The organism is Amycolatopsis albidoflavus (assembly GCF_039525725.1).
GTDB lineage: Bacteria > Actinomycetota > Actinomycetes > Mycobacteriales > Pseudonocardiaceae > Amycolatopsis > Amycolatopsis albidoflava.
In genome coordinates, this window is record NZ_BAAAHV010000004.1 from 1 (window position 1) to 42,492 (window position 42,492).

Annotated in this window: 47 protein-coding genes; 26 read left to right on the forward strand and 21 right to left on the reverse strand. The window is 69.0% G+C overall.

All coding sequences use genetic code 11. The features are described from left to right. Positions 1–680 precede the first annotated feature (680 nt). Positions 681–1,055, reverse strand: a complete 375-nt coding sequence (locus tag ABD156_RS04275; RefSeq protein ID WP_344266748.1) for a DUF5997 family protein — start codon at positions 1,053–1,055, stop codon at positions 681–683. Positions 1,056–1,099: 44 nt separating this feature from the next. On the opposite strand from ABD156_RS04275, the gene ABD156_RS04280 reads away from it, so the two are divergent. Together ABD156_RS04280 and ABD156_RS04285 are read left to right on the forward strand one after the other, a co-directional pair. Beyond that, the gene (locus ABD156_RS04280) at positions 1,100–1,840 is read left to right on the forward strand and encodes a LysR family substrate-binding domain-containing protein (protein WP_344266751.1); all 741 of its coding nucleotides are present in this window, start codon (positions 1,100–1,102) and stop codon (positions 1,838–1,840) included. Positions 1,841–1,859: 19 nt separating this feature from the next. Continuing rightward, positions 1,860–2,654, forward strand: a complete 795-nt coding sequence (locus tag ABD156_RS04285) for an SDR family NAD(P)-dependent oxidoreductase (protein ID WP_344266754.1) — start codon at positions 1,860–1,862, stop codon at positions 2,652–2,654. On the opposite strand, the gene ABD156_RS04290 is transcribed toward ABD156_RS04285, so the two are convergent. Further along, positions 2,648–3,520: a CPBP family intramembrane glutamic endopeptidase gene (locus tag ABD156_RS04290; protein ID WP_344266757.1), complete on the reverse strand. Its 873-nt coding sequence runs from the start codon at positions 3,518–3,520 to the stop codon at positions 2,648–2,650. The two genes, ABD156_RS04285 and ABD156_RS04290, sit on opposite strands and share 7 nt — an antisense overlap. A gap of 23 nt (positions 3,521–3,543) precedes the next feature. Next, positions 3,544–3,726, reverse strand: coding sequence for a hypothetical protein (locus ABD156_RS04295; protein ID WP_344266760.1), 183 nt, complete (start codon positions 3,724–3,726; stop codon positions 3,544–3,546). A 136-nt stretch (positions 3,727–3,862) separates the two neighbouring features. Between ABD156_RS04295 and ABD156_RS04300 the strand changes: the two genes are divergently transcribed. Continuing rightward, positions 3,863–5,110, forward strand: coding sequence for a sensor histidine kinase (locus ABD156_RS04300; RefSeq protein ID WP_344266763.1), 1,248 nt, complete (start codon positions 3,863–3,865; stop codon positions 5,108–5,110). Continuing rightward, positions 5,098–5,751: a response regulator gene (locus tag ABD156_RS04305; RefSeq protein ID WP_344266766.1), complete on the forward strand. Its 654-nt coding sequence runs from the start codon at positions 5,098–5,100 to the stop codon at positions 5,749–5,751. Before ABD156_RS04300 ends, ABD156_RS04305 begins: the two co-directional genes overlap by 13 nt. A gap of 240 nt (positions 5,752–5,991) precedes the next feature. On the opposite strand, the gene ABD156_RS04310 is transcribed toward ABD156_RS04305, so the two are convergent. Beyond that, on the reverse strand, positions 5,992–6,132 hold the full coding sequence (locus tag ABD156_RS04310) for a hypothetical protein (protein ID WP_344266769.1): 141 nt from the start codon (positions 6,130–6,132) through the stop codon (positions 5,992–5,994). Then, entirely contained in the window at positions 6,129–6,365 is a 237-nt protein-coding gene (locus ABD156_RS04315; RefSeq protein WP_344266772.1) for a hypothetical protein, read from the reverse strand. The genes ABD156_RS04310 and ABD156_RS04315 overlap by 4 nt, the downstream gene beginning before the upstream one ends. A 236-nt stretch (positions 6,366–6,601) precedes the next feature. Between ABD156_RS04315 and ABD156_RS04320 the strand changes: the two genes are divergently transcribed. Then, positions 6,602–7,291, forward strand: a complete 690-nt coding sequence (locus tag ABD156_RS04320) for a TetR/AcrR family transcriptional regulator (RefSeq protein WP_344266775.1) — start codon at positions 6,602–6,604, stop codon at positions 7,289–7,291. Positions 7,292–7,354: 63 nt separating this feature from the next. On the opposite strand, the gene ABD156_RS04325 is transcribed toward ABD156_RS04320, so the two are convergent. Beyond that, the gene (locus ABD156_RS04325) at positions 7,355–8,185 is read right to left on the reverse strand and encodes an SAM-dependent methyltransferase (RefSeq protein WP_344266778.1); all 831 of its coding nucleotides are present in this window, start codon (positions 8,183–8,185) and stop codon (positions 7,355–7,357) included. A 147-nt stretch (positions 8,186–8,332) separates the two neighbouring features. On the opposite strand from ABD156_RS04325, the gene ABD156_RS04330 reads away from it, so the two are divergent. Further along, on the forward strand, positions 8,333–8,764 hold the full coding sequence (locus tag ABD156_RS04330; protein WP_344266781.1) for a Fur family transcriptional regulator: 432 nt from the start codon (positions 8,333–8,335) through the stop codon (positions 8,762–8,764). Between the two features lie 31 nt (positions 8,765–8,795). Then, the gene (gene katG, locus ABD156_RS04335; protein ID WP_344266784.1) at positions 8,796–11,024 is read left to right on the forward strand and encodes a catalase/peroxidase HPI; all 2,229 of its coding nucleotides are present in this window, start codon (positions 8,796–8,798) and stop codon (positions 11,022–11,024) included. Positions 11,025–11,102: 78 nt separating this feature from the next. Here katG and ABD156_RS04340 read toward each other — a convergent pair whose 3' ends face one another. The 4 genes from ABD156_RS04340 to ABD156_RS04355 form a co-directional block, all read right to left on the reverse strand. Beyond that, positions 11,103–11,999: a C1 family peptidase gene (locus ABD156_RS04340; RefSeq protein WP_344266787.1), complete on the reverse strand. Its 897-nt coding sequence runs from the start codon at positions 11,997–11,999 to the stop codon at positions 11,103–11,105. A 237-nt stretch (positions 12,000–12,236) separates the two neighbouring features. After that, positions 12,237–12,914 (reverse strand): TetR/AcrR family transcriptional regulator, encoded by a 678-nt coding sequence (locus tag ABD156_RS04345; protein WP_344266790.1) that lies wholly within the window; start codon positions 12,912–12,914, stop codon positions 12,237–12,239. A 49-nt stretch (positions 12,915–12,963) separates the two neighbouring features. After that, positions 12,964–13,104, reverse strand: a complete 141-nt coding sequence (locus ABD156_RS04350) for a hypothetical protein (protein WP_344266793.1) — start codon at positions 13,102–13,104, stop codon at positions 12,964–12,966. Between the two features lie 29 nt (positions 13,105–13,133). Next, the gene (locus tag ABD156_RS04355) at positions 13,134–13,409 is read right to left on the reverse strand and encodes a hypothetical protein (RefSeq protein WP_344266796.1); all 276 of its coding nucleotides are present in this window, start codon (positions 13,407–13,409) and stop codon (positions 13,134–13,136) included. 22 nt (positions 13,410–13,431) lie between these two features. Here ABD156_RS04355 and ABD156_RS04360 point away from each other — a divergent pair, with 22 nt between their 5' ends. The 3 genes from ABD156_RS04360 to ABD156_RS04370 are packed head-to-tail and all read left to right on the forward strand — an operon-like array spanning position 13,432 to position 16,453. Beyond that, positions 13,432–14,598 (forward strand): sensor histidine kinase, encoded by a 1,167-nt coding sequence (locus tag ABD156_RS04360; RefSeq protein ID WP_344266799.1) that lies wholly within the window; start codon positions 13,432–13,434, stop codon positions 14,596–14,598. Beyond that, a complete protein-coding gene (locus tag ABD156_RS04365; protein ID WP_344266802.1) occupies positions 14,595–16,049 on the forward strand; it encodes a BTAD domain-containing putative transcriptional regulator in 1,455 nt (484 codons plus the stop codon). Before ABD156_RS04360 ends, ABD156_RS04365 begins: the two co-directional genes overlap by 4 nt. After that, complete coding sequence (locus tag ABD156_RS04370) at positions 16,046–16,453, forward strand: VOC family protein (protein ID WP_344266805.1); 408 nt, start codon at positions 16,046–16,048, stop codon at positions 16,451–16,453. Before ABD156_RS04365 ends, ABD156_RS04370 begins: the two co-directional genes overlap by 4 nt. Here the strand turns inward: ABD156_RS04370 and ABD156_RS04375 are convergent. From ABD156_RS04375 to ABD156_RS04405, 7 genes are all read right to left on the reverse strand, one after another. Further along, positions 16,431–17,297, reverse strand: a complete 867-nt coding sequence (locus tag ABD156_RS04375; RefSeq protein ID WP_344266808.1) for a hypothetical protein — start codon at positions 17,295–17,297, stop codon at positions 16,431–16,433. The genes ABD156_RS04370 and ABD156_RS04375 overlap by 23 nt on opposite strands. Next, positions 17,294–17,602 (reverse strand): type VII secretion target, encoded by a 309-nt coding sequence (locus ABD156_RS04380; protein ID WP_344266811.1) that lies wholly within the window; start codon positions 17,600–17,602, stop codon positions 17,294–17,296. Before ABD156_RS04380 ends, ABD156_RS04375 begins: the two co-directional genes overlap by 4 nt. After that, positions 17,599–18,006: a YbaB/EbfC family nucleoid-associated protein gene (locus tag ABD156_RS04385; RefSeq protein WP_312872147.1), complete on the reverse strand. Its 408-nt coding sequence runs from the start codon at positions 18,004–18,006 to the stop codon at positions 17,599–17,601. The genes ABD156_RS04380 and ABD156_RS04385 overlap by 4 nt, the downstream gene beginning before the upstream one ends. 29 nt (positions 18,007–18,035) lie before the next feature. Then, entirely contained in the window at positions 18,036–18,833 is a 798-nt protein-coding gene (locus ABD156_RS04390) for an ESX secretion-associated protein EspG (protein ID WP_344266818.1), read from the reverse strand. Further along, positions 18,830–19,156: a hypothetical protein gene (locus ABD156_RS04395; protein WP_116203433.1), complete on the reverse strand. Its 327-nt coding sequence runs from the start codon at positions 19,154–19,156 to the stop codon at positions 18,830–18,832. Before ABD156_RS04395 ends, ABD156_RS04390 begins: the two co-directional genes overlap by 4 nt. Positions 19,157–19,181: 25 nt before the next feature. Continuing rightward, on the reverse strand, positions 19,182–20,333 hold the full coding sequence (locus ABD156_RS04400; RefSeq protein ID WP_344266824.1) for a WXG100 family type VII secretion target: 1,152 nt from the start codon (positions 20,331–20,333) through the stop codon (positions 19,182–19,184). An 88-nt stretch (positions 20,334–20,421) separates the two neighbouring features. Next, a complete protein-coding gene (locus tag ABD156_RS04405) occupies positions 20,422–20,961 on the reverse strand; it encodes a PadR family transcriptional regulator (protein ID WP_344266827.1) in 540 nt (179 codons plus the stop codon). A gap of 71 nt (positions 20,962–21,032) precedes the next feature. Here ABD156_RS04405 and ABD156_RS04410 point away from each other — a divergent pair, with 71 nt between their 5' ends. The 3 genes from ABD156_RS04410 (at position 21,033) to mptB (ending at position 24,344) form a co-directional block, all read left to right on the forward strand. Next, positions 21,033–21,971: a hypothetical protein gene (locus ABD156_RS04410; RefSeq protein WP_344266830.1), complete on the forward strand. Its 939-nt coding sequence runs from the start codon at positions 21,033–21,035 to the stop codon at positions 21,969–21,971. Between the two features lie 133 nt (positions 21,972–22,104). After that, positions 22,105–22,755, forward strand: a complete 651-nt coding sequence (locus ABD156_RS04415; protein ID WP_344266833.1) for a superoxide dismutase family protein — start codon at positions 22,105–22,107, stop codon at positions 22,753–22,755. 140 nt (positions 22,756–22,895) lie between these two features. Next, on the forward strand, positions 22,896–24,344 hold the full coding sequence (gene mptB / locus ABD156_RS04420; protein WP_344266836.1) for a polyprenol phosphomannose-dependent alpha 1,6 mannosyltransferase MptB: 1,449 nt from the start codon (positions 22,896–22,898) through the stop codon (positions 24,342–24,344). Here the strand turns inward: mptB and ABD156_RS04425 are convergent. Continuing rightward, the gene (locus tag ABD156_RS04425) at positions 24,341–24,820 is read right to left on the reverse strand and encodes a VOC family protein (protein ID WP_344266839.1); all 480 of its coding nucleotides are present in this window, start codon (positions 24,818–24,820) and stop codon (positions 24,341–24,343) included. The genes mptB and ABD156_RS04425 overlap by 4 nt on opposite strands. Before the next feature lie 51 nt (positions 24,821–24,871). Between ABD156_RS04425 and ABD156_RS04430 the strand changes: the two genes are divergently transcribed. The 5 genes from ABD156_RS04430 to ABD156_RS04450 all read left to right on the forward strand — a co-directional run bounded on the left by ABD156_RS04430 (position 24,872) and on the right by ABD156_RS04450 (position 29,064). Further along, a complete protein-coding gene (locus ABD156_RS04430; protein WP_344266842.1) occupies positions 24,872–25,519 on the forward strand; it encodes a TetR/AcrR family transcriptional regulator in 648 nt (215 codons plus the stop codon). Between the two features lie 9 nt (positions 25,520–25,528). Further along, entirely contained in the window at positions 25,529–26,206 is a 678-nt protein-coding gene (locus ABD156_RS04435) for a haloacid dehalogenase type II (RefSeq protein ID WP_344266845.1), read from the forward strand. A 26-nt stretch (positions 26,207–26,232) separates the two neighbouring features. Continuing rightward, entirely contained in the window at positions 26,233–27,783 is a 1,551-nt protein-coding gene (locus ABD156_RS04440) for a hypothetical protein (protein ID WP_344266848.1), read from the forward strand. 79 nt (positions 27,784–27,862) lie between these two features. Further along, positions 27,863–28,477 carry a ClpP family protease gene (locus ABD156_RS04445; RefSeq protein WP_344266851.1) on the forward strand — a complete coding sequence of 205 codons (615 nt, stop codon included), beginning with the start codon at positions 27,863–27,865 and terminating at the stop codon, positions 28,475–28,477. Then, positions 28,474–29,064 (forward strand): ClpP family protease, encoded by a 591-nt coding sequence (locus ABD156_RS04450; RefSeq protein ID WP_344266854.1) that lies wholly within the window; start codon positions 28,474–28,476, stop codon positions 29,062–29,064. Before ABD156_RS04445 ends, ABD156_RS04450 begins: the two co-directional genes overlap by 4 nt. Before the next feature lie 50 nt (positions 29,065–29,114). Here ABD156_RS04450 and ABD156_RS04455 read toward each other — a convergent pair whose 3' ends face one another. Continuing rightward, complete coding sequence (locus ABD156_RS04455; RefSeq protein WP_344266855.1) at positions 29,115–29,462, reverse strand: helix-turn-helix domain-containing protein; 348 nt, start codon at positions 29,460–29,462, stop codon at positions 29,115–29,117. 66 nt (positions 29,463–29,528) lie between these two features. Beyond that, positions 29,529–30,389, reverse strand: a complete 861-nt coding sequence (locus ABD156_RS04460) for a hypothetical protein (RefSeq protein ID WP_344266858.1) — start codon at positions 30,387–30,389, stop codon at positions 29,529–29,531. Positions 30,390–30,518: 129 nt separating this feature from the next. On the opposite strand from ABD156_RS04460, the gene ABD156_RS04465 reads away from it, so the two are divergent. The 4 genes from ABD156_RS04465 (at position 30,519) to ABD156_RS04480 (ending at position 36,827) form a co-directional block, all read left to right on the forward strand. Further along, entirely contained in the window at positions 30,519–31,853 is a 1,335-nt protein-coding gene (locus ABD156_RS04465) for a pyridoxal phosphate-dependent decarboxylase family protein (RefSeq protein WP_344266861.1), read from the forward strand. A 60-nt stretch (positions 31,854–31,913) separates the two neighbouring features. After that, on the forward strand, positions 31,914–33,374 hold the full coding sequence (locus ABD156_RS04470; RefSeq protein WP_344266864.1) for an MFS transporter: 1,461 nt from the start codon (positions 31,914–31,916) through the stop codon (positions 33,372–33,374). Positions 33,375–34,812: 1,438 nt separating this feature from the next. Beyond that, complete coding sequence (locus ABD156_RS04475; protein ID WP_344266867.1) at positions 34,813–35,991, forward strand: MFS transporter; 1,179 nt, start codon at positions 34,813–34,815, stop codon at positions 35,989–35,991. 14 nt (positions 35,992–36,005) lie between these two features. Next, positions 36,006–36,827 (forward strand): aldo/keto reductase, encoded by an 822-nt coding sequence (locus ABD156_RS04480; RefSeq protein WP_344266871.1) that lies wholly within the window; start codon positions 36,006–36,008, stop codon positions 36,825–36,827. Between the two features lie 561 nt (positions 36,828–37,388). Here ABD156_RS04480 and ABD156_RS04485 read toward each other — a convergent pair. Further along, the gene (locus ABD156_RS04485; protein WP_344266874.1) at positions 37,389–37,973 is read right to left on the reverse strand and encodes a dihydrofolate reductase family protein; all 585 of its coding nucleotides are present in this window, start codon (positions 37,971–37,973) and stop codon (positions 37,389–37,391) included. Positions 37,974–38,044: 71 nt separating this feature from the next. On the opposite strand from ABD156_RS04485, the gene ABD156_RS04490 reads away from it, so the two are divergent. The 4 genes from ABD156_RS04490 to ABD156_RS04505 all read left to right on the forward strand — a co-directional run bounded on the left by ABD156_RS04490 (position 38,045) and on the right by ABD156_RS04505 (position 42,420). After that, positions 38,045–38,614, forward strand: a complete 570-nt coding sequence (locus tag ABD156_RS04490; RefSeq protein ID WP_344266877.1) for a TetR/AcrR family transcriptional regulator — start codon at positions 38,045–38,047, stop codon at positions 38,612–38,614. Positions 38,615–38,690: 76 nt separating this feature from the next. Beyond that, on the forward strand, positions 38,691–40,721 hold the full coding sequence (efeU, locus tag ABD156_RS04495; RefSeq protein ID WP_344266880.1) for an iron uptake transporter permease EfeU: 2,031 nt from the start codon (positions 38,691–38,693) through the stop codon (positions 40,719–40,721). Positions 40,722–40,740: 19 nt separating this feature from the next. After that, positions 40,741–41,973 carry a Dyp-type peroxidase gene (locus ABD156_RS04500; RefSeq protein WP_344266883.1) on the forward strand — a complete coding sequence of 411 codons (1,233 nt, stop codon included), beginning with the start codon at positions 40,741–40,743 and terminating at the stop codon, positions 41,971–41,973. A gap of 42 nt (positions 41,974–42,015) precedes the next feature. Beyond that, positions 42,016–42,420, forward strand: coding sequence for a MerR family transcriptional regulator (locus tag ABD156_RS04505; RefSeq protein ID WP_344266886.1), 405 nt, complete (start codon positions 42,016–42,018; stop codon positions 42,418–42,420). The last annotated feature ends 72 nt before the right edge of the window (positions 42,421–42,492 follow it).

Below are 42,492 nucleotides of genomic sequence, written 5' to 3' on the forward strand. Positions count from 1 at the left end.
ACCATCACCACCACGCCCACGCGGCATGAAACCCGGTGTCCGGTCCCCGGGGGAAACCTCAGTGCTGACGGTTCGGGGGTGCTTGTCAAGGCGGGAAAGATGCCTTGACAAGCACCCCCGAACCGCAGGGAGGCTTCGTATCGGGGTTGGGGGAGGGGCTGGGTGCCTCGATCGTTGGGTGCGCTGGCTGCGGTTGGGTGGGTGGTGTGCGCGGCTGAGTGGCTGGTTGTGTTGGGTTCGCGGGTGGGGTTTAGCGCCCCAATGTGGCATTGGGTGCATCTGACGCACCGAACGCCACATTGGTGCGTGCGGCGCACCGAATGCCACATTGGGTGCAGGCGACGCGCCGAACGCCGCATTGGGTGCAGGCGACGCAACCAATGCCGCATTGGGTGCATCTGGTGCACCGAATGCCACATTGGGTGCGTGGGATGCACCGAACGCCGCTTTGGGTCCGTGGGATGCACCGAACGCCGCTTTGGGTCCGTGGGATGTGCCGGAGGCCGCGTTGGGTGCATCGGCGGCGGTGGGCGGTCCGTGAAGGGCCCCTTGAGGGAATCCAAGTACGTGAAGGAGCCCCTCACGGCAGATCGCGGTTGTGAGGGGAACCCTGAGGGAATCAGAGTCCGTGAAGGTTCCCCTCACGGACTTCGGCGCGCGAGCGAGGTCCGAAGTGGACGTTATTCGGGCTTTTCCGCGTTCAGGCGGGCGGCTTCGCGGCGGACTTCGGCTTGCGTTTCGCGTTCGTGCTGCAGCCAGGTGGGGTTGTCGGACTTCAGCGCTTCGATCTGGTCCGTCGTCAGGGCCTCGGTGACGCCGCCTCGGGCCAGGCCGCCGATGGAGACTCCCAGTTTCGCGGCTACCACCGGGCGCGGGTGCGGGCCGTTGCGGCGGAGGTCGCGCAGCCATTCTGGCGGGTCGGTCTGCAGGGCGTTCAGTTCGTCGCGCGAGACGGCGCCCGCGCGGAACTCTGCGGGGGTGGCTTCGAGGTAGACGCCCAGCTTCTTCGCTGCCGTCGCCGGCTTCATGGTCTGGGGGGTCTTCTGCGCCGTCATGCCCACCAGCGTAACCGGCGACCCCGCGCCGGTAGCCTTGCCACGTGACAGGAGCCGACCAGGCCTCGGCGTTCCGGCTCGCCTACGTTCCGGGTGCGACCCCCGCGAAGTGGGTCCGGATTTGGGGCGAACGCAATCCCGAAGTGCCGCTTGACCTGGTCGCGGTCACTGCTGCCGAGGCCGCAGACGCGGTCCGCGAAGGTCGTGCGGACGCGGCGTTGCTGCGGTTGTCCGAGGATCGCGAAGGTCTGCACGCGATCCCGCTTTACACCGAGACCACTGTGGTCATCGTTCCCAAGGAGCACCTGGTCGCGGCGGCTGACGAGGTGTCCATTGCGGACCTCGCGGACGAGCTCGTGCTGCATCCGCTCGACGATTCGCTCGGCTGGGACCAGCTGCCCGGCAAGCCCGCGCTTGAGCGGCCGGAGACGACGGCGGACGCGATCGAGCTGGTGGCGGCGGGGGTCGGCGTGCTGCTGGTGCCGCAGTCGCTCGCTCGGCTGCACCATCGTCGCGACCTTACGTACCGGCCGGTCGCGGACGCGGTGCAGTCGCGCGTCGCGTTGTCTTGGCCGGAGGGCGAGACCGGCGAGCTGGTGGAGCAGTTCATCGGCATCGTTCGCGGGCGCACGGTGAACAGCACCCGCGGGCAGCAGGAAACGCAGGCCAAGACGGGCAAGGCGGCACCGGCGAAGAAGAAGCCGCCGCAGCAGCAGCGCGAACCAGCTCGTCGGCGGAATACGCCCAAGCCAGGCGGGCGGGGCAAGCCTCGTCGGCGTCGTTAACGCTTTAAGGGGAGAAGCTGTGGATCTCGGGTTGAGGGGCAAGTGCGCGGTCGTCACGGGCGCTAATCGCGGGATCGGGCTGGCGGTGGCCGAGGTGCTCGCGGCGGAGGGGACGGACCTCGCGCTCGTGGCCCGGGATCCGGAAACGCTCGCGGCGGCGGTGGAAAGCGTCGGCAGGCACGGTACGAAGGTCATCGCGGTGCCCGCCGACACCACTGACGACGCTGCGGTCGCGGCGATGGCGGAACGAGTCTCGACGGAGTTCGGCGCGGCGGACATCCTGGTCAATTGCGCGGCTCCGGCGTCGAGCGGGGTCCGGACGCCGCTCGACGACCTGCGTGACGAAGACCTGCGCACCGAGATCGAGACCAAGGTGCTCGGCTACCTGCGGTGCGCCCGCGCGCTCGCGCCGGGGATGCGGGAGCGCGGCTGGGGCCGGATCGTGAACGTCAGCGGGCTCAACGCGCGGATCGCCGCTTCGACGTTCGGTTCGATTCGCAACGTCGCGGTCGCGGCGATGACCAAGAATCTCGCCGACGAACTGGGGCCGCAGGGTATTACCGCGACGGTCGTGCATCCGGGCTACACGGTGACCGAGCGGACGCCGGAGAAGTTCGCCGAGATCGCCGCGATGCGGGGGATTTCGGTGGCGGAGCTGGAAAAAAGCCTCGCCGCGGGAGTGAGCATCGGGCGGTTGGTGACGGCCGCCGAGGTGGCGGACGTCGTGGCGTTCCTGGCGTCTCCGCGCAGCGTCGCGATCAACGGCGACGCCATCGCGGTCGGCGGCGGTGTCCCCGGGCAGATTTACTACTGAGCCGCTTGGAGTTCCCGCGCCGGGCGGGGGTAGCCGAGACGGCCCCTGGTCGCGGCGAGCAGGATCAGGGCGGCGGCGGCGAACGCGGCGAACAGCAGGTGTTCGGCGATCTTCGGGTCCGCGCCGGGGAACAGTTCTCCCCAGGCGACGGACAGGTAGTTGTTGATCCCGGCGTGCAGCAGCAGCGCGATCGGCAGGCTTTCGCCGCTGCGGTTGAACACCCACGTCATCACGAAGCTGATCGCGATGGCGGTCGCGACGAATTCCAGCACCGACCAGACCGTCACGTCCGGCCAATGGCCCCATTCGGTGAAGAACAACGGCAGATGCCAGACGCCCCACAGCGGACCGAGGATCAGCGTGCCGCGCAACGGGCCGTACTTCGGCTGCAAATGCGGCAAGGCGAAATCGCGCCAGCCGGGTTCTTCGGCGAGGCCGGTGGTGATCACTTGCAGGACGAAACCCAAGGCCCACACCAGGATCAGCGACGCGGCGGGGATTCGGAACGACCCGGCGAAGGGCAAGCTGGACAGCGTCAGCACGACCGGAACGGCGAAAAGGGCGAGTGCGTACCACCGCCAGTTCACCCGCCAGCGCAGCAACCGGCCGGCCCACGCACGCAGTCCGGGACGGCCTTCGGCGAGGGCGGTGACGAGGAACGCCGCGAAGATCGGGCCTAGGTAGGCACCGGGGAGCATGCCAAGGATTTGTGTCGTGCCGAGTACCGGCGGGAATCCGAAGTGGACGGTGCCGAGTCCATTGTCCGAGAGCACGTAAGGGATCCACGCGAGCCAGCTCAGTGTGATGGCGAGAGTGAAGAAGGTCGTGATCGGGTGGCGTGCGACGAGGGCGCGCAGGGTGGTCATGGGTGGTGGTCCTTTGTGGAGGCTCAGCGGCGGGTGCGGTAGTTCGCGATGAGGGCGATGCCCGCGGCGAGGGTGACGACGCCGAAAACGGTGCTGAGTATGAGGTTGACGCCGAGTGCGGAGGTGATGGCGTTGGCTGCGGCGCTGAGTGCCAATACGCCCCACAGGAGAGGCCGGGTGCCTTGGCGGGCGGGTGTTTTCGTCATGCCGGGAACGCTACGAATCGGGGCTCGCCGCGACGATCCCGTGCGCGGGAGGATCTAGGTACAGCAGGCTGTACTTTCGCGCCGCACAGCGGCAGCGGGGCGGATTTCTCGGCTAGGGTTCGGCGCAGGAGGTGCGATGGCAACCGCAGGCGAACCTCGGCCGCGTTCGTGGACTGTGCGGGTCCGGGCTGCTCTCGACGCGTTGGAACACCTCGTCGGCGGGATCGGTACCTCGGTGCTGGCGTTGCTGGTGCTGCTCGGAGTGGCCGCGGTCGCGGTGCTGTGCCTCGTGGGCGTCGGATTGCTGCTGGCACGGCCGATGCTGAGCGTCGTGCACGCGGTCGCCGACCGGGAGCGGATCCGGCTCACCGCGATGAAACCCGACGTCATCAGTCCCGGTCCGGGGCCTGAACGGCTCGGTGCGGCGCTGCGCGACCGGACGGTGCAGCGCGAAGTGCTGTGGGTCGCGGTGCACGGCCTGGCGGGGTTTTTGCTTGGCTTCATCGCGCTGACGATCGTGCTCAATACCGCGCGCGACGGGCTTTTCCCGCTCTACTGGTACCTGCTGCCGCCGGACGACGCGACGGCCTCGCTCGGCTGGCAGGTGCACAGCTTGGCGGAAGCGCTTCCGGTGTCGCTGCTCGGCGTCGCGTGGGCGTTCCTTTCGGTGGCGCTGCTGCCCGCGATGGCACGACTGCACGCATTGCCCGGCCGACGGCTGCTTCCAGCGGGCTCGGACGCGGACGTCACGCTGCGGATCGCCCACCTCACCGCCACCCGCGCCGCCGCGCTCGACGCGCATTCCGCCGAACTGCGCCGTATCGAGCGGGCGCTGCACGACGGCACGCAGAACCGGATGGTCGCGGTGAACGTCCTGGTCGGCGCGGCTCGTCGGGCAGCCGCCCGGGGTTCGGCGGACGTCGACGAGATCCTCGGCCGCGCGCAGGACGCCACCGAGGCCGCGCTCGCCGAATTGCGTGCGGTGGTCCGCAGTATTCTGCCGCCCGTGCTGGCCGACCGGAGTCTCGCCGACGCGTTGACCGCGCTCGCCGCGGACTGTCCGGTGCCGTGCACGATCGACGCCGATCTGCCTGGCCGGTACGCCGTTTCGGTGGAGGCGTCGGTGTATTTCGTGGTCGCGGAGGCGCTCACGAACGTCGCCAGGCACAGCGGCGCCCGCGGCGTCGAGGTGGTGTTGCGTCGGCAGGACGACGTGCTCCACCTCCGCATCACCGACGACGGACGCGGCGGCGCTGCCGAAACCGGCGGCTCGGGGCTCGGCGGGATGCGCCGCCGGATCGAGGCGCTCGACGGAACTTTCGCGCTGGCGAGCCCCGCCGGCGGACCGACCACGCTGACTGTGAGCCTGCCATGCGGATTGTGATCGCCGAGGACGACCCGTTGCTGCGCGAAGGACTCGCGCTCCTGTTGCGCGCGGAAGGCCTGGACGTCGTCGCGACCACCGACAACCCGGCCGATTTCCTTGCCGCGGTGGACAAACACGAGCCGGACACCGCGGTCGTGGACGTCCGGATGCCGCCGACGCACACCGACGAGGGCATCGTCGCGGCCGTCGAAGCCCGCCGGCGGCGGCCGGGCCTGGCGGTGCTGGTGCTGTCGGCGTATGTCGAGCAGGCCTTCGCGACCGACCTGCTGGGCAGCGGCAGCGCGCGGCTCGGGTATCTGCTCAAAGAACGCGTCGGGCGGGTCACCGAGTTCATGGAAGCGCTGAACCGGGTGGCAGGCGGCGGGACGGCGATCGACCCGGAAGTGGTGGCGCAATTGCTGACCCGCACGCGCGCGGATTCCGGATTGGAACGGCTCAGTCCGCGAGAACGCGATGTGCTGGCGCTGATGGCGGAGGGTTTGGGAAACGGCGCGATCGCGGAACGGTTAGTGGTGACTGACGGCGCGGTGCACAAACACATTCGGAGCATTTTCGCGAAACTGGATTTGGCTCCGGACGACAGCGCGGATCGGCGGGTCACCGCGGTGCTGCGGTATCTGGAGGAAGCGCGCCGTTGATTCTTTGCGTAACGCCGGATGAATCCGTGAGCATCTGGCGATACGCGGCAAGGATCACCCGGCGCAGGGCGAAATACCCCGCGTGCACCGAGGTTCCGCGCCGCGCAGTTCACCCGGACGAGTGCAGTATCGAACGCGCAAACCGGTGACACCGAAGTGGCCTAATCGCGCCCTCCCGCCGGGATGCGGGCGCGCGCGAGTACCGCACCGGAGAGCCGGTGCGGCGATCAGGAACGGCGGTTACTTGCCGGAGCCCGCCTTCTTGGCCTCGTCCGTCCCGCCCTTGCCGCCTGCCGGAACGTCCTCTTCGGACCAGTCCAGCCCGGCCTCGGCGACCACGCCGTCGAAAATCGGGGTGGCCACGGCCTGCTCGCCGCTCATGACGCGCTCACCACGTCGATGATCGCGTCGGCCGCGATCCACTGCGGGTTCGCGTCTCTCGCCTGGCCGTCGACCTGGACCGGGACCCAGGTGACTGCTGTCGCGTCGTCGGTGACCGGGGCTCCGGTGACCACCCCGCGCCTGCACAGCTGCCGCCTGCCGGTGCGCTGGCCGACCAGGTAGGTGACCCGGTGGCCGGTGGACAGTTCGGGCCGGTGCTGTTCGCCGTCCATGTGTTCCTCCCTGCACGCCACCCTTGTGGGCGACGCTCGCTTCATCGACGCGACTCGCTCCCCGCGTGCCGATGACGCACTCCCGGTCCATGATCTGGGTCACACCGAAGCAACTGCCACTCGGAAAGCGACTGCTACATCGAGGCAACGCCGACCACCGACAGTCATCCCTCTATACCCAAAGTAACAGGTACAGCGCCGTATCCAGTATGTGACCCGGCGATACACTCGCGCGGATGACGTCCTCAGGTACTCCGCCCGACGGGCGGGCCACCCGGTGGGCAGGGCAGCGGGAACGCCGGCGCCGGGAATTCGTGGAAGCCGGGATGCGCGCGATCGCCCGATACGGGCCGGAGGTGTCCACCGAGCAGATCGCCGACGAGGCCGGCGTCGCTCGCACGCGCATTTACAAGCATTTCGCCGACACCGCGGATCTGCAGCGCGCTATCGCATTGCGCGCCGCGGAAATGATCGGCGCGCAATTTTCGCCGTTGTGGGGAGTTAATGGCACCCCGCGCGATATGGTGCACGCGACGATCGGCGCGCACATCGAATGGCTTTCCGAACACCGCGAGCTTTACCAATATCTGATGCGCCAGTCGGTGACCGGGCCGCGCGACGTCGTCGCGGACGTCAAAACCGCGATCGCGCGACAGCTGACCGTGCTGTTCGAGTACTACCTCGGCCTGTTCGGCGCGGACCAGCGGGTCGGCGAGACCATCGCCTACGGACTGGTCGGGCTGGTCGAATCCAGCACCGCGCACTGGCTCGAAGCACCGCGCGGCATCGACCGCGACGATCTGCGCCAGCTGCTCGCCCGCTGGGTCTGGTCGATCCTCGACGACACCCTGCGCACGGTCGGGGTGGCGCTCAACCCGGATTCGCCGTTGTCCGAGCTGGATTTCCGCACCGTCGAACGTCCGTGAAGGGCCCCTTGAGGGAATCAGATTCCCTCAAGGGGCCCTTCACGGACAGTCAGGCGAGAAGCGTCAGGCCTTCCGGCCGACCGCGCCCGCGATGCACTCCTGGACCTGGTTCAGCGGCTGGTACCGCGGGCCGTCCGGCCACCAGTCCTCGCACAGCACCAGGCCGGGGTCGACCAGTTCGGTGCCGCCGAACATCCGCCCGATCTGCTCCCACGTGCGGAAGAGGCCGCTGCCCATCGGGCTGTGCGTGAACTTCTCCTCCATCCGCCGGGCGATCTCGCTGTGCTCGGGCGTCTCCGGGTCGAGGAAGTGCGCGACCACGACGAACGACCCGGACGGCAGCGCGTCCACGTAGGTCTGCATCATCTCCGCGTAGTCGTCGCCGAGGTAGTGGTGCAGGGTTCCGTTGTGCAGCAACGCGATCGGCTTCGTCCAGTCGAGGAACTCGCGCGCGGTCTCGTTCCGCAGGATCTGCTCGGGCTTGAAGATGTCCGCGTCGATGAAGCGGGTGTTCTCGTTTTCCTCGAGCAGCGCGCGCCCGTGCGCGAGGACCACCGGGTCGTTGTCCACGTACAGGACGCGGGCCTCCGGGATGATCCGCTGCACGACCTGGTGCGTGTTCTCCGCGGTGGGCAGGCCGGAACCGCAGTCGAGGTACTGGGTGACCCGGCCCTGGGTGGCGAGGAAGCGGCAGGCGCGGATGAGGAAGTTGCGGTTGGCCCAGGCGAGGTCGGCGACCTCCGGGGCCACCGTCGCGACCTGCTCGAGCACCCTGCGGTCGATCTCGTAGTTGTTCGTGCCGTTCAGCGCGGCGTCGTACACCCGGGCGATGCTCGCTCGCGTGATATCGACCCCGACCGGGTGCGAACTGGGCGATTCGACGGCCTCGGTCATTTCTGGCGTCACCTCGGATGTGTCGGGCGTCTCTTTGGCCTACTCACAGTAGCCCGCCGGCGCTGTCAAGCGACCGCCAGGAGGAGGACAACCGGAGTGGGTGACAGATTCTTGATTCATTCCAGAAAATCCGGCAGACTCCGGGGCATGCCGACGACCACGGACTTCGAGCAGCTGCTGCGCGGAGTGCAGTTGCGGATCACGCGCCCTCGGGTGGCCGTGCTCTCCGCGGTGCACGCCAACGCGCACGCGGACACCGAATCCGTCATCGGCATGGTGCGCGCGGATCTCGGCGAGGTTTCCCACCAGGCCGTCTACGACGTGCTGCGCGCGCTGACCGAGGCGGGGCTGCTGCGGCGCATCCAGCCGCCCGGTTCGGTCGCGCGGTACGAGGCCCGGGTGGGGGACAACCACCACCACGTCGTGTGCCGTTCGTGCGGCGCCATCGAGGACGTCGACTGCGCGGTCGGCGAGGCTCCCTGCCTGACCGCTTCGCAGACGCACGGTTTCGTCGTCGAGGAGGCCGAGGTCGTCTACTGGGGCCGCTGCCCCGACTGTTCCGCCGCTGTGAGTTCCTGAGCAAGACCAAGATTCCCCGGAAGGATTTCAGTTGTCCGAATCGCTTGACTCCGTTGCCGACGACCACACGGCGGGATGCCCGGTCACCGGTCGCATGGGGTACCCCTCCGAGGGCGCCGCGAACCGTGACTGGTGGCCGAACCAGCTCAACCTGAAGATCCTCCGGAAGCACGCCCCCGCGGCGGACCCGATGGACGGGGACTTCGACTACGCCAAGGCGTTCAAGAGCCTCGACCTCGACGCGCTGGCCCGCGACGTCGACGCGCTGCTCACCACGTCCCAGGAATTCTGGCCCGCCGACTTCGGCAACTACGGCCCGCTGTTCATCCGGATGGCCTGGCACAGCGCCGGCACCTACCGGATCGACGACGGCCGCGGCGGGGCGGGCGGCGGCCAGCAGCGGTTCGCGCCGCTGAACAGCTGGCCGGACAACGTCGGCCTGGACAAGGCGCGCCGGCTGCTGTGGCCGGTCAAGAAGAAGTACGGCAAGCAGATCTCGTGGGCCGACCTGATGGTCTTCGCGGGCAACCGCGCGCTCGAGACCATGGGCTTCAAGACCTTCGGCTTCGCCGGCGGCCGCGCCGACGTGTGGGAGCCGGACGAGGACATCTACTGGGGCCCGGAGCGCACCTGGCTCGGCGACGAGCGCTACAAGGGCGACCGCGAGCTGGACAACCCGCTCGCCGCGGTCCAGATGGGCCTCATCTACGTGAACCCGGAAGGCCCGAACGGCAACCCGGACCCGATCGCCTCGGCGCGCGACATCCGCGAGACGTTCGCCCGGATGGCGATGAACGACGAGGAGACCGTCGCCCTCATCGCCGGCGGCCACACCTTCGGCAAGACGCACGGCGCGGGCGACGCGGACGCGAACGTCGGCCCGGTTCCGGAGGCCGCCCCGATCGAGCAGATGGGCCTCGGCTGGAAGAACAGCTTCGGCAGCGGCAAGGGCCGCGACCAGATCGGCAGCGGGCTCGAGGTCACCTGGACCCCGACCCCGACGCAGTGGAGCAACTGGTTCTTCCACAACCTGTTCACCTACGAGTGGGAGCTGACCAAGAGCCCCGCGGGTGCGCACCAGTGGAAGCCGAAGAACAACGCCGCGCAGGGCACCGTGCCGGACCCGGAGAGCGGTGAGCTCAACCGCGCGCCGAGCATGCTGACCTCGGACCTGGCGCTGCGCTTCGACCCGATCTACGAGCCCATCTCGCGCCGGTTCTACGAGAACCCGGACCAGTTCGCGGACGCTTTCGCCCGTGCCTGGTACAAGCTCACCCACCGCGACATGGGCCCGATCCAGCGCTACCTCGGCCCGCTGGTGCCGCAGGAAGAGCTGATCTGGCAGGACCCGGTCCCGGCCGTCGACCACGAGCTGGTCAACGACGCGGACGTGGCGGACCTGAAGGCGAAGGTCCTCGAGTCGGGCCTTTCGGTCGCGCAGCTGGTGTCCACCGCGTGGGCGTCGGCCTCGACCTACCGCCACAGCGACAAGCGCGGCGGCGCGAACGGCGCCCGCATCCGCCTCGAGCCGCAGCGCGGCTGGGAGGTCAACGAGCCCGACGAGCTGGCTCAGGTGCTGCGCACGCTCGAGGGCGTCCAGGAGGCGTTCAACAGCGCGCAGACCGGCGGCAAGAAGATCTCGCTCGCCGACCTGATCGTGCTGGCCGGCGCTGCCGGTGTGGAGAAGGCGGCGAAGGACGGCGGCGTCGACCTCACCGTTCCGTTCACGCCGGGCCGCACCGACGCGACGCAGGAGCAGACCGACGCGGACTCGTTCGCGCCGCTCGAGCCGAAGGCCGACGGGTTCCGCAACTACCGCGGCAAGGCCGACCCGCTGCCGTCGGAGTACCTGCTGGTGGACAAGGCGAACCTGCTCAACCTGAGCGCGCCGGAGATGACCGTGCTGGTCGGCGGCCTGCGCGTGCTGGGCGCGAACTACCAGAACTCGGCTGCCGGCGTCCTCACCGACCGGCCGGGCACGCTGACGAACGACTTCTTCGTCAATCTGCTCGACATGGGCGCGGAGTGGAAGCCGGCCGACGGCGAGGGCCCGCACGCGGAGTCCTTCGAGGCCCGCGATCTCGCCACCGGCGAGGTCAAGTGGACCGGCACCCGCAACGACCTGGTGTTCGGCTCGAACTCCGAACTGCGCGCCGTCGCCGAGGTGTACGGCAGCGACGACGCCAAGGAGAAGTTCGTCCGCGACTTCGTCGCCGCGTGGCACAAGGTCATGAACAACGACCGGTACGACCTGGTCTGAGTTTCCTGATCGGCTGACCGAGAAAAGGGCTCCTTGCGGGAAATCCCGCAAGGAGCCCTTTTTCTTGCTGCTGAGGGGTCAGCTCTGGACGAGCTTGCCCATCGCGTTGACCTCGTCGACGTCGCCGGTGCTGAAGAACGACCACGGCACGGTCACGAAACCGCTTGCGCCCCAGCCGGATCCCCAGCTGTTCTCGATCTTCACGCCCTGGTCGTTGTAGGCCACGATGGTCACCTCGTGCCCGCCGACGACCGGGTCGCTGCCCGAGTCGCCGGGCAGGTACGAGTAGTCGCTCGCGGTCGAGGAATCCAGGTTCATGAAGCTCTGGTGCACATTGAACCCGATCGCGACCGGCTCGCCCTGGGAAATGGCGTTCTCGATGTCGGACCGCGCCGCGTCGCCGCTCGACGACAATTGCGTGTAGCCGGACAGCTTGTAGTGCGCCGCATTCGACTTTTCGTTCTGGTCGGGCTGGGTGGTGTAGTCGAAATCGCCCTGCCAGTAGTCGGATTTGGTGTCGATGCCCTGCTGCTGTTCCATCGGCAGCGCGACGCTCGCCCAGGTGCCCTGGTCGTTGCCTTTGGCGATCTGGCTGTAAATGAACATCGGGGCCATCGGGCCGCCGGTGATGCCCTGCTCGTTCATCAGCACGCCGTAGCCGGTGTAGCCGGTGGCCCAGGTGACGCACGAGCCGACCTGGCCCTGGTCGCCGGGGGCGTTCGCGTACTGGGTGAGGTCGCCGCTGGAGGGCAGTTCGGCCGTGGCGCGCGGGTGCACGGGGAGCGCGGAATTCGCGTGGGCGTGCATCCGGGACTGCGCGGCCTTCAGCCCGGCGACGTTCAGCCCGAGGCCGTGCTTGAGGTGCTGCGGGTGGTGCTGGGCGGCGGCCGCGGTGGCAGGGGCCGCGCCCATCGCCGCGGCCAGGCCGGCCGCGGCGAGCAGGGAAACGAGTGCGGACGTTTTTCCGATCTGCATCCTGGTACTCCTTTGGACATGCAGAAAAAGAAAGCGGAAAGGGTGGGGAGGTGGATCCGACCACGACAAAGGTAGATCGGCGGAAATTTTCCGGGAACCTACGAAAGGAGGGACCGCATCAACTGCCGAATTGAGGCGGATCGATCAAGCGGACATTGCGCCCGTTAACGCCGCTATTCCGGCGTACTGGTCCATTATGGACCCTTGGGAAACGCGTTCCCTTGAGGTCTGAACCAATTATTCGGGGAGCGGGGTCGTGCGCGCGCCGTTGAGAAGAGCGTCGATCGCCCACTGGGAACGGGCGTCTCCGTTGCCGGAGAACAGATTCCCGCTCGCCGCGACAATGTTCGGATGCGTCTCGGGAGAGAGGCCGCGGACGGTTTCGGCGAGCGCGTCGTGCTGTTGCCGCGCGCCCGGGCGGTCCTTGCGGGTGCTGTGCTCCACCGCGCTGGCCGTGGCGACGAGCAGCAGCAGGTCGACCGTCCACGCGGCGGGGCCGGACGGCACCCCGGCTTCGGCGAGCAGGCCGAGCACGGTGTCGACGATGGCGAGGTAGTTCGGCCCGTTCAGCGGGGTCACGAGCGCGACGCGGGCGAGCCCGGGGTGGGCGTAGAGGACGTCGCGGTAGGTGGACACGACTGTCCACAAGCGACTCCGCCAGTCTTCTTCGGAGGCGGTCGTGGCGGTGACTTCGCCGAGGAGTTCGTCGAGCACGGCGGCGTGGAGTTCGTCGGTGTCGCGGACGTAGACGTAGAGCGAGGCTGGGCCAGTGTCCAGTTCCTTCGCGAGCCGCCGCATGGTGACGCGCTCGGCCCCTTCGCGGCGCACGACGTCGAGAGCGGCCGCGACGATGCCTTCGCGGCTCAGCGCGGGCTTGGCGGGACGCTCCCGGCGGTTGTAGCCACTCGCGGTCATCCGCCCATGGTAGGCGCACGCCGCCCGAACGGTCTGGACCTTGGCCGGTCTACTCGGCGAGCACGCTGTCGAGGGCGGGCTGGACGTCGGTCCGCAGGACGGCGCCGAGGTAGACCGCCGCGACTCGTTGCTGTTTGTCGACGATGAGCGAGATCGGCACCGCGGCCAGCGGGAGGCCGCGCAGTCCCACGGCGACGCGGCTGGAGTGGGCGGTGGCCTTCAGCGTGTCCGATTCGGCAAGGTGCGGCCCGCGCTAGACGCCCAGAGGTTCAGCAGGACGACCTTCCCGGAGTGATCGGCGAGCGAGATGTCCTTGCCAGGCTCGCGCAGGCGGTGATCCTCGAGCTTCGCTACCTTTTTGCGCTGCGGCACGGGATACTGGACGGTCGTGCGCCTGCCCGACGAGACGAATTCGAAGGTATCCGATTGGCTGACCGCGCCTTTGCCGGTCGCGCACGCGGCATCGTATCGCCGATACACCCGGCGGCTTCGCATGCGGTTTTCTAGGCTGAACCCCGTGTGGGAAACAGCGAGGGACCGGCTCCGGGGCCGGCTGGCGGACGGTTTGGCCCAGTCCGGGCTCACGCTGCCCTGGTGGGTGCCGATGGGGACGACCGCCTTCACGGTGATCGGGCTGGTCGTGGCGGTCGGGCAGCGGGTCGGGCCCGCGCTGCCGGTCGCGATCGCCGGGTTTCTGCTGGCCACGTCGTCGTCGCTGCTGTTCGCGTTCACCGGGCGGCTCGCGCCGTCGTGGCTGAAGGCGCTCGGGATGCTCGCCGGGATCGGGCTGCTGCTGACGTATCCGGTGGTGCCGGACTTCGCGCCGATGCCGTTGGCCGTGCTCACCGGCGAGCTGGGGTCCATCGCGACGGCGCGGGTCGCGTTCGCGGCCACCGGCGGGGCGGTCGCGCTGCTCGGGGCGGCCGCGTTGACGGTCGGGCTCGTCGGGTTCCCGGTGTACACGCTCGCGGTGGTGGTCGGGATGGCCGCCGGGTTCATGCTGCGCTGGTACGTGCGCGCGCTGGACGCCGAGCGCGGCAAACAGGAGGCCGTGCGCGAACAGGCGCGGCTCGGCGAGCGGCAGCGGATCGCGCGCGAGGTGCACGACGTCGTCGCGCATTCGCTGAGCATCACGTTGCTGCACGTCACGGGCGCGCGGCACGGTTTGCGCACGGATCGTGACATCGACGAGGCCGTCGCGGCGCTCACCGAGGCGGAGCGGATCGGACGGGCGGCGATGGCCGATATCCGCCGCACGGTTGGATTGCTCTCGCAGGAGTCGGCCGGGACGCGGCCGTTGCCCGGTGCGGGCGACATCGCGGAGCTGGTGGCCGAAACGTGCGCGGCCGGGCTGGTCGCGGAGTACGAACTGGAGGGCGACGTGACCGCGGTCGACAATACGGTGGGGCTGGGGCTCTACCGGATCGTCCAGGAGTCGCTGGCGAACGTGGTCAAGCACGCCCCGTCGGAGAAGGCGTTGGTACGGCTGGAGATCAGCGCTGAGGATGCCCGGCTGACTGTCCGCAATGGACACACCGGCACCGCGCGCAATTCGGGCGGTTCGGGGTTGGCGGGCATGACGGCGCGCGCGGGTCAGCTCGGCGCGCGGCTGACTGCCGGACCCGAGGGCGGCGAGTGGGTAGTCGACGTGACGGTGCCGCTGGCGCGCGAGGCCGTGTCGTGACCGCTGCGTCGGAGGAAATGCGGGTTTTGCTGGTCGACGACCAGGAATTGGTGCGTTCCGGGCTGCGGTTGATCCTGCGTCGTCGTGACGGGTTCGTGGTGGTGGGGGAGTGCGCGGACGGAGACGAGGTCCCGGCCGCGCTCGAAGCGGCCGGCCGGGTCGACGCAGTGGTGATGGACCTGCGGATGAAGCGAGTCGACGGCATCGAGGCGACGCGACGGCTGCGCGCGTCCGGCCCGCGGCCGCCGGTGCTCGCGCTGACCACGTTCGATGATGACGAGCTGCTCGCCGGAGTGCTGCGCGCGGGCGCGGTCGGGTACGTGCTGAAGGATTCCCCGGCGGAGGATCTGATCCGCGCGGTGCGGGCGGTCGCGATGGGCGAGGCGTGGCTCGATCCGGCGGTCACCGGACGGGTGCTCACGACCTATCGCCAGGCGGCTTCCGATCGCCCGGCGGTGCCGTCCGGATTGTTGACGCCGCGTGAACTGGACGTGCTGACAGCGGTCGCGCGGGGGCTGACGGACGCGGAAATCGCCGGAACGCTGGGGATTTCCGCGAGCACGGTCGAGGCGCATTACGAGCGGGTGTGCGCGAAACTCCGCCTCCGCGACCGGGCGGCGGCCATCGTGTACGCCTTCGACCACGGCCTGGTCACTCCCGGCGCGGCTCCGGCTCCGGCCGGTCCGGACTCGTTGCGGTTCAGCGTCCTCGGCCCGCTGCAGGCGTGGCGGGGGCCGAACCTGCTGGACCTGGGCCCAGTGCGGCAGCAGGCGCTGCTGGCGGCGCTGGTGTTGCGCCCCGGCGAGACGGTCAGCCCTGGCGAGCTGCTCGACGGCGTGTGGGGCCTGGAACCGCCGGGCACCGGTGGCCGGGTGGTGCCGGTGTACGTGCATCGACTGCGGAAATGCCTGCGTGCCGTCGGTGAGCGGACGGAAGACTCGGTCATCGGCAGCGATCGCGGCGGATACCGCTTCGCCCGGGAGCGAGTACGGCTGGACGTCACCGAGCTGACCGACCGGATCTCGGAAGCCGCGACCGCCACTCACGGCGGCGATCCGGCCGCTGCGGTCGATGCTTACGCCGGTGCGCTGGCGTTGTTCCACGGCGAGCCGTTGGCCGGGTTGCCGGGCCCGTTCGTGGAGGGGGAGCGGCTGCGGCTGACCGAGCGTCGGCTGACGTTGGTGCAAGAGAAAGCCTTGCTGCAGCTGAAATTGGGGCGGACCGACGAGGTGGTGCACGAGCTGTCGGCGCTGCTGGCGGTGCATCCGCATCGGGAGCCGCTGGCGGTGTTGCTGATGCGGGCGCTTCATGGCGGCGGCCGCCGGGCGGACGCGCTGGCGGTGCATCGGCGGATGCGGGAACGGCTGCGGACGGATTTGGACGTCGAACCGGGGGCCGAGCTGGACCGGGAGTTGCGGGTGGTGCTCAGCTCGGATCGGGGTCCCTCGTGAGTGCGCACGGGACCCTGCACCATGTCGAGTTGTGGGTGCCGGACCTCGGCCGCGCGGTCGCGTCGCTGGGATGGCTGCTGGAAGAGCTGGGATATCAGCAGTTCCAGGACTGGGCGGCTGGCCGCAGCTGGCGGCTCGGTCCGACGTATCTCGTGGTCGAGCAATCCCCGGCGCTGACCGCGGACCGGCACGACCGCTGCCGTCCGGGGCTGAACCACCTCGCATTTCACGTCAAGGACGCCGCGACGGTCGAGCAATTGGCCGCCGACGCCGCCCGGCACGGGTGGCAGCTGATGTTCCCGGAGAAACATCCCCATGCGGGCGGCGCGGCGCACTATGCCGCGTATCTGCAGAACGACGACGGCTTCGAGGTCGAACTCGTCAGCTCTGCTGGGCAGTGCTGACCGGAGTGCGCGAGCTGTATTCGTCCGAGTCCGAGCCCGAGTCCGGGTACCGCGAAGAAGCCGGATAACGCGACGAAGAATCCGAAGAGCTGGAATCCTCCCCGGAACTGCTCTTCGACGCCTCGCTCAACTTCGTCATCAGCTGCGTAGCCGCCTCCAGGCCCTGAGTCACTGAGGTGATCAGCTGCAGCAAATTATCCGAATCCGACAGCAAAACCCCGAGCTTCTGCGCGATCTGCCCGCCGTACTGCGTAGCGATCGCCACCGCCTGCGGGATTGCCGCGGCGATGCTCGCGCCGAACGTCGCCTGCGCGGCGGCGAACGCCTGCGTCATCAGCTGGATAATCTGCCCGACGGCCTCCGAAATGAGCCCGCCGACCTCCTGCTGCGCCTTCGCGACCACCTTCCCCGCGCCAGTAGCCGCCTTGGCCATCGCGATGCCCGCCTGGCCGACCGCCTCGACGCAGTCCGCGTGCTGCGAGCTGTTGTCGCGGTAGCTGGAAGCCGAAGAGCCGTTCCACCCCGACGTTTCCGGTCCCGCCGACTGCCGGTAATCGTCCGCGACGGACGACACCTGCTGGCCGCCGCCTTCCATGCCCTGAGAGTGCGACGACACCGAATCCGGGTTGCCCTGCAGCTGTTTCAGCGGTTCTTCCAGGAACCGCACCAGTTCGGTGATCATGCCGAACCCGGCCGACGTCAGCGCGGCGAGCGGGTCCTGCGACGCGCCGAGCAGGTCGAGCGCGGTGGTGGCGCCGCCGAGCCCGGCGGAAACCCAGTCGTGGTTTTCGACTGCCTGCGTGGTGGTTTTCAGATCTGTCAGCAGCTGGCTGGAGTCGGTCACGGGAGCTCCTTCCCCGGCAGCGAGGCGGCGTTGCCCTGGTCGCGGCGTTCGTAGCTTTCCGCGGCCTGAGTCAGGTTCGCGCTCACCTTGTCCACAGTGGACGAAGCGTGCGACACCGCGTCGTTGGTCTTGCCGACCGCCGACTGCAGGCCCGCGGTGAGGAACTGCACGAAGACGCCGAGCGCCTGGTCGCCGAGCCCGGACGGGGCGCTGCGGGCGACATTGCCGAGCCGGTCGGCCAGATCGCCGACGGTGGCCGCGTGCCGGCGCAACTGCGCGGGGTCGACCTCGAAGCCGGCGGTCACGAGATGATCCCCGGGTTCGCGAAGTAGTCGTCTTCCTGGCGCGGAGCGGCGGGAGCCGCCTCGACCGGCAGGTTGTCGCGGACGAGCTGGAGGGCGGGGCCGTCGCCGACGTAGTCGGTCATGATGTCCACGACTTGAGCACCCGCCTGGCGGTGCGCGTCGTGCACGGTCGCGAGGATGAGCCGGGCGAGCGCGTCGGCTTCCAGCGCGCGGGCGGCGGGGCTCAGCCGCAGGTCGGTCAGCGCGCCGCTCGGGCCCACCTCGACCTCGACCTCGCCGCGCGGAGACGCCGCGCGGCCGCCGACGCGGCTGAGGCTCGCGCTCGCGGCCTCCGCGTTGGCCTGCATCCGGGACAGATTCTTCTGGTAGTCGGCGAGCCAGGCCGCCGAGTCTTGGATCGGCACGGAAGATCCTCCGGTCGTTTTCGGTGCGGTCATCGCGGCCGCCGCGCGGCGGTGGCCAGCTCGCCGAGGGCGAAGCGCAGGTCGGCCTGGCGCAGCGAGTTGACGCTGAGCCAGCCGTCGCGCGCGGGGTTGATCCGGACGCGGCCGCGCGGACCGTCCATCCAGGACAGTTCGCGGCCCTCCCGGGTGCGCCCGTCGCGAGTCGCGCCGAGCTGGCCGCGGCCGGTCAGCGGGACGACCAGGCCGACGAGGCTGTCCAGCGCCGCCGGGTCGCCGCCGCTGTCGCGAACGAGATCGCGCAAACGGTGGGCACGGGAGGTGTCGTCCTCGTCGTCGGCGAGCGCCATCGCCTCCTTGACCGCGTGCGCGGGCAGCGTGACCGGCATCGTGCGGGCCGCCTCCACCTGCGGGATTTCCGCGAGCACGGCGTCCACCAGCGCGGTCTCGTCCACTCGGCGCACCGACAGCGTGTCGGCCTCGAGCCGCTGACGGCAGATCAGCGCCGAGGACCGGTAAACGAGTGCGGTGACGGCGGTCGCCCCCTCGGCGTCCGCCACCACCAAATCAACGATGCCGCGACGTTCGCGCAGCGCGGTCACGGCTTCCGCGGCGAGGCCGTCCGGTCCGGATTCGTCGGCGAGCCCGCGCGCCCGCAGCGCCTGTCCGGCAGTGGCGAACAGGATCTCGCGCTCGCCCTCGATCCGGCCGTAAGACGGGACCTGCAACGGAAACGGCCAGCTCGCCCCGGCGTGCGCGGCCAGCAGGTCGGCCTCGACGAGTCCGATGTGGACGGTCTCGTCGCCGGTGCGCGGCAGCACGGCGGTCATTCGGCTTGCCGTTCGAGCCGCTGGAATGCTTGCTGCACCCCGGATTCGTGCTCCTGATAGCGCCGGATGCCTGCCTGCAGCGCCTCGTGGAACCCTGTCAGCTCGGTGTCGGCCGCACCCAGTTCGCCGGTCAGCCCAGCGTGTCCGGCGGCTTCGCGCAGCCGCTGCGCCAGGTGCAGCGCGGGCGGTGCGGTGCCGAGCTGCGGCAGCCGGTCGGCGAGCCGTCCCGCCGAACCGACGAGTTCCCCGGTCTGCTCGCCGAGCCTGCCCAGCGCGGCGACCTGGCGGTCCAGCGCGTTCGGGGCGACCTCGTGGCCGGTCATCGGGTGCTCCTGTCGTTCTTGTCGATCACAGCCCGATCACCGGGCTGATGGTCTTGTCTTCGGGATGCAGGAGCGGCTGGTCGAGCACCGGCATCTTGTTCTTGTGCTCCTCTTCCTCCTCCTGCGAGGCACCCGCGCCGCGGCCGGGCATCATGCCGTTGCCGCTGGCCGCGCGAGCGGCGGCCATCTCCGCCATCGCGGCGTTGCGGGCGAGCATCGCGCCCTCCATGCCGAGCGCGGAGCGAAGTCCGGCGGACAGGCCCGATTCGACCGGAGCCGCGGTGGTCAGCGCGCCCCACGGCATGCCGCTGCCCGCGCCGGATCCGGCTCCGCCGAGCGGACCGGCGTAGCTCGACGCACTGGTCGAATCGTCCGCGCCGTAGGAATCCGCGGTCGTCGACCCGGCGGGCGGCGGATTGATCGCGTGCGAACTCTTGTGCAGACTGGCTTCGTAGCGCTGCATCACGTGCACCGCTTCGGCTTTCTGTTCCGCCGCAGCGACATTCGAGGCGAACAGGCTCGCCCCGCCGCCCGCGACCGCGCCGATCGCCGCGCCCATCAACGCTCCCGGGCCGGCGCCGATACCACCCGCTCCGGCCCCGAGGATCCCGCCGATGACCGCGCCCGCACCCGCTCCGGCCGCCGCGGCGGCGACTGCGCCCCCAGTCGGGTCGCCTGGCGGCTTCGGCATGGTGTTGCGCGCTACGGCAAGCGAATCGCCCGCGTTCTGCGCCGCGCCGCCGACGGTCCCGGCGCGGTCGCCGATCCCGGACGCGCGGTCGCCGAGCGAGCCCAGCCGTCCGGACGCGCGTTCGGCGGCCTGCCCGCTCCAGTTCTCGTGCAGCGTCCCCTGCTGCGATTTGAGCGAATCGGCGTGCGTGCGCATTTCCGAACCGTGCCGCTGCCATTCCGCGGCGACCGTGCTGACGTCGCCGACGTCGGCCTTCTCCCACAGCATCTGGTACAGCTGCTGGTGCGTGTAAGCGTTCCAGTTGGTGCTGCCGGGCGGGACCGGGGCTCCGAAGTAGCCCTCCCACACGTTGCGCAGCGCCGACACCACCGGCCGGGCCAAATCGCCGACCGGCCCCGCCTTGTCGAGTCCCGCGAGCGCCGAGTCCGCCAGGTTCTCCACCCCGGCCGACGCGGCGTCGACCACTGATCCGGATTCTCCGGTCATACCCCCGCCTTCGCCTTTGCCCGGCCAGCTGCAGCCGGGCACCCGCGCACGGTAAGGGGCGGCGATGAAATCACGATGAAAGCTGTGATCACCGGGGCGGGACGAGGTCTCCGCTCTCCATCCGGTCCGCGGTGCGGGCGAGCCACGCGGCGTCGTGGCGGAGCCGGGAAACCAGGAAATGCGCCTCGATCATCTGCATTTCCGGCAAATCGGCGTTATCGAGCGTCGCGGAAAGCTCGCGGTGCTGGTCTCGGACCCGTTCGACCCGGTCTCGCAGCAGGGTGACCGCGCGCGCCGGCGGAAGCGCGCCGAGGTAGGCCAGCGCGATCAGGAACCGGGAGTCGAGGTTGGGGTCGGCGTCGCGGAGCTGCCGTTCGATCCGTTCGCGGAAATCGGCGAGACCGTTTTCGGTCAGCCGCACCGGTTGCGGCTCGCCGTCGCCGTCCGGTTCGACGAGCCCGTTCCGGGTCAGCGTGCCGACCAGCGTGTACACGGTCGACGTCTTCGGGTTCAGGAACGGGTAGCGCGTGCGGAGTTCGCGCAGGAGCGCGTACTGGTGGCGCGGGGTTTCCACGAGCAGGCCGAGCATCGGCAGCACTAGCGGGTTGTCGAGAGCGTTCGTCGGCACCGGACCAGGGTAGCGCACGCTAGTCGTATACGAGTACATTGCTCGTATACGACTACTGGAGAGGGATGGTCATGATCACCTTTGGCGTGTGGCCCGGCGTCGTGAGCAGGGACCTGGTGCGGCTGGAAACCTTCATCGACGCGCCGCCGGAGGACGTCGAACGGACCGCGGAAGCGTTGCGGGACCTGGCGAAGGGCACGGAACGGTTCTATGTCCGGTGCTATCGCCACTACCGAGGCCCGCATGAGCCGACGCCGCCGGACGCGGTGCCGTATCTCGGCGACGGGCGAGTGGTGGACTTCGTGCTCGGCTACGGCAGTCCCGAGGTCGACCCGAGCGGGTTCGCCGACGCGGTGCGCGCCGCAGTTCGCGAGGTCGCCGAGTTGGGCGGCGGGAAATTGCAGGTCTGCGAGGAGGTCAACGTGGCCGCGCCGCTGGACGGCGGCAGTCCTGGCTGTTACGAGGCGCTCGGCGCCGGGCTCGCGGCGGCGCTGGACGAGCGGGCGCGGCTGGGCGTCGACGTGGCGATCGGATTCAACGCCGCGGTCGCGCTGCCTGGCGATCCGTTTTGGGAAGCGGTGCGCTCGGCGGTAGACCCAGAAGTGCTGAATCGCATTGATTTTCTCGGCTTGGATTTCTTTCCGGACGTCTTCCGTCCAGTGCCCGCCGACGCATTGGCCGGTGCGGTGACCCATGTCGTGCGGTCTTTTCGCGAGTCCGCGTCGGCGATCGGCATTCCAGCGGCGGTGCCGATGCACGTTACCGAGACCGGTTGGCCGACTGGACCGGAGAATTCGGAGGAACAACAGGCGCGCGTGATGGAATCCGTCGCGCGCACGGTATTCGGGCTGGCCGGCGAGGTGGGTTTGGACACCTACGAGATTTTCGGACTGCGAGACGGGTTGTCGAACGGCCCTCGGGAAAACCGGTTCGGATTGCTGCGGGACGATTATTCCGCGAAACCGGCGTACGAGACGGTGAAACGGCTGATCGCCGAGTATTCGCGCTGACCCGAGAGGCCGCGAAAGATGGACATTCCGCCGCGTGCCGGACCCGGTTAGTTCCATCTGGCCCCTGGCCACGGGGAAGGCGAGGCCCGATTCTGGAGCGGTCATAGATCACCAGTGCCCTCAGGGAGATACCGTGCGCAGAAATAAGTGGGTGGCAGGCGCGTTGGGTGCCTGCGCACTGGTCATTGGCGTCGCGCCAGCGGCCGGCAGCCAGATCGGCCAGCAGTCGCCGGAGACGTCGCGGCAGCCGGCCGGTGCGGCTTACCGCGACGGCGACTCCGCCTCCGCCACGTTGAAGGACGCCAAGGGCAACGACGTCGGCTCCGCGTGGTTCACCGCCGACAGCCGTTCGAAAGCCGTCTGGGTCGAGGTGTACCTCACCGGGCATTTCGCGCCTGGTTTCCATGGCATGCACGTCCACGAAAAGGGAAACTGCACTGTCGGCGACCCGAAAAACCCGTTCACCGCGGCGGGCGGGCACCTGATGCCGATGGACCACCACACCGGACTGCCGATCGGGCAGCTTCCGTCGGTGCTCGTGCGGTCCAACGGCCGCGGGTACACGAAGTTCCTGCTGGACACCTTCACCTTGGACCAGTTGTTCGGTCCGGACGGGACCTCGATCATCGTGCACTCGAAGTCCGACAATTTCGCGAACATTCCCGCCGACCGGTACGCCGTCCGCAACGACCCCAGCGCACCGGTGCCGGACGAGAAAACCAAGGCGACCGGCGACGCCGGCTCCCGCTACGCCTGCGGCGTGATCGGCCGCGACCAAAACTGACCCCTCAGTCCTTTGTGGACTCCGGCTGTGTGTGGTCCGTGAAGGGCTCCTTGAGGGAATCTGATTCCCTCAAGGAGCCCTTCACGGACCGAAAGACCCCGTGGCTACTACGATCGCCGCATGTCGTGCGCAGGTCTTCGATGAGTAGTCAGCCGGTCACGCTCTCGCGGCCCGTGCGGTTCTTCAGTTTCGCGTCCGCGGCAAGCCTGCGCTGGACCGGTTTCGGCGGGGTGCTGCTGCTGGCTGTGGCGGTGTACGCCGGGGCCGCCGGGATGTCCGGGGTGCTGCCCTTCGCGGGCGGGATCGCAGGGGTCGGGCTGGTCGTGCTCGCGTGGGCGCTGCTCGGCGGGTGCGTTCTGGCCTCGGAAACTCCCGGCACAGGATGGCTGAAGCGGACGCTCGCGTTGTGGTGCGGGCCGTTGCTCGTCGTGCCGCCGTTGTTCAGCGGGGATGTCTTCAGCTATCTCGCGCAGGGTGCGGTGGCCGCGCACGGGTTCGACCTCAATGTCGTCGGTCCGCAGCAGGCGCTGGGGCCGGCGTCGGACATCGTCGGCCGCGTCAGCGTTTACTGGCGCGAGACGCCGTCGCCGTACGGGCCGTTGTTCGGTGCGGTCGAGCGGGTCATCGCGCAGGTGTCCGGCGGGAATCCGATCGTCGGCGTCGCGTTGCACCGGCTTGTCGAGGTGGCCGGGCTCGTGCTGATCGCGTGGGCGGTGCCGCGGCTGGCGGCCGCGGCGGGAGCGTCGCCGAGGGTCGCGTTGTGGCTGGGCGTGCTGAACCCGCTGGTTCTGTGGCACGTGGTCGCCGGGATGCACAACGACGCCCTCATGGTCGGCCTGATGGTCGCGGGCGTGGCGATCGCGCTGGAAGCGGTGGGCGACCGGATCCGCTGGTGGCCGCTCGCCGGCGGGGTGCTGCTGATCGCGCTCGGCGCCGAGGTGAAGGTGCCCGCGCTGGTCGCGCTGGCCGCGGTCGGGACGGCGCTCGCCCGCCGCCGCGGCCGGATCGGCGAATTCCTGCTCGCCGGCGCGGCGATGGTCGTCGTCTTCGTGGCGGTGTCCGCGGCGGTGTCGCTGGCGACCGGGATCGGCTTCGGTTGGGTGTCGGCGCTGACGACCTCGGGGGAGGTCAACAGCTGGATGGCGCCCACGAACTGGTTCGGCTTCCTCGTCGGCGGCATCGGCTCGCTGTTCGGCGCGCACATCACGCAGACGATGATCGGCGTCGGCAAGATCATCGGCTACGTGCTCACCGCGGCCGGGATCGTCGTGGTGCTGCAACGTCAGTGGACCGGCCGGATCGACGCGGTCCGCTCGCTCGGGCTGATGCTGAGCGTGGTCGTGATTTTCGGGCCGGTCGTGCAGCCGTGGTACCTGCTGTGGGCGGCGATTCCGCTTGCCGCGTCGGTGCCCGCCGGACGCGTGCGGTCCGTGCTGATCACGCTCGTCGCGGTGTTCTCTCTCGCGCTTCCGCCGGTCGGCGGCAATTTCAGCGGACGCGTCGGGCTGCTGGTTCTCGCGTACGTGATCGGGCTCGCGGTGGTGGTCGCGGCGTTCTTCGGGCTGCGGAAATTGTCCACAGTGGACTAATGCTGGGCCAGCCAGACCTGTTCGGCGGCCCGGGCGGATGCGATCGCGTCGTCGACCACCAGCGGCGTCGCCGGGTCGAGCGTGGTGTGGGATTCGGTGGTGTAGAAGCGGACCTCGTGGCCGTCCGGGTCATGCAGGCCGGGCAGGATCCAGCCGAGGGTGGCGAAGTGGACGCCCGCGTGCTGCTCGCCGCGGCGGGTGAGCTCGTCGGCGAGTTCGGCGATGCCGGCGCGGTCCGGGACGGCGATGGAGAAGTAGTCGAACCCGGCGGCGGCTCGGGCCAGGTCCGGGTTGAGCACGAGGCCGAGGTCCGGTCCGCCGCGCGGATGCGTCATGGTGACGCCGGTCCGGCGGCCGTCCTGGCGGAATTCGAGGGCGACCGCGTAGCCGAGGCGGTCGGCGTACCAGGCTGCCGAGCGGTCCAGGTCGGCCACCGGCAGCTTCAGGTGATGCACTCCGTCGAGGGTGGGAATCATCGTCGACCTCCACTGATGCAGTGAGACTGCAATGCAGTTATGCTGCATCTGATGAAACACCAGGTCAAGCCCGATGCCAGAGCTGAGTTCGGCGCGGCTCGCATCGCGCGGACCGAGGCGCTTGTCGTCGCCGCGGCGCAGGAGCTGTTTCTGGAACACGGCTACGCGGCCACCGCGCTGACGCAGGTCGCGCGCCGGGCCGGGGTCGCGCCGAGGACCGTGTACGTCCGATTCGGCACTAAGGCGGCGTTGTTCCGGCGGGTGATCGACGAAGCGCTCGTCGGCGACGCGGAACCGGTCGACGTCGCGCACCGGCCTCGGGCACAGGACGCGATGACTGCCGGAACCCTCACCGAACGGCTGGACGCGCTTGCCGACCTCACGGTAGGAATCGCGGACCGCGCGGGAGCCTTGCTTGAAGTGGCGGCGCAAGCCGAGGGCGCGGAACCGGAGATCGCCGAGGCAGCACAGTCCGGGCGGCGGGAGACGGCGCGGCTGTGTAAGGAATTCTGGTCCTGCGCGGCGCGTGACGGCCTTCTTGTGTCCACTATGGACATTGAACAACTGGCGAGCACCACGGACGCCTTGCTGTGCGCGGACACGATGGTGCATCTGCGTCGCGTCCATGGCTGGGCCGCGGCGGAATACGGACGCTGGCTGCGAACGGCGTTGGTTGCCCTGTGCGGGACGTCCGGATAGGTTGCGATCATGGACATCGATGTGCTCGTGTTCGACGTGCTCGGCACACTCGTCGACGAACCGGCCGGAATCCGGGCGGGGATCCGGAAATTCGCGCCGTCGCTCGCTGCCGCGGAGGTCGAAGAGCTGCTTTCGGTGTGGCAGAAGCACGTTGAGCAGGAGCAGGGCCGCATCGTCGCCGGGGAACGGCCGTACGCCGCGAGCGACGTCATCGACCGGGAAGCTGCGCAAGCCGTCGCGGATGCGGTCGGTACTGGCGACGCGGCCGAGTTGGCGTTCGCGGCGCGGCAACTGGCGCCGTGGCCGGACACGGTGGACGGGCTCGCTCGTCTCGCTGAACGATTCCCGCTGGTCGGCCTCTCCAACGCCAGCCGCACCGTGCTGCTCGACCTGTGCGCGAATGCCGGGCTGCGTTGGCACACCGTGCTGTCGGCCGAGGACGCTCGCACCTACAAGCCGGCTCCAGACGTCTACCGGCTCGCCGTCGACGTCGCCGGACGTGCGCCGGAACGGCTGCTGATGGTCGCCGCGCACGCCTGGGACCTGCGCGGGGCGCAGCAGGCAGGCTTCCGGACTGCGTACGTCGGCCGTCCAGTCGGCGATCCGCCAGGCCCTGCCGACCGTTTCGACCTCCAGGCAGACGGACTCGCAGACCTTGCCGACCAGTTGGAGCGCGGTCGCGGCTGATCTTCGGACCAGGCATGATCTCGGGCGTGACTGCGCCCCGGGTGACCGATCTCCGCGACTTCGAACGCCGTCTGGTCGAGTCGGCCCGGGAAGGCGAACTGCTCGGCGCCGCCCAGATCGACGTCGCCGACCTGGCCGAAACCGAAAGCCCGGACCACCTCGTGCGCGCGGAGGTGCTGCGGGACGTGCTGCTCGGCAGGCACGGCGACCTCGACCCGCGCGGGATCATGCTGGCCCGCGCCCGCATCACCGGCGAACTGAACCTCGACGGCGCCACCGCGACCGCCGGCCTGATGCTGGTCGCGTGCGTCTTCGACCAGCCAGTGCTCGCCCGCCAGGCGACGTTGCCGCACCTGTACCTGATCGGCGGGCGGATGCCGGGCCTGCACGGGTCCCGGGTGCGGATCGCGGGCGACCTGCACCTGTCCGGCGGCGTGCGGATCACCGGGAACAACTCCGACGGCGCGATCCGGCTGATCGGCGCGCGCATCGGCGGCAGCCTGCTGTGCCGGGACGCGGAAATCTCCAATCCGGACGGGCTCGCGCTGGAGGCGAGTTCGGCGGAGCTGGGCAGCGGCCTGTACCTGCACCAGGGAACGCGGATCACCGGTTCGTCGACCGACGGCGCGATCCACCTCAACGGCGCGTGCATCGGCGGTCCGCTGGAGTGTCAAAGCATCAAGGTCTCCAACGACATCGGACCGGCCATCGAGGCCGACACCCTGACAGTCGGCCGCAGCATGCTGATCCGGGACTCGGAGCTGAGCGGCAACGGCGACATCGGCGCGGTGCGGTTGCAGGGCGCGCAGATCGGCGGGCAGCTCGAATTCTCCGCGACCACACGCGTGACGTCGCCGGAAGGACGTCTGCTCGGACTTTCCGACGCGAAGGCCACGACGGTGTTCATGCCGGCCGACCTCGTGTGTCCCGACGGGAGCACCGGCGCCGACTGCGATCATTCCGAACTGGCGTGGCTGGACGGATTCACTTACGCGGCAATCGATCCGTCCTTCGGCTGGCGACGGTGGCTGCATTTGCTTCGCTGCCACACCGAGTATTACGACGCCACCGGGTACCAAAAGCTGGCGGCGGTCGAACGAACCGCGGGCCACGACGGCAACGCGCGCACCATCCTGATCGCCCAGCAGGACGATCTGCGCCGCCGTTCGCCGGACGCTCTCGGCGGGCGGATGTCGCGGCTGTTCCACTGGATCTGGGGCGCGCTGGCCGGATACGGCTACCGCGCGCGACGTACCGCGGCGGCTTTGCTGCTCGCGCTGGTGGCCGCCGGGGTGCTCGGATTATGGGCTGGGACAACGGAAACCCGGCCCGGCCATCACGCGGCCGAGCGGGTCGCGAGCGGTGCCGCGTGTTCGCCGGTGGAGCTGATCGGCCTGGGACTCGACCGGGGTCTGCCGATCGCGCCGACCGGTCTGCGGAGCAAATGCGACCTCGACACGGCGAGCGTCGCCGGTCAGGCGTTCACCGCGGCGATCTGGGGTGTGCAGGTCGCGGTGTGGGGCCTGGCGACGCTGGCGCTGGCCGGGTATACGAACCTGGTCCGCAAAACCGGCTGACTTTCCACGCTGCTCACAGCAGATCTGCCGTGGGCAGCGAAGGCGGACGCGGCCGGGTCCTCGGCGGCACAGTCGAGGCATGACCAACGAATCGACTCCGCCGATGTTCGACCAGCGGCTCCGGGAACGGTTCCTGAGCCAGCGGGTCTTGGTACTGGACGGCGTGCTCGACGACGACAACGGGACGGTCCTCGCGACCCAGATGCTGTCGCTGGCCGGCGAAGACCCGGTCAAGGACATCGCGTTGTGGATCCACTCGCCCGGCGGTTCGGTCCCGTCGATGCTCGCGATCCGCGACGTGATGCGGCTGGTGCCGTGCGACGTGTCGACGCTCGCGCTCGGGCTGGCGTGCAGCGCCGGGCAGTTCCTGCTGTCCGCGGGCACCCCCGGGAAGCGATTCGCCCTGCCGCACGCGCGAATCCTGATGCACCAAGGGTCGTCGGGAATCGGCGGCTCGGCCGTGGAGGTCGAGGTACAGGCCGACGACCTGCGCTACACCCGCGACACCGTGCTGGGCCTCATCGCGCAGGACACCGGACAGCCGTTCGACCGCATTTTCGCCGATTCCCTGCACGACCGCTGGTACACCGCCGGACAAGCGCAGGACTACGGCTTCATCGACCAGATCGTCGACCGCCTGGAGCAGGTCGTGCCGGTGCGCACGCACGCGATGGGCCTGGGGGTACGCGCATGAGCACCTACACCATCCCGAACGTCGTGACCCGCAGCCCCGGCGGCGAGCGGATCATGGACGTCTACTCGCACCTGCTGTCCGAACGGATCGTCTACCTGGGCACGGCGATCGACTCAGGCGTCGCGAACGCGTTGATCGCGCAGCTGCTGTTCCTGGAGTCGGACAACCCGGAGCAGGAAATCAACCTGTACATCAATTCCGAAGGCGGCGACCCGGCCGCGATGCTCGCGCTGTACGACACGATGCGCTTCATCAAGGCCCCGGTGGCGACGACCTGCGTCGGCCAAGCTGTCGCGACCGGCGCGGTGCTGTTGGCGGCCGGTGCGGAGGGCCGGCGATCGGTGCTGCCGCACGCGCGGGTGGTGTTGCATCAGCCCGCCGCGCAGGGACGCGGGACGATCCCGGACCTGATCCTGCAGGCGGACGAGGTGGTCCGGGTCCGGACGCAACTGGAGGAGATCACGTCCCGCCACACCGGCCACGACGTCGCGGAATTGCGGCACGACACCGACCGGGACCGAGTGTTCGACGCGGCGGGCGCGGTGGAGTACGGACTGGCGGATCAGGTGATCGCAGCTCGTCCGTAAGGCGGAGTTCGCAGGCCGGCCTGGGGTTCCGGCCTGCGGCTTCCGTCGTTTCAGGCAGCCATCAGCACCGGCCCGGCCGGACGGCGCGCCGGGCGCGGTCCCACCACGCTGATCCGCCGGATGTCCCCGGCGATCCCGCTCAGCAGCCCGGCCAGATTCACCCCGAGCGCCCCGGTCACCGCGGCGATCATCTCGCTCGACGGTTCCTTCCGGCCGCGCTCGATCTCGGACAGGTACTGCGGCGAGATCCCGGCCCGCTCGGCGACGTCGACGAGCCGCTCGCCCTGGGTCTCCCGCTCGGCACGGAGACTGCGGCCGAGCACCTCGCGCCACAACGGTTCGGCCTCGTCGTCCCGGACGGGGGCGCGGCGCTGGTGGAAGGGAAGGATGTCCGCCATAGGCCCAGCCTGGCATCCGCCGGGGCCGGAGGGACAGCCGTTCCGCTCAGGGCAGAACGCCGGCCGTCACCCGGCGAGCTGGTTGCTGAGCATGATCATGCCGAGGACCAGCGCGATCGCCGATACCGCGATGCCGACCGCGGACACTGGTTTCGCCGTGCGCCGTCCGATGACGCCGACGAGTCCGCAGGCCAGCCCGGCCAGTCCGAAGGGGAGCGCGAGGTAGGCACGGATGCCGGTCAGGTCGATCGGCAGCAGGGGGAGTACGCAGCCGAGGATGCCGAGTATGAGTGCTGCGACGCCAAGCCAGACGCCGTTCGCGGGCGCGGGCCCGGGGTGGGCTGGCGGGTAGGGGGAGTAGCCCGGGTATTGCTGCGGGTTCGGTTGGGCGGGCCAGGGTTGTGGTTGCGGGGTTGGTGGGTGTGCTTGGCCGGGCATTGGCGTGGACCAGGTTTGCGGTTGTGCGGCTTGCGGTTGCGCTGGGTCGGGCGTCGGCGTGGACCAGGCTTGCGGTTGTTCGGTCGGCGGTTGCGGGGTTGGCGGTTGTGCCGGGCCGGATATCGGTGTGGACCAGGCTTGCGGTTGCGCGGCTTGCGGTTGCGCCGGGCTGGGTGTCGGCGTGGACCAGACCTGCGGTTGTTCGGTCGGTGGCAGCGCGGCCTGCGATTGCGCCGGGCCGGGCGTCGCCACGGACCAGGCCTGTGGCTGTGCGGTCGGCTGTTGCGCGGTCTCCGGTTCCGCCGAGCCGGACATCGGCGCGGCCGAGACCTGCGGCATCGGTTCCTGCGCGGCCCCACCGGTCGGTATCGGCTGCCGCGGCGACCCCGCCAGCGCTCCCCTCGCGTCCCCCGAATCCGGCGCACCCGCGGACGACGCAGATTCCCCCGTCCCCGGCGGAGCGGGTTCGGACGCCGGGCCATCGGTCATGGGAAAGCTCCTCACCGCGCGAAAGAACCGTCGCCACACCTTAGATCGCCAGCGCGAGAAGCCCAATCCGCTGCCCGCGGGTCGATAGGGTGCCCGAGAGGCAGCAACCAGCGACCGACGAGGTGACGCATGGACCGGCGCGAACTGATCGATCAGGCTCTCCGCGGCGTCGAGGCCTGGGAACGCAAATGGGGTCCTTTCACCCCGTCCCCGGCAAGCCGGCCAGACGTCGATCTCCCCGCGCTGCTCGACGCCTACGCCGCCCGGATGGACGCGTCCTTCCCCTTCTTCCACCCCCGCTACGCAGGCCAGATGCTGAAACCGCCGCATCCGGTCGCGGTCGCCGCCTACCTCGCCGCGATGGTGGTCAACCCGAACAACCACGCACTCGACGCCTCGCAGGCCACCTCGCCGATGGAGGTCGAGGTCATCGCGGACCTGGCGCGGATGTTCGGGTTCGCGCCACCGTCGCTCGGCCACCTCACCTCCAGCGGGACGATCGCGAATCTCGAAGCCCTCTGGGTCGCCCGCGAACTGGCCCCGGGCAAAGCGGTCGTCCATTCGGGGGACGCGCACTACACGCACGGCCGCATGTGCCAGGTGCTCGGCGTGGAATCCCGTGCGGTGCGGGCACTTCCAGACGGGCGCGTTGACCTGTCAGCGGTCGAAGCCGAAGTCCGCGGCGGCGGGGTAGGCACGGTCGTGCTGACTCCAGGAACGACCGGGCTCGGGGCGGTCGACGACATCCAGCAAGCCCTTGCGCTGAAAGAACGGTACGGCGTCCGCCTGCATGTCGACGGTGCGTACGGCGGGTTCTACACCTTGCTGGACGAGTACGAGGCCTACCGCGCGATCGGCTCGTGCGATTCCGTCGTCGTCGACCCGCACAAACACGGCCTCCAGCCATACGGATGCGGGGCGGTGCTGTTCGCCGACCCGGCAGTCGGCCGGTTCTACAAACACGATTCTCCCTATACCTACTTCACTTCCGATGAGCTGCACCTCGGCGAGATTTCCCTGGAATGCTCCCGCGCGGGTGCCGCCGCTGGCGCGCTTTGGCTTACCCTGCAAGCCTTTCCGCTGGAACGCGACCGCGGCCTCGGACGATTTCTGGCCGCCTGCCGTCGAGCAGCGAACGATTTCGCTGCTCGCCTCAAGGAATCCGACCGATTCGCATTGCATCTCGAGCCCACTTTGGACATTGTCGCCTACTGGCCCCGGCGGACCCGGATGAGCGAGATCACCGACGCGGCCAACACCATCCTCCAAAACGGCATGGCCGACAAGGAAAACCCGCTGTATCTGTCCACTTTGCGCGTCGACGCGGACGCTTTCGCCGCCCTGCACCCGGACGTCGAACGCGACGCCGAGACTGTCACGATCCTCCGCTCGGTGTTGATGAAGCCGGAGCACGAGGCGTGGATTCCGCAGCTCAAGCAAGCGCTCGACCGGTTGGCGGAGTGAGTCCCGGACAGCGGGACTGACCCGCTCAATCCGGACGGACCGCCGGTTACATCGGTGCGCATGGCTGAGGAACCGCGCACCGCAGAGCGGTCGACCTGGTATTACGTGGCGATCGTCGTGGCGATCGCACTCCTGACCGAGAACGCCAACTTCGAGTTCACCCTGGTGGGGGTGGGCCTGCCCGACATCGCCGCCGCCTTCGGCACCGACCAGGTGGCGCTGGTGATGACCGTCGTGTTCGTCGCGTCGCTCGTGTTCCTCCCGATCGCCGGGAAACTCGCCGACGCGCACGGCAAGAAGAAAGTCCTCCTGGCCGCGGCCATCATGTTCGGCGCTGGGTCGCTGATCTGCGCGCTGGCACCGGTGTATTGGCTGTTCCTCACCGGACGCGTGCTCCAGTCCGCTTTCGTCGTCGCGTACGTCGCCGGTTACGGCCTCATCCGCGACCTGTTCCCGCCAAGGCTGGTACCGCTCGGCGTCGGCGCCCTCGGTGTCGGCACCGGCGTCGCCGCATTCGGCGGTCCGCTTCTAGGCGGGTATTTGGTCGACGCCTACGGGTTCCGCAGCGCTTTCTGGTTCACACTCGGCTATGACGTCATCGTCTCGACGCTAGTCCTGCTCGTCGTCCCCGAAACGCGGGTGCGAATCAAACGCCACATCGACGTCGCCGGCGGCTTGCTCCTCGGCGGCGGAATGGCGGTACTCGTGCTCGGTTTGGTTGAAAAACACTACCTCGGTTACGCCGTAGCGCTTTCCGCGGTTCTGCTGGTGCTTTTCGTGATTGTCGAAAGCCGCCGCGCCGAACCGCTAATCGATCTCGCGCTGGTGTCCCAACCCAAGGTATGGCTGACACTGCTTGCTTCAGGTACCGCCATTTTCGTCACCACCGCCAACAGTTCCGTGCTCATCCCGCAGCTGCTCCGGACGCCGCACGTAGCCGGCGTCGCCGAGCACGGTCGAGGCATGACCGCCTTGGAATACGGCGTGAGCTACGGCCTGCCCTTCGGCCTAGTAGGAGCGGCTGCAGGTTACGCCGCTGGGTGGACGTGCCGGAGATTCGCGCCGAGAACCGCTTTGCTCACTTCGATTATCGGCACGCTCGGGGGAGTGGTGCTGATCCTTTTCGGACAGTTGAACGGGCCGGTCCTGATCGTGGTGATCGCCGCGCTCATGGGCATCGGACTCGGATTTCTCTATGCTGGGGCGAATAATCTCGTCATCGAAGCCGTGCCCGCGGAAGCGCAAGGCGTCACGACTTCATTGCTGTACACCGCACTCGGCGTAATGAACACACTCGGCACGGCCATCGTCGGCTCAATCACGGCAGCGAACCAGGTCCGTCTCAGTTCCGGTGCGTCGATCACCAGCGATGCCGGATATCAGACGGCGTACTTCGTACTACTCGGCGTAGGAGTTCTCGCCCTCCTGCTGACTCTCCTAATGCGACACGGCCGAACTCCCGCCACCGGCGGAACGGCGACCGTGAAAACGGCCAACCCGCGGACGGTTTCGTCCTCCTGACGGGAGTCCTTCGCGCCTGTCTGCTACACCCAGGCATGATTCTGTGAGTCCACAGTGGACTAATGCCGCCACGCCGCTCGCCATCGCCATACAACGACCCCCGCAACGGTGGGGAGGAGGCCATCAGGATCCATCCGACTGAATCCGGCGGGCGATATCCCGCGGACTGAATCCAGCAAGCGACATATGGGAGATTGTATACAAAGGTCGACATCCCGCCGACGAGGATTCAGCCAGCAGGATGCGGTCGGCTGGATCTCGCCGACTGGCCCGGGGAGGTCGAACTTCGACGGCAGAACTATGCAGACTGTTGTGCCGACTGAGCTCGGGCGACCGAACTGTGCCGCCCGGATCTCGCCGCCTGGACTCGGCTGATCGAACCGTGTCGCCGGGTCTCGCTGGCTGAGCTTGAGTGACCGAGTTGCGCCGACCGAGGCGCGCGGACCGGGCCCGGCCGACGAACTGCCCCGACCGGGCCGAGCTGACCGACAAGCTGCGCGGGCCGAGCTGGCCGACGAACTGCCTCGACCGGGCCGGGCTGGCCGACGAGTTGCGCCGACCGGGTCGAGCTGGCCGGCGAACTGTGCCGGCCGGGCCCGGCCGGCACATTGCGCCGACTAGTACGCCGACCGAACTGTGCCGACCGGGCCAGCCGGCCGAACTCCGCCGACTGGACTGGGGTCGGCCGAACTGGTGTGACTAGTGCGCCGACCGGTCTGCGCCCGACCGGTCTGCGTCGGCCGATGTCCCGACTGGGACTGGTCGCCCGAACTCCGCCGACTGAACTGTGCCGATGGGTGTTCGCGGATCGGGTCGGGTGTGCCGGGTTGCCGGGATCTTGTCGGCCGGATCGGGTCGGGTGAGCTGTGCCGCCGGGATCTCTCCGGCTGGATGGGTCAGCTGAACCTACGCCGAAAGGTCCTCGCTGGCCGAGTCGAGTCGGTTGAACTGTGCCGACTGAACTGTGCCGGCGGGATCTTCCACAGTCCCGCCAGCTGCGGTGCCCGGGGGAGCCGCGCGGATCCCGCCGATTGGATCCCGTCGACCGGTATACCTGCGGCGCGGCGTCCTGGAGACCGTCGACTCAATCCCGTTCACCTGTCGACCCGCTGCGGGTATCCCGGTCGATTGCATACCGTCGACCCGTCTTCTGGTGGCCGCCGATGGGTCCCGTGGAGAGCGAACCTCGCGACTACCGCCGCGCGGTGGTGGCTGAACGGTGGTGGCTGAAGCGGCCGCTTCCCGTCCCGCGCGGACCCGTCTGGTCTCTGCCTTAAGCCGCTCGCAGCCCCTGCCTAAGCCGCTCGCAACTGTGACCCTCATCAACAACACGCGCAAACAACAAGCCGCGTATGCAACTATTGCCGAAGCCGACAAGAAGCATCGGCACGCAGAGCACCCATCAAGACCGAGACAGAAACCAAGGAGACGCGGGCTCATGCCATTAGCACTGGTAGCGCTGGCCATCGGGGCCTTCGGGATCGGCACCACCGAGTTCGTGATCATGGGGCTTCTCCCCGAGATCGCCGCGGACTTCGGCGTTTCCATCCCGTCCGCGGGCCTGCTGGTGACGGGGTACGCGCTCGGGGTCGTCGCGGGTGCGCCGGTGATGACCATTCTCGGCACGAAGATCAACCGCAAGACGATGCTCATGCTGCTCATGGGCCTGTTCATCGCCGGGAACCTGCTGTCGGCGGTCGCGCCGGCGTTCGGGGTCATGCTCGCGGGGCGGATTGTCGCCTCGCTGGCGCACGGGGCGTTCTTCGGGATCGGCTCGGTCGTCGCCGCTGAATTGGTCGCGCCGGACAAGCGTGCCGGGGCGATCGCGATCATGTTCACCGGGCTCACGGTCGCCAACATCGTCGGCGTGCCGCTCGGGACGTTTGTCGGGCAGGCGGTCGGCTGGCGGGTCACCTTCGGGATCGTTGCGGCGCTTGGCGTTGTCGGACTGGCGGGCGTCGCGAAGCTGGTACCGGATCTGCCTCGGCCGGAAGGGGCGCATCTGCGCAAGGAACTGGCCGCGTTCCGGAACGTTCAGGTTGTCCTCGCGATGGCCATGACGGTCCTCGGCTTCGGCGGTGTCTTCGCCGCGATCACCTACATCGCCCCGATGATGACCGAGATCGCCGGGTACTCCGCGGGCGCGGTGACGTGGCTGCTGGTGCTGTTCGGCATCGGCATGTTCCTCGGCAACTTGACCGGCGGCCGGTTCGCCGACCGCAAGCTCATGCCGATGCTGTACGTCAGCCTCGGCGGCCTCGCGATCGTCCTGGCGCTTTTCACCGTCACGGCACACAACAAAATCCTCGCCGCGGCAACGATTTTGCTGATCGGCGCGCTCGGATTCGCCACGGTCCCGCCGCTGCAGAAGCGCGTTCTCGACCAGGCGCATGGCGCGCCGACGCTCGCCTCTGTCGTCAACATCGGCGCCTTCAACCTCGGCAACGCACTGTCCGCGTGGCTCGGCGGCGTCGTGATTTCCGCCGGATTCGGTTACACCGCCCCGAACTGGGTCGGGGCCGCGCTCGCCGCTTCCGCGCTCGGTCTCGCGATCTGGTCGGCCGCCCTCGATCGCCGTCCGCGCGTCGCGGTGGCCGAACCCCTTGTCCAGCAGTGAGAAAGGCAATTCCCATGACTGTCCCCGACATCCGCCTCAACAACGGCGTCGAAATCCCGCAGCTCGGCTTCGGCGTCTTCCAGGTCCCGGACGACCAGACCGCCGCCGCGGTGACCAGCGCACTTGAAGCCGGCTACCGCAGCATCGACACCGCCGCGATCTACGGCAACGAGGCCGGCGTCGGCCGCGCCATCGCCGAGTCCGGCATCTCGCGCGAGGACCTCTTCGTCACCACCAAACTGTGGAACGACGACCAGGGCTACGACTCCACCCTCCGCGCCTTCGACGCCAGCCTCGCCAAACTCGGTCTCGACCACGTCGACCTGTACCTGATCCACTGGCCGACGCCCGCCCGCGACCGCTACCTCGACACCTGGCGCGCACTGGAACACCTCGCCAAGGACGGCCGGATCCGCGCCGCCGGCGTGTCCAACTTCCAGCCCGCGCACCTGCGCCGCCTGCTCGACAACAGCGACCTCGTCCCCGCGGTCAACCAGATCGAGCTGCACCCCGGCCTCCAGCAGGCGGAACTGCGCGCCTTCCACGCCGAGCACGGCATCGCGACCGAAGCGTGGAGCCCGCTTGCCCAGGGTGCCGTCCTGACCGATCCGGCGATCACCGAGATCGCCGCGCGCACCGGGAAATCCGCGGCGCAGGTGGTGCTGCGCTGGCACCTGCAGCTGGGCAACATCGTGATTCCGAAGTCCGTGACGCCCGCCCGGATCCGGCAGAACCTCGAGGTGTTCGACTTCGAGCTGACCGACGCCGACCTCGCCGCGATCGCCGCCGCGGACCGCGGCCTGCGGACTGGTCCGGACCCGGATCAGCTCAACTGACTGAGCGTTGCGGGGCAACGAAAACGGGGTCGCTGAGAGCCAGTACGGCTCCCGGCGACCACGTGCGTTCGGAGGCCGCGAGCGAGTTGAGAACCCGCACGATTGGCAGCGAGGTTGTCTGAACCGGCGAAGGCTCGGGGAAGCCCGCTTGGTTCTTGGCGGGCGGGTGTGCTCGGGGTGCCGGGAACCGATTGAGGATCCGTCCGGCGGTTGGCGGGGTTGCTGGTTGTCGTGAGGATTCCGGGGAGTTGGCGGGTTTCTTGGCGGCGCGGCAGTCGGTTGAGGATCTGCCCGACGGTCAGCGTGGTTGCCGGAAGCGGCGAGAGTTCGGGGGAACCAGTGCGGCTTGGCGACCAGGTGTCCCGGGACACCCGGAACGGCTAACGACCTGCGCGACAGTGAGCAAGCATTGCCGGAGAAGTCAGCGGGCGCATGATTCCTCCGGCTGCCGCGGTTTTCTCAGGACATCGGACCTCCCCTTCCTGCCGTACGGCTCATCCGGTCCGCTGGCGTGTGCGGCGAGCCGGTTCGAGCATTGGCAGTGTTGTCGCGAGCGCTTGTCTAGCTCCGCACAAGGCGCGTCGCCGTGACCCCATTCGGGAAAACCGTTCGCTCTGCTACCGAGAACACCGTCGGATCGAACCTGCCGTCCACCATCGGGATGCCCGCGCCGGCGACTACCGGGTAGCTCTTCAGCACGATTTCGTCGATCTCCTCCAGCAACGCCCCGGCCAGGGTGCCTCCGCCGCAGAGCCAGATGTCTTTGCCGGTTTCCTCCTTCTTCAGGTCTCTCACCAGGCCGACCGGGTCGCCGGGGACAACCGTCACTGCTGGGTCTAGGTCCGGTTTCAGGGTGCTCGACACGACGTACTGCCGCAGGTGCGCGTACGGACTGGGGACGCTCGGATCGAGCTGGTGCGTCGCGCGGCCCATCAGCACCGTGTCGAATCTGCGGTTCGGGGCGCCCTCGACACCGGCCATGGCGCGGAAGGCGGTCGGGACGGTTTCCGGGTACAGCGAGTTCATGAATCCCATGTAGGCGGCGGTCTGCTCAGCATCGCCCGCCGGGAAGAAGTCGAACTCGTCTCCGGGGCCGGCGATGCGGCCGTCGAGGGTGACTGCGATGTAGTACACGAGCTTTCGCATCTAGTAACTCCGTCTGTAGTACTCTGGTTGAAGTGGTTTGAACCGTACAACTACAACTGGAGTGGTGTCAAATGGTGCGGAGGAACGACCAGCGGCGGGCCGCGCTCGTCGACGGGGCGATCGAGGTCTTGGCGCGGGAGGGGGCGCGCGGGCTGACGTTCCGGGCGGTCGACGCGGAGGCCGGCGTGCCCGCGGGGACGGCGTCGAACTACTTCGCCAATCGCGACGAGCTCTTCACGCAGGCTGGGGCCCGGGTGTACGAGCGGCTGCAGCCGGAGGACGACTCGCTTCCGCCGGGTCTGGAGGACCGGGAGTCGTACGCGCAGTTGATGCGCGAGCTGGTCGGCCGGATCGCGGCGTTTCGCACGGGGTATCTCGCGTTGCTGGAACTCCGGCTCGAGGCGACTCGACGGCCGGAGTTGCGCCGGGTGCTGACGGAGCGCGTCCGCGACGATGTCGAGGGGAATGTCGCCTACCACCTGGCATCCGGGCTCCCGGGCGACGCGACGGCGGTCAAGCTGCTGATTCTCGCGTTGAACTGGCTGATCGTCGAACAGCTGACGTTGCCGGACGTTTTCTCCGAAGCGGAACGCGAGGAATTGATCACCGAGGCGGTCAAACGCATCATCGGCCCCGAATAAGGACTATTCGGGAGGAAGAGAACCGTTTCGCGGCCCGCTCTCGACCGGTAATTTAGGTTTGCCTATCGTAATCTGCGTGCAGTGGGCAGACGCGGTTCCGAACCTGATGATCGGCTTGCGCGAAGGGCTGGAAGCAGGCCTCGTGGTGAGCATCCTGCTGGCCGCGTTGCGCAAGATGCGGCCGGAAAACGGCGCGGAAGGCGCGGTCTCCACGGCTCCGGTCTGGCTGGGCGTATTGGGCGCGGTGACCGTCGCGGGCAGTTTCGCCACAATTCTCACCTTTTCCACCGATGTCCTTTCTTCCCGGGCGCAGCAGATCGTCGGCGGCTCGTTGAGCGTGCTCGCGGTATTCCTCGTCACCGGCATGGTGTTTTGGATGCGCCGGACCGCGATGGGGCTTTCCGCGCAATTGCGCGGCGAGGTCGAACGCGCGGTGGCGATCGGCGCGGGCGCGCTGACGCTCACCGCGTTCCTGGCCGTCGGTCGCGAGGGCCTGGAGACCACGCTATTCCTCTGGACGGCGGTGAAAGCGTCCGGCACCACGGTCGCGCCGCTGACCGGAGCGGCGCTCGGGCTCGGCATCGCGATCCTGCTGTGCTGGCTGCTCTACCGCCGCGCGGTAAAACTCAACCTCGGCGTTTTCTTCAGCCGCACCGCTTTCGTGCTGATCGTCATCGCGGCCGGCGTCCTCTCCTACGGCCTCGGCGACCTGCAGGACGGGGGAGTGCTGCCCGGTCAGAGCTGGGTCGCCTTCGACCTCACCGGCACGCTCGACCCGAACTCGTGGTGGGTCTCGCTGATCAGCGGCGTCACCGAGCTGACGCCCCGGATGACCGTGCTGCAGGTGACGGCCTGGCTCTGCTACCTCGCCGTCGTGATCCCGCTGTTCGTCAAAGCCGGTCGACAGCCGGTCGAGCGAAAGCCGGAGAGCGAAACCGCGCCTGCCGGGAATTGGGAACGGCTCGCGGGCAAGCACACCGTGGTCGTCGCGGGCGCGCTGGTGCTGGTTCCGGTCGCGGTGGCCGCGGTGGTGATCGCCGCGCTTCCCCCGGCCGCAACCGGGTCCACGGTTTCGGTGGGCGAGCACGACTGCGCCCCGGAATGGAAGTCCGCGCAGGCCGGGGCGCAAAGCATCACCGTGACCAACAAGACCGCGAAGGCGGGCGAGATCCGGCTCGACGACAGCAGCGGCGGGATCGTCGCGGAGATCGAGACGATCGGCCCGGCCACGAGCGCCACGATGTCGGCGACGCTGGCCGACGGGTCCTACACCTTCCACTGCCTGATGTCCGGCCAGGCCACCACCGCGTCGGCTCCAGTGCAGGTCAGCGGCGGTGCCGCCAGCGACGGTCCGGCACCGGTCAAGCCGGTCACCACCGAAGATCTCGCCGGACCGAATCAGAAATATCTCGGTTACGCCGCCCAGCAGCTCGCCGCGGTGTCGACCGCGGTGGGCACGGTCCGCGCGGATCTCGCCGCGAATAACGCCGAGGCAGCGAAGAAAGATTGGCTCACCGCGCAGCTCTCGTGGGAGCGCGTCGGCGCGTCCTACAACAGCTTCGGCGACGCGGGCACAGCGGTCGACGGTCTGCCCAACGGCTTGCCCGCAGGCGCGGCCGATCCTGGCTTCACCGGATTGCACCGCTTGGAGTACGGCTTGTGGCACGGACAATCTCCGGCGTCGCTCGCTCCGATAGCCGACCAGCTCACCCAAGATCTCGCGGCCCTGCGCGGAAAACTTGCCACCGACGACGTCGCGGGCGATCCCACGAAGCTGCCGATCCGCGCGCACGAAATCCTCGAAGACGCGATCCGCGACCATCTGTCCGGAATGGACGATCAAGGCAGCGGAACCGCTTACACCGCAACAGATGCCGACATCGACGTCACCCGCACCGACCTGGCCGAGCTGACCCCGCTGCTCAACGAGCGCGCCCCGAACCTGGTCCAGACGGCCGCGCGGCAGCTCACCACGCTGCACGAAGCGCTGGCCAACCACGCGCCCAGCACCCTCGCCCAGCGTCAGGCGGTGAACGGCGCGGCCGGAGCTGTCGTCGAGACGTTGTCCGCGGTGCCCACCCTGCTCGAAGTTCCTCCGAGCCACTGATCGGCTGGTGAATCCCGAAGTGACGAACGTCAATCGCCGCAACTTCCTCAAAGGCGCGGCCGCCGGCGCGGCAGGCACCGCGCTCACCGGAGGCGTGCTGATCGGCGGCGCCCAGGCCGACGAACGCTCCGCCGGCGCGGCACCGGCCCCGGCGACCGAGCACCCGTTCCATGGCACGAACCAGTCTGGCGTGCTCACCCCGGCGCCGGCGGAAAAACAAGCTTCCGCGGCCTTCGTGGCATTCGACCTGCTCAGCGGATCGAAGACGGACCTGATCGCGCTCCTGCACACCCTCACCGACCGGGCCCGATTCCTCACCACCGGCGGAACGCCGCCGAACCTGGGCGTCGGAAGGCCGCCGTCGGACAGCGAGGTGCTCGGCCCGTCCGTCCTCGCCGACGGCCTCACCGTCACGGTTTCGTTTGGTGCCAGCCTTTTCGACCGTGTCGGCCTCGGCGCGCGCAAGCCGAAAAACCTGACCCCGATGAAAATCTTCCCGGACGACGCGCCGGAAGCCGCCTGGATGCACGGGGATCTGCTGATCCAGCTGTGCGCCAACAACCCGGACACGGTGCACCACGCGCTCCGCGACCTCGCCCGGCACACCCGCGGCGCGATGCAGTTGCGGTGGAAGATGCACGGCTACAACCCGCCGCCGCGGCCGTCCGGCGCGGGCCGGAATCTGCTGGGGTTCAAGGACGGCACGGCGAATCCGGTCGGCGGCGAGGCGAACGGGCTCGTGTGGGTCGACGACCCGGCCGAGCCCGCGTGGGCGCGCGGCGGCAGCTATCAGGTGGTGCGGCTGATCCGGATGCTGGTCGAGTTCTGGGACCGGGTGTCGATCAACGAGCAGGAGAAGATGTTCGGCCGCCGCCGCGATTCGGGCGCTCCGCTGGACGGCAACGCCGAGACCGACAACCCGAACTACTCCGCCGACCCCAAGGGCGCGGTGATTCCGCTGACCTCGCACATCCGGAAGGCCAACCCGCGCACGCCCGCCACCGACAACCAGCGCCTGGTCCGCCGCTCCTACAACTACGACCTCGGCGTGGACGCGAACGGAGAACTCCAGGCCGGGCACGTGTTCGTCTGCTACCAGCAGGACGTGCGGCGGCAGTTCGAGACGGTGCAGCAGCGGCTGGCCGGCGAGCCGCTGGTGGACTACGTGCAGCCGTTCGGCGGCGGATACTTCTTCACGCTGCCGGGCGTCCGCGACGGGAGCGACTGGTACGCCAGCGGACTGTTTGGTTAGGCTAACCTTGCTTTTGGTCGCCCGAGTGCGGTGCAATGGGGCATGGACCTGTACTCGATCGGCGAGGTGTCGGCGCGCTTCGACGTGCCGGTTTCGACGCTGCACTACTGGGAGAGCTGCGGCCTGATCGAGCCGCGCCGCCGCTCCGGCTGGCGGTTCTACGACCAGGACCAGCTCTACCGGATCGCGCTGATCCGTACCTGGCGGGAAACCGGGCTCCTGAGCCTCGACGACATCGCCGTGCTGCTCGGGAGCCGCGACCGGTCCGGCGACTGGCGGGGGACGGTCACGGCTCGGATCGAGGCGATCCGGCAGGAGGTGACGCGGCTGCTCGACGCGCAGGCGTACCTGCAGCACCTCATGTCGTGCAGCCATGACGGCGCGCTGGACGAGTGTCCCAGCTTCCGTGCCGGGGTCGATCTGCCGGTCGCGAAGGCGGCCAAGTAGCCGCAGCGGAGCGCCCCAATGGGGATTTTTCATCCTGTTGGTGCTGGTCAGGTGGGATTGACGGTGGCGGGG

Coding starts and splice junctions, on each gene's coding strand:
- ABD156_RS04275 (WP_344266748.1), bottom strand. CDS start 1,055: ATGACGGCGCAGAAGACCCCCCAGACCATGAAGCCGGCGACGGCAGCG.
- ABD156_RS04290 (WP_344266757.1), bottom strand. CDS start 3,520: ATGACCACCCTGCGCGCCCTCGTCGCACGCCACCCGATCACGACCTTC.
- ABD156_RS04295 (WP_344266760.1), bottom strand. CDS start 3,726: ATGACGAAAACACCCGCCCGCCAAGGCACCCGGCCTCTCCTGTGGGGC.
- ABD156_RS04300 (WP_344266763.1), top strand. CDS start 3,863: ATGGCAACCGCAGGCGAACCTCGGCCGCGTTCGTGGACTGTGCGGGTC.
- ABD156_RS04305 (WP_344266766.1), top strand. CDS start 5,098: ATGCGGATTGTGATCGCCGAGGACGACCCGTTGCTGCGCGAAGGACTC.
- ABD156_RS04310 (WP_344266769.1), bottom strand. CDS start 6,132: ATGAGCGGCGAGCAGGCCGTGGCCACCCCGATTTTCGACGGCGTGGTC.
- ABD156_RS04315 (WP_344266772.1), bottom strand. CDS start 6,365: ATGGACGGCGAACAGCACCGGCCCGAACTGTCCACCGGCCACCGGGTC.
- ABD156_RS04320 (WP_344266775.1), top strand. CDS start 6,602: ATGACGTCCTCAGGTACTCCGCCCGACGGGCGGGCCACCCGGTGGGCA.
- ABD156_RS04325 (WP_344266778.1), bottom strand. CDS start 8,185: ATGACCGAGGCCGTCGAATCGCCCAGTTCGCACCCGGTCGGGGTCGAT.
- ABD156_RS04330 (WP_344266781.1), top strand. CDS start 8,333: ATGCCGACGACCACGGACTTCGAGCAGCTGCTGCGCGGAGTGCAGTTG.
- ABD156_RS04340 (WP_344266787.1), bottom strand. CDS start 11,999: ATGCAGATCGGAAAAACGTCCGCACTCGTTTCCCTGCTCGCCGCGGCC.
- ABD156_RS04345 (WP_344266790.1), bottom strand. CDS start 12,914: ATGACCGCGAGTGGCTACAACCGCCGGGAGCGTCCCGCCAAGCCCGCG.
- ABD156_RS04355 (WP_344266796.1), bottom strand. CDS start 13,409: ATGCGAAGCCGCCGGGTGTATCGGCGATACGATGCCGCGTGCGCGACC.
- ABD156_RS04390 (WP_344266818.1), bottom strand. CDS start 18,833: ATGACCGCCGTGCTGCCGCGCACCGGCGACGAGACCGTCCACATCGGA.
- ABD156_RS04395 (WP_116203433.1), bottom strand. CDS start 19,156: ATGACCGGCCACGAGGTCGCCCCGAACGCGCTGGACCGCCAGGTCGCC.
- ABD156_RS04400 (WP_344266824.1), bottom strand. CDS start 20,333: ATGACCGGAGAATCCGGATCAGTGGTCGACGCCGCGTCGGCCGGGGTG.
- ABD156_RS04410 (WP_344266830.1), top strand. CDS start 21,033: ATGATCACCTTTGGCGTGTGGCCCGGCGTCGTGAGCAGGGACCTGGTG.
- mptB (WP_344266836.1), top strand. CDS start 22,896: ATGAGTAGTCAGCCGGTCACGCTCTCGCGGCCCGTGCGGTTCTTCAGT.
- ABD156_RS04425 (WP_344266839.1), bottom strand. CDS start 24,820: ATGATTCCCACCCTCGACGGAGTGCATCACCTGAAGCTGCCGGTGGCC.
- ABD156_RS04430 (WP_344266842.1), top strand. CDS start 24,872: ATGAAACACCAGGTCAAGCCCGATGCCAGAGCTGAGTTCGGCGCGGCT.
- ABD156_RS04435 (WP_344266845.1), top strand. CDS start 25,529: ATGGACATCGATGTGCTCGTGTTCGACGTGCTCGGCACACTCGTCGAC.
- ABD156_RS04445 (WP_344266851.1), top strand. CDS start 27,863: ATGACCAACGAATCGACTCCGCCGATGTTCGACCAGCGGCTCCGGGAA.
- ABD156_RS04450 (WP_344266854.1), top strand. CDS start 28,474: ATGAGCACCTACACCATCCCGAACGTCGTGACCCGCAGCCCCGGCGGC.
- ABD156_RS04455 (WP_344266855.1), bottom strand. CDS start 29,462: ATGGCGGACATCCTTCCCTTCCACCAGCGCCGCGCCCCCGTCCGGGAC.
- ABD156_RS04460 (WP_344266858.1), bottom strand. CDS start 30,389: ATGACCGATGGCCCGGCGTCCGAACCCGCTCCGCCGGGGACGGGGGAA.
- ABD156_RS04465 (WP_344266861.1), top strand. CDS start 30,519: ATGGACCGGCGCGAACTGATCGATCAGGCTCTCCGCGGCGTCGAGGCC.
- ABD156_RS04470 (WP_344266864.1), top strand. CDS start 31,914: ATGGCTGAGGAACCGCGCACCGCAGAGCGGTCGACCTGGTATTACGTG.
- ABD156_RS04475 (WP_344266867.1), top strand. CDS start 34,813: ATGCCATTAGCACTGGTAGCGCTGGCCATCGGGGCCTTCGGGATCGGC.
- ABD156_RS04480 (WP_344266871.1), top strand. CDS start 36,006: ATGACTGTCCCCGACATCCGCCTCAACAACGGCGTCGAAATCCCGCAG.
- ABD156_RS04485 (WP_344266874.1), bottom strand. CDS start 37,973: ATGCGAAAGCTCGTGTACTACATCGCAGTCACCCTCGACGGCCGCATC.
- ABD156_RS04490 (WP_344266877.1), top strand. CDS start 38,045: ATGGTGCGGAGGAACGACCAGCGGCGGGCCGCGCTCGTCGACGGGGCG.
- ABD156_RS04505 (WP_344266886.1), top strand. CDS start 42,016: ATGGACCTGTACTCGATCGGCGAGGTGTCGGCGCGCTTCGACGTGCCG.